This window comes from Rhizobium sp. AP16 (assembly GCF_000281735.1).
GTDB classification, from domain to species: domain Bacteria; phylum Pseudomonadota; class Alphaproteobacteria; order Rhizobiales; family Rhizobiaceae; genus Rhizobium; species Rhizobium rhizogenes.
In genome coordinates this window covers 1-56,709 of record NZ_AJVM01000001.1, presented here as the reverse complement: position 1 = coordinate 56,709, position 56,709 = coordinate 1, and the positions used below count along the sequence as shown (strand labels likewise).

General features: G+C 59.9%; 55 protein-coding genes and 1 riboswitch (1 of these 56 only partly in view). Of the genes, 25 read left to right on the top strand and 30 right to left on the bottom strand.

What is annotated here, in order from left to right:
- Positions 1–1,392: the 5' end (the start) of a hypothetical protein gene (locus PMI03_RS00275; protein ID WP_007688733.1), read on the bottom strand. The gene continues 6,504 nt to the left of window position 1, outside the view; the window shows 1,392 of its 7,896 coding nt (coding positions 1–1,392); the start codon lies at positions 1,390–1,392; its stop codon lies beyond the left edge, outside the window.
- A gap of 481 nt (positions 1,393–1,873) precedes the next feature.
- On the opposite strand from PMI03_RS00275, the gene PMI03_RS00270 reads away from it, so the two are divergent.
- Complete coding sequence (locus PMI03_RS00270) at positions 1,874–3,073, top strand: MFS transporter (RefSeq protein ID WP_007688732.1); 1,200 nt, start codon at positions 1,874–1,876, stop codon at positions 3,071–3,073.
- A 7-nt stretch (positions 3,074–3,080) separates the two neighbouring features.
- Here PMI03_RS00270 and PMI03_RS00265 read toward each other — a convergent pair whose 3' ends face one another.
- Positions 3,081–3,986 (bottom strand): alpha/beta fold hydrolase, encoded by a 906-nt coding sequence (locus tag PMI03_RS00265; RefSeq protein ID WP_007688731.1) that lies wholly within the window; start codon positions 3,984–3,986, stop codon positions 3,081–3,083.
- Between the two features lie 78 nt (positions 3,987–4,064).
- On the opposite strand from PMI03_RS00265, the gene PMI03_RS00260 reads away from it, so the two are divergent.
- Positions 4,065–4,892, top strand: coding sequence for a LysR family transcriptional regulator (locus PMI03_RS00260; protein ID WP_034515809.1), 828 nt, complete (start codon positions 4,065–4,067; stop codon positions 4,890–4,892).
- Between the two features lie 24 nt (positions 4,893–4,916).
- On the opposite strand, the gene PMI03_RS00255 is transcribed toward PMI03_RS00260, so the two are convergent.
- From PMI03_RS00255 to repA, 7 genes are all read right to left on the bottom strand, one after another.
- Complete coding sequence (locus tag PMI03_RS00255; protein WP_007688729.1) at positions 4,917–5,654, bottom strand: ABC transporter ATP-binding protein; 738 nt, start codon at positions 5,652–5,654, stop codon at positions 4,917–4,919.
- A gap of 4 nt (positions 5,655–5,658) precedes the next feature.
- Positions 5,659–6,501, bottom strand: coding sequence for an ABC transporter permease (locus tag PMI03_RS00250; protein WP_007688728.1), 843 nt, complete (start codon positions 6,499–6,501; stop codon positions 5,659–5,661).
- A gap of 17 nt (positions 6,502–6,518) precedes the next feature.
- On the bottom strand, positions 6,519–7,487 hold the full coding sequence (locus PMI03_RS00245; RefSeq protein WP_007688725.1) for an aliphatic sulfonate ABC transporter substrate-binding protein: 969 nt from the start codon (positions 7,485–7,487) through the stop codon (positions 6,519–6,521).
- A gap of 301 nt (positions 7,488–7,788) precedes the next feature.
- On the bottom strand, positions 7,789–8,031 hold the full coding sequence (locus tag PMI03_RS00240; protein WP_034515804.1) for a hypothetical protein: 243 nt from the start codon (positions 8,029–8,031) through the stop codon (positions 7,789–7,791).
- Positions 8,031–9,248, bottom strand: a complete 1,218-nt coding sequence (gene repC, locus PMI03_RS00235; protein ID WP_007688723.1) for a plasmid replication protein RepC — start codon at positions 9,246–9,248, stop codon at positions 8,031–8,033. Before repC ends, PMI03_RS00240 begins: the two co-directional genes overlap by 1 nt.
- Positions 9,249–9,419: 171 nt before the next feature.
- A complete protein-coding gene (gene repB, locus PMI03_RS00230) occupies positions 9,420–10,442 on the bottom strand; it encodes a plasmid partitioning protein RepB (RefSeq protein ID WP_007688720.1) in 1,023 nt (340 codons plus the stop codon).
- Complete coding sequence (repA, locus tag PMI03_RS00225; protein WP_007688717.1) at positions 10,439–11,614, bottom strand: plasmid partitioning protein RepA; 1,176 nt, start codon at positions 11,612–11,614, stop codon at positions 10,439–10,441. The genes repB and repA overlap by 4 nt, the downstream gene beginning before the upstream one ends.
- Before the next feature lie 619 nt (positions 11,615–12,233).
- Between repA and PMI03_RS00215 the strand changes: the two genes are divergently transcribed.
- Entirely contained in the window at positions 12,234–13,274 is a 1,041-nt protein-coding gene (locus PMI03_RS00215; RefSeq protein WP_007688715.1) for an alpha/beta fold hydrolase, read from the top strand.
- A gap of 283 nt (positions 13,275–13,557) precedes the next feature.
- Here PMI03_RS00215 and PMI03_RS00210 read toward each other — a convergent pair whose 3' ends face one another.
- The 3 genes from PMI03_RS00210 to PMI03_RS00200 form a co-directional block, all read right to left on the bottom strand.
- Entirely contained in the window at positions 13,558–13,866 is a 309-nt protein-coding gene (locus PMI03_RS00210) for a hypothetical protein (RefSeq protein ID WP_007688714.1), read from the bottom strand.
- A gap of 462 nt (positions 13,867–14,328) precedes the next feature.
- Positions 14,329–14,748 carry a DoxX family protein gene (locus PMI03_RS00205; protein WP_007688712.1) on the bottom strand — a complete coding sequence of 140 codons (420 nt, stop codon included), beginning with the start codon at positions 14,746–14,748 and terminating at the stop codon, positions 14,329–14,331.
- Between the two features lie 380 nt (positions 14,749–15,128).
- The gene (locus PMI03_RS00200) at positions 15,129–15,797 is read right to left on the bottom strand and encodes a hypothetical protein (protein ID WP_309574294.1); all 669 of its coding nucleotides are present in this window, start codon (positions 15,795–15,797) and stop codon (positions 15,129–15,131) included.
- A 321-nt stretch (positions 15,798–16,118) separates the two neighbouring features.
- Between PMI03_RS00200 and PMI03_RS00195 the strand changes: the two genes are divergently transcribed.
- Positions 16,119–17,126, top strand: a complete 1,008-nt coding sequence (locus PMI03_RS00195) for a hypothetical protein (protein WP_007688708.1) — start codon at positions 16,119–16,121, stop codon at positions 17,124–17,126.
- Between the two features lie 28 nt (positions 17,127–17,154).
- The gene (locus PMI03_RS00190) at positions 17,155–17,724 is read left to right on the top strand and encodes an RES family NAD+ phosphorylase (RefSeq protein ID WP_007688706.1); all 570 of its coding nucleotides are present in this window, start codon (positions 17,155–17,157) and stop codon (positions 17,722–17,724) included.
- An 8-nt stretch (positions 17,725–17,732) separates the two neighbouring features.
- Here PMI03_RS00190 and PMI03_RS00185 read toward each other — a convergent pair whose 3' ends face one another.
- On the bottom strand, positions 17,733–18,053 hold the full coding sequence (locus PMI03_RS00185; protein WP_309574293.1) for a hypothetical protein: 321 nt from the start codon (positions 18,051–18,053) through the stop codon (positions 17,733–17,735).
- 321 nt (positions 18,054–18,374) lie between these two features.
- On the opposite strand from PMI03_RS00185, the gene PMI03_RS00180 reads away from it, so the two are divergent.
- Complete coding sequence (locus tag PMI03_RS00180; protein WP_039973574.1) at positions 18,375–19,331, top strand: S1C family serine protease; 957 nt, start codon at positions 18,375–18,377, stop codon at positions 19,329–19,331.
- A 200-nt stretch (positions 19,332–19,531) separates the two neighbouring features.
- Here PMI03_RS00180 and atzF read toward each other — a convergent pair whose 3' ends face one another.
- The 9 genes from atzF to PMI03_RS30780 all read right to left on the bottom strand — a co-directional run bounded on the left by atzF (position 19,532) and on the right by PMI03_RS30780 (position 30,704).
- A complete protein-coding gene (atzF, locus tag PMI03_RS00175; protein WP_007688703.1) occupies positions 19,532–21,346 on the bottom strand; it encodes an allophanate hydrolase in 1,815 nt (604 codons plus the stop codon).
- Positions 21,346–24,882 carry an urea carboxylase gene (uca, locus tag PMI03_RS00170; RefSeq protein WP_007688702.1) on the bottom strand — a complete coding sequence of 1,179 codons (3,537 nt, stop codon included), beginning with the start codon at positions 24,880–24,882 and terminating at the stop codon, positions 21,346–21,348. The genes atzF and uca overlap by 1 nt, the downstream gene beginning before the upstream one ends.
- A gap of 1 nt (position 24,883) precedes the next feature.
- A complete protein-coding gene (locus PMI03_RS00165) occupies positions 24,884–25,534 on the bottom strand; it encodes an urea amidolyase associated protein UAAP2 (protein WP_007688701.1) in 651 nt (216 codons plus the stop codon).
- A gap of 14 nt (positions 25,535–25,548) precedes the next feature.
- Positions 25,549–26,367 (bottom strand): urea amidolyase associated protein UAAP1, encoded by an 819-nt coding sequence (locus tag PMI03_RS00160; protein WP_007688700.1) that lies wholly within the window; start codon positions 26,365–26,367, stop codon positions 25,549–25,551.
- Positions 26,364–27,191 carry an ABC transporter ATP-binding protein gene (locus PMI03_RS00155; protein WP_039973547.1) on the bottom strand — a complete coding sequence of 276 codons (828 nt, stop codon included), beginning with the start codon at positions 27,189–27,191 and terminating at the stop codon, positions 26,364–26,366. The genes PMI03_RS00160 and PMI03_RS00155 overlap by 4 nt, the downstream gene beginning before the upstream one ends.
- Positions 27,188–28,006, bottom strand: coding sequence for an ABC transporter permease (locus PMI03_RS00150; RefSeq protein ID WP_007688699.1), 819 nt, complete (start codon positions 28,004–28,006; stop codon positions 27,188–27,190). Before PMI03_RS00150 ends, PMI03_RS00155 begins: the two co-directional genes overlap by 4 nt.
- 66 nt (positions 28,007–28,072) lie before the next feature.
- On the bottom strand, positions 28,073–29,146 hold the full coding sequence (locus PMI03_RS00145; RefSeq protein ID WP_007688698.1) for a putative urea ABC transporter substrate-binding protein: 1,074 nt from the start codon (positions 29,144–29,146) through the stop codon (positions 28,073–28,075).
- A gap of 76 nt (positions 29,147–29,222) precedes the next feature.
- Positions 29,223–29,333, bottom strand: a riboswitch (guanidine-I (ykkC/yxkD leader).
- A 181-nt stretch (positions 29,334–29,514) separates the two neighbouring features.
- Positions 29,515–30,549 (bottom strand): fatty acid desaturase, encoded by a 1,035-nt coding sequence (locus PMI03_RS00140; protein ID WP_007688691.1) that lies wholly within the window; start codon positions 30,547–30,549, stop codon positions 29,515–29,517.
- Positions 30,546–30,704, bottom strand: coding sequence for a DUF4167 domain-containing protein (locus tag PMI03_RS30780; RefSeq protein ID WP_161600002.1), 159 nt, complete (start codon positions 30,702–30,704; stop codon positions 30,546–30,548). The genes PMI03_RS00140 and PMI03_RS30780 overlap by 4 nt, the downstream gene beginning before the upstream one ends.
- Before the next feature lie 325 nt (positions 30,705–31,029).
- Between PMI03_RS30780 and PMI03_RS00135 the strand changes: the two genes are divergently transcribed.
- Positions 31,030–31,824 (top strand): aldolase, encoded by a 795-nt coding sequence (locus PMI03_RS00135; RefSeq protein ID WP_007688689.1) that lies wholly within the window; start codon positions 31,030–31,032, stop codon positions 31,822–31,824.
- 56 nt (positions 31,825–31,880) lie between these two features.
- Here the strand turns inward: PMI03_RS00135 and ctlX are convergent, their stop codons facing one another.
- Positions 31,881–32,813 carry a citrulline utilization hydrolase CtlX gene (ctlX, locus tag PMI03_RS00130; protein WP_039973546.1) on the bottom strand — a complete coding sequence of 311 codons (933 nt, stop codon included), beginning with the start codon at positions 32,811–32,813 and terminating at the stop codon, positions 31,881–31,883.
- A 13-nt stretch (positions 32,814–32,826) separates the two neighbouring features.
- The gene (locus PMI03_RS00125; RefSeq protein ID WP_007688686.1) at positions 32,827–33,876 is read right to left on the bottom strand and encodes an ornithine cyclodeaminase; all 1,050 of its coding nucleotides are present in this window, start codon (positions 33,874–33,876) and stop codon (positions 32,827–32,829) included.
- A gap of 146 nt (positions 33,877–34,022) precedes the next feature.
- On the opposite strand from PMI03_RS00125, the gene PMI03_RS00120 reads away from it, so the two are divergent.
- From PMI03_RS00120 to eutC, 3 genes are all read left to right on the top strand, one after another.
- Positions 34,023–34,460: an Lrp/AsnC family transcriptional regulator gene (locus PMI03_RS00120; protein ID WP_007688685.1), complete on the top strand. Its 438-nt coding sequence runs from the start codon at positions 34,023–34,025 to the stop codon at positions 34,458–34,460.
- A gap of 294 nt (positions 34,461–34,754) precedes the next feature.
- Entirely contained in the window at positions 34,755–36,146 is a 1,392-nt protein-coding gene (locus tag PMI03_RS00115; RefSeq protein ID WP_007688683.1) for an ethanolamine ammonia-lyase subunit EutB, read from the top strand.
- A 1-nt stretch (position 36,147) separates the two neighbouring features.
- Positions 36,148–36,921, top strand: a complete 774-nt coding sequence (eutC, locus tag PMI03_RS00110) for an ethanolamine ammonia-lyase subunit EutC (RefSeq protein WP_007688679.1) — start codon at positions 36,148–36,150, stop codon at positions 36,919–36,921.
- Between the two features lie 39 nt (positions 36,922–36,960).
- On the opposite strand, the gene PMI03_RS00105 is transcribed toward eutC, so the two are convergent.
- The gene (locus PMI03_RS00105; protein ID WP_007688678.1) at positions 36,961–37,530 is read right to left on the bottom strand and encodes a helix-turn-helix domain-containing protein; all 570 of its coding nucleotides are present in this window, start codon (positions 37,528–37,530) and stop codon (positions 36,961–36,963) included.
- A gap of 120 nt (positions 37,531–37,650) precedes the next feature.
- On the opposite strand from PMI03_RS00105, the gene PMI03_RS00100 reads away from it, so the two are divergent.
- The gene (locus PMI03_RS00100) at positions 37,651–38,772 is read left to right on the top strand and encodes an aminotransferase (RefSeq protein WP_007688676.1); all 1,122 of its coding nucleotides are present in this window, start codon (positions 37,651–37,653) and stop codon (positions 38,770–38,772) included.
- Between the two features lie 53 nt (positions 38,773–38,825).
- On the opposite strand, the gene PMI03_RS00095 is transcribed toward PMI03_RS00100, so the two are convergent.
- From PMI03_RS00095 to PMI03_RS00085, 3 genes are all read right to left on the bottom strand, one after another.
- Positions 38,826–40,043, bottom strand: a complete 1,218-nt coding sequence (locus tag PMI03_RS00095) for a tetracycline resistance MFS efflux pump (RefSeq protein WP_007688675.1) — start codon at positions 40,041–40,043, stop codon at positions 38,826–38,828.
- Between the two features lie 328 nt (positions 40,044–40,371).
- Positions 40,372–40,896 carry a DUF992 domain-containing protein gene (locus tag PMI03_RS00090; protein ID WP_007688673.1) on the bottom strand — a complete coding sequence of 175 codons (525 nt, stop codon included), beginning with the start codon at positions 40,894–40,896 and terminating at the stop codon, positions 40,372–40,374.
- Positions 40,897–41,172: 276 nt separating this feature from the next.
- Positions 41,173–42,411 carry an adenylate/guanylate cyclase domain-containing protein gene (locus tag PMI03_RS00085; RefSeq protein ID WP_007688671.1) on the bottom strand — a complete coding sequence of 413 codons (1,239 nt, stop codon included), beginning with the start codon at positions 42,409–42,411 and terminating at the stop codon, positions 41,173–41,175.
- A gap of 286 nt (positions 42,412–42,697) precedes the next feature.
- On the opposite strand from PMI03_RS00085, the gene PMI03_RS00080 reads away from it, so the two are divergent.
- The 3 genes from PMI03_RS00080 (at position 42,698) to PMI03_RS00070 (ending at position 45,978) form a co-directional block, all read left to right on the top strand.
- Positions 42,698–43,870 (top strand): M20 aminoacylase family protein, encoded by a 1,173-nt coding sequence (locus tag PMI03_RS00080; protein WP_007688669.1) that lies wholly within the window; start codon positions 42,698–42,700, stop codon positions 43,868–43,870.
- Between the two features lie 171 nt (positions 43,871–44,041).
- Positions 44,042–45,334, top strand: a complete 1,293-nt coding sequence (locus tag PMI03_RS00075) for an FAD-binding oxidoreductase (RefSeq protein WP_007688668.1) — start codon at positions 44,042–44,044, stop codon at positions 45,332–45,334.
- A 50-nt stretch (positions 45,335–45,384) separates the two neighbouring features.
- A complete protein-coding gene (locus PMI03_RS00070; protein ID WP_007688667.1) occupies positions 45,385–45,978 on the top strand; it encodes a nucleoside 2-deoxyribosyltransferase in 594 nt (197 codons plus the stop codon).
- A gap of 131 nt (positions 45,979–46,109) precedes the next feature.
- On the opposite strand, the gene PMI03_RS00065 is transcribed toward PMI03_RS00070, so the two are convergent.
- Positions 46,110–46,847, bottom strand: a complete 738-nt coding sequence (locus tag PMI03_RS00065) for a L,D-transpeptidase (protein ID WP_309574291.1) — start codon at positions 46,845–46,847, stop codon at positions 46,110–46,112.
- Between the two features lie 379 nt (positions 46,848–47,226).
- Between PMI03_RS00065 and PMI03_RS00060 the strand changes: the two genes are divergently transcribed.
- Positions 47,227–47,478 (top strand): AbrB/MazE/SpoVT family DNA-binding domain-containing protein, encoded by a 252-nt coding sequence (locus tag PMI03_RS00060; RefSeq protein ID WP_007688665.1) that lies wholly within the window; start codon positions 47,227–47,229, stop codon positions 47,476–47,478.
- Positions 47,475–47,873, top strand: coding sequence for a type II toxin-antitoxin system VapC family toxin (locus PMI03_RS00055; protein ID WP_007688664.1), 399 nt, complete (start codon positions 47,475–47,477; stop codon positions 47,871–47,873). The genes PMI03_RS00060 and PMI03_RS00055 overlap by 4 nt, the downstream gene beginning before the upstream one ends.
- Positions 47,874–47,960: 87 nt before the next feature.
- Here PMI03_RS00055 and serA read toward each other — a convergent pair whose 3' ends face one another.
- Positions 47,961–49,199 (bottom strand): phosphoglycerate dehydrogenase, encoded by a 1,239-nt coding sequence (serA, locus tag PMI03_RS00050; protein WP_007688663.1) that lies wholly within the window; start codon positions 49,197–49,199, stop codon positions 47,961–47,963.
- A gap of 435 nt (positions 49,200–49,634) precedes the next feature.
- Between serA and PMI03_RS00045 the strand changes: the two genes are divergently transcribed.
- From PMI03_RS00045 to PMI03_RS00005, 9 genes are all read left to right on the top strand, one after another.
- The gene (locus PMI03_RS00045) at positions 49,635–50,660 is read left to right on the top strand and encodes a PilN domain-containing protein (RefSeq protein WP_007688662.1); all 1,026 of its coding nucleotides are present in this window, start codon (positions 49,635–49,637) and stop codon (positions 50,658–50,660) included.
- The gene (gene gspM, locus PMI03_RS00040) at positions 50,657–51,262 is read left to right on the top strand and encodes a type II secretion system protein GspM (protein ID WP_007688661.1); all 606 of its coding nucleotides are present in this window, start codon (positions 50,657–50,659) and stop codon (positions 51,260–51,262) included. Before PMI03_RS00045 ends, gspM begins: the two co-directional genes overlap by 4 nt.
- Complete coding sequence (locus PMI03_RS00035) at positions 51,259–51,810, top strand: hypothetical protein (RefSeq protein ID WP_007688660.1); 552 nt, start codon at positions 51,259–51,261, stop codon at positions 51,808–51,810. Before gspM ends, PMI03_RS00035 begins: the two co-directional genes overlap by 4 nt.
- Complete coding sequence (locus PMI03_RS00030) at positions 51,807–52,709, top strand: hypothetical protein (protein WP_007688659.1); 903 nt, start codon at positions 51,807–51,809, stop codon at positions 52,707–52,709. The genes PMI03_RS00035 and PMI03_RS00030 overlap by 4 nt, the downstream gene beginning before the upstream one ends.
- Entirely contained in the window at positions 52,706–54,322 is a 1,617-nt protein-coding gene (locus PMI03_RS00025) for a GspE/PulE family protein (protein WP_007688658.1), read from the top strand. Before PMI03_RS00030 ends, PMI03_RS00025 begins: the two co-directional genes overlap by 4 nt.
- A gap of 2 nt (positions 54,323–54,324) precedes the next feature.
- Positions 54,325–55,536: a type II secretion system F family protein gene (locus PMI03_RS00020; RefSeq protein ID WP_007688656.1), complete on the top strand. Its 1,212-nt coding sequence runs from the start codon at positions 54,325–54,327 to the stop codon at positions 55,534–55,536.
- On the top strand, positions 55,533–56,018 hold the full coding sequence (locus PMI03_RS00015; RefSeq protein ID WP_007688654.1) for a GspH/FimT family pseudopilin: 486 nt from the start codon (positions 55,533–55,535) through the stop codon (positions 56,016–56,018). The genes PMI03_RS00020 and PMI03_RS00015 overlap by 4 nt, the downstream gene beginning before the upstream one ends.
- The gene (locus tag PMI03_RS00010; RefSeq protein ID WP_007688649.1) at positions 56,008–56,382 is read left to right on the top strand and encodes a type II secretion system protein; all 375 of its coding nucleotides are present in this window, start codon (positions 56,008–56,010) and stop codon (positions 56,380–56,382) included. The genes PMI03_RS00015 and PMI03_RS00010 overlap by 11 nt, the downstream gene beginning before the upstream one ends.
- 2 nt (positions 56,383–56,384) lie before the next feature.
- Positions 56,385–56,709: type II secretion system protein J (locus tag PMI03_RS00005; RefSeq protein ID WP_007688647.1), on the top strand; the 325-nt coding region annotated here is incomplete at its 3' end.

Sequence of the window (56,709 nt, the reverse complement as noted above, 5' to 3'; positions counted from 1 at the left end):
GAAGGTGGCAATATCATCCGTTCCCAGCGCGGCAATCTGGGTCGAACTCAGCACCGCGACCTGGATCGTCGTCAGGGCCTCGGCCTGCGCCGTGCTGAGGGCAGCGACCTGGTCGGTGGTCAGGCCGGTAACGCCGGAAGTACTCAGGGCTGCAACCTGTGCGGTGGACAGCGCCGCGATATCGTTGGTGCCCATCACCGCGACCTGCGATGCCTTGAGGGCACCGAGCTGGGTCGTCGTCAAGGCGGCAACCTGCTCCGTGCTCAAAGCGACGATCTGGGTCGTCGTCAGACCGGCGATCGCGGTCTTGCTGAGGGCCGCGACCTGCGCGGTGGACAGCACCGCGATGTCGTTGGTACCCATCACCGCGACCTGCGATGCCTTGAGGGCGCCGAGCTGGGTCGTCGTCAGGGAAGCGACCTGCTCTGTACTCAAAGCGACGACCTGACCGGTCGTGAGGCCAGTGATGGCGCTCGTGCTCAGCGCCGCAATCTGCGCCGTAGAGAGAGCTGCCAGAAGTCCCGTTCCAAGGCCCGCTACGGCTTTGCTGGTGATCGCCGCCATATCGTCGGTCGAGAAGGTGGCAATATCATCCGTCCCCAGTGCCGCAATCTGGGTCGAGCTCAACACCTTCACCTGCGAAGAGGACAAGGCCTCGGCCTGCGCCGTGCTCAGGACATCGATCTGGCTGGTCGTCAGGCTCGCGATCGCAGTGGTGCTGAGAGCAGCAATCTGCGCGGTGGAAAGCGCTGCGATGCCTTTCGTGTCCATGACCGCGATTTGCGCCGTCTTGAGAGCGGCGACCTGGGCCGTCGTCAAGGCGGCAATCTGCGCCGTGCTCAGGGCGGCGACCTGGGTGGTGGTCAGGCTCGCAATGCTGGACGTGCTCAACGCAGCGATCTGATCCGTCGAGAGAGTTGCAATAGAGGCGGTGGATAGACCTGATACCGCCTTATTGGTGATCGCCGCCATATCGCCGGTCGAGAAGGTGGCGATATCAGCCGCGCTTAAAGCTGCGACTTGCGATGAGCTAAGAGCCGCGACTTGCGATGAACTCAAGGCTTCCGCCTGATCCGTCGTCAGGGCGCTAATCTGCGTGGTGGTGATCGCCGCGATCTGCAGCGAGCTCAAGCTTTCGATGTCAGACGCCGTCAGAACTGCCAATTGATCCATGGTCAAACCAACGATGGCAGTTTGTGAAATAGCGCTTAGCTGCTGGGAGCTGAGGACTTCGACATCTTCCGTGTCCAACGCAGCGATCTGAGCTGACGAAAGCACATTGATCTGTTTTGTGGAAAGCGAGGCCACGTCATCCGTCGTCCAAGCCGCAACCGCTGCTGTGGAAAGCGACCTGATCTGACTGGTGCTCAGGGAGGAAACGATCGAAGTCATATGTGAGAACTCTTGCGTTAGCTAATACAAAAAAGTCCAGCACCTCGAAGGCTGGCACCGCCTGCTTGGCCAGACTCTGAAAGAACTAACGGTATTGAAATTCACCGTCCGGCAAAGGGCAGCATAGTCAAATTGGCTTGCCCGAACCTGTGGTTGATATGCTGTCGGCGGTTGGAGCGGCTGCCGCTCTCGATGGGGCGACGCCAGTTTTCGATTGACATGGACGCAGCAGAGCTTCGGGAAGACGTTCAGCCCAGCATTGCGGCGGCTGATTTCCATTCCCTCAAAGAGAGTTGATCAGGTTCAAATTCACCATGAATCAGAGGATGACCAAGGTAATATCTGTGCGACATTGCGCGCCCTGCCTTAGGCGGCGATTGCTTGTGCTCAACGGATCATAATATCAAAAGGGAAGAGCCTGCCGATCGTGGCCATGACGCATCGGCTAAACCATCGTGTCGGCGGCATCGCTTGGAGAACTATGATACCGAAACTCCCCCGACAGCTATGGCTGCTGGCCGCCATCGCCTTTGTGAATTTCCTCGGCTTCATGGTGACGCCATTTCTGGTGCTCTATCTGACGAGTGCCGTCGGTCTATCCATTGAGACGGCGGGGATCATCCTCACCGTTTTCGGGCTCGGCAGCATTTTCGGCGCATGGGCCGGAGGTCATGCCAGCGATCGGATAGGCTCGGAAAACGTCCTGATCCTGAGCTTCCTCGCCAGCGCCGCCACCCTGTTTCTCATCCCTGCCCTCGGCGACAGCATGTCGATCGGGGCTGCTGTCGCAATCATGGCATTTGCAAATGGTGCGTTTCGGCCGGCCTATGATGCCTGCGTGGTTCGCCTGTGTCCGCAGGATGAACGTTCGCAAGCCTATGCGGTTTATGTCGTGGCGATCAATGTTGGCGCCGGCATGGCCGCGGCGATGGCGGGGCATTTATATGCGCGTCAACCAAGCCTGATATTCTTCATTGATGGCCTTACGTCTGTCGTCGCGGCGATTGCCGTTCTTGTTTTCCTGGACAGATCGGCACCGCGTCATGCCGCTCCCGCGATAAAGGCGGATACATCGAAGCCTGCGGGATTGCTCTATAGAAATATGGAGTTCCTTCTTCTGTGCCTGGCGGCCTGCGTGCTCGACATGGTGGGGCGCCAGACCTCTTCCACCCTGCCCCTTTTCGTGAAGTCCTATTACGGCATGACGCCGGAGGAATACGGAAACCTCCTGACATTGGGGCATTTCGTTTTTGCAGCCGCCATACTACCGGTGAGCCGTGGGGCCAAATCGAAAAACCACATGACCGTGGTGCTCATCGGGATGATGATCGTTGCCGTCAGTTTCGGGGCATTGCCTCTCGGCGGGAGCGTGACCGCTCTGGTCACTCTCTACCTGCTGCTGACGGCCGGACAGCTGATGTTCTATCCCGCCATCATGGCCATGGTGATGGGACAAGCCGCGCGCAGCGGCGGCAAAAGCGGCGCCTATATGAGTTTCTACCGCACGGCTCAAGCCGCGGCCGGCATTGTGGCACCGGCCATCGGCACGTTCATCTACGTGCATTTCAGCCCATCATCATTGTGGTTGGGCTGCTCGGTCATCACAGTGTTATGCGCGATCCTGCTTGCCATGCGGCTGATGCTTCGTATTTCACCGGATCGCCAGGCGCTCGAACCGTGAACTGAATTCAACGCCGCTGAAGAGACAGAAACCGCATCATGTGCTTCAGCACGGCACCCGGCTCTTCCCGGTGCGGAAAGTGACCAAGGCCGGGCAAGACAACACGTTGATAGGGTGCGCGAAAGAATTCGTCCTTGCCATCGGATGTGGAGACGTCGTTGCACGGATCGCTACCGCCATGCAGGACAAGCGTCGGAACATGGATGATTGGATCGGCCTTCAACCGATCTTCCAGCGCGGCGTATGACGGGTCTGGATCGGCCAAATCCCAGCGAACCCGATAGGAATGCAGGACGACGTCTGCCCAGTCAGGGTTGCCAAAGGATGTCGCGGTAGCGTCGAACTCCTCGTCCGGTACCGCCCAGTCCGGATTCCAGATCGTCCAGATATAGCGCGTGAAAGCGAGGCGATCGTTGCGGACCAATGCCTCGCCCCGCGGCAGCGCCATCAGCCAGTGATACCAATAGTTCTGCGACTGCCGCAACGACAGAGGTTGGTCGGGATTGTTCGTTCCCCACCCCACCGACATGGCGACACAGCAGGCGACCCGACCTGGCGCGAGGCACGCTGCGATATAGGCTGCGCGGGCCCCCCAATCGTGACCGATCACACCGAACCGACCAAGACCGAGCGCTTCAGCGAAATCGAGCACATCGCGGCCCAGTGCCGAGAGTTGACCGGAGCGCATCACATCGGGATCGCGGAACCGGGTCGGCCCCACGCCCCGGAGATAGGGCACGAGCGTGCGGAAGCCGGCGGACTGAAGCTGCGGGACGATTCGGTCCCAGGTGCGGACATCGTCAGGCCAGCCATGCACCAGGATGAGAGGAAAGCCGTCGCGCGGCCCTCCCTCCTCGAAGGCGATATCCAAGATGGGCGTGACGGCTAATTGATAGGAATGGAACTGGCTCATAGGTCCGAGCCTAGTCCAGGCGATGCACCGTAACAAACGATGTCTTGTGATACAATCTATCGTGATTTACGATGGCTTATGGATCTTCGCGCACTACATGCTTTCCGAATGATCGCCGAGACGGGATCGATTACAGCGGCGGCCGCACGGCTCGGCACCGTGCAGTCCGCCCTGTCGGCGCGCATAGGCCAGTTCGAAGCGTCGATCGGCGAAACATTGTTCGAACGCCTGCCACGCGGTATTCGCTTAACCGCGGCCGGCGTACGTCTGTTGCCTTATGCGGAGCGGATGGAGCGCCTGACTGCAGAAGCCATGACAGCGGTGCGCGGCCGGCAGCCGGACCTGAGCGGCCCGTTCCGACTCGGCGCGATAGAGGTTGCGGCTGCATCGGTCTTGCCGGCGACGCTCTCCAGCTTCCTGGGAAGCCATCCGGAGGTCGATCTGCATCTGCGCACCGGGGTCTCGCGCGAGCTTGCAGCATCCCTGGATGCTGGTGAGCTCGACGCTGCGATCATTGCCGAAGACGTCGGGCGGCATGGTTTAGCATCTCTTTCCCTCGATCATATGCCTCTTGCCCTTTTCCAGCCGGCGGATCGAGCGCCGGAAACACTCGAACAAGCCTTTGCCTTCGGAAAGGGCTGCGTCTGCCGCGATCGGCTGGAAGCGCTTGTCCATCGGCGGCGATGGAACATGCGGATCGTCGAGCTCGGTTCGGTCGATGCTATATTCGGATGCGTGGCGGCCGGGCTCGGCGTTGCAGTTCTGCCGCGCATGCTGGGCGCCGGTCGTGTGCTCGAGTCCAAACCTGCCGGACATCTCGATCTCTTCCTGATCTACCGGCCCGAAGCGGATGCCAAGGCACGGGCTTTGGCCGCGAGCTACACTCCGATCGAGCACTCGGTCTGACGCACAGACAGCGGCTATTCCCTGTCAGGATGGCTGCAGCGATGTATTGAGTGACAGGAGCAACTGTCTCTTCGCAACCTCGAAAGCCTCCGACGCGCGATCGCGTTTTCTTGGCAGGTCGATGTTGATCTCATCGAGAATACGCCCCGGCCATGGCCGCATGACGATGATCCGGTCGGCGAGAACAAGGGCCTCGTCGATATCGTGCGTCACGATAATGAGCGTTGGGCGGGTCTCGGACCATATGTCGAGCAGGTGGTCCTGCAGGTCGGCGCGCGTGAAGGCATCCAGAGCGGAGAAAGGCTCATCCAGAAGCAGCACTTCCGGTTGGGTGACCAGTGCGCGGGCGATCGCCACCCTCTGGGCCTGGCCGCCTGACAATTCCCTAGGCCAGCGGCGGCCGAGTTCCGCAAGGCCGACTTTTTTCAACGCAGCCTCGACCCGGTGACGACGGTCATCGCCCTCGAGTTCGGCAAGCCCGAAGCCGACATTGTTGGCAACACTCAGCCAGGGCAGAAGACGGGGTTCCTGAAAAATGAGATTGATCAATGGATGCGGCTTGACGACCGGCTCGCCATTCAGCTCGACCGTCCCGCGCGTGGGTGTTTCGAGACCGCTGATCAGCCGCAGCAGCGTACTCTTGCCGCAACCCGATCCGCCGATGACGGCAACGATCTCGCCCGGCGCCAGATTGAGCGAGAAGCCTTCGAGCGCGCGAACGCCATTCGCATAGGTCTTTCCCAGGTGTCGCAGCGTCAGCATCGGCTCACCCCTCCCGCCTGTAGCTGTCCTGCCATGTCAGGAAGGGCGTCGTCACGGCCAGCAGCAGACTGTCCGTCAGCTTGCCGATGACCGCGAATGTAATGATGGCAGCCATGATCTGGTCGGGCTTGCCCATCTGTTGACCATCGACGAGAAGATAGCCAAGCCCCTCCGAAGCGCCCATGAATTCGGCGGCGACGACGAACATCCAGCCGAGACCGAGACCGGATCGCAAGGCGGTCACATAGGCGGGGAAAACCGCTGGCAGCATGACCCGCCGCACCAGCGCAAAGCCCGATAGCCGGAAAATCCGCCCGACCTCGACGATCTTGCGGTCGACCGAAAGGATGGCGCCCGATACGCCGAGATAGATCGGAAAGAAGACACCGACGGCGATCAGCGCCACTTTCGATGCCTCAAAGATCCCGAACCAGAGGATGAACAAAGGCACCCAGGCGATCGAGGGAATGGAACGAAGCGCCTGTAGCGACGGATCGATCAGCCGGCGCGCAAGTCCGAAATACCCGGTCACAGCTCCGGCAATCGTGGCCGTCACGGCGCCGATGATGAATCCGAAGAATACCCTGACGGTGGTGATGCCTATATGGGTGAAGAGTTCACCGGACTTCGAAAGCGCCCATAAGGTTGCGGCAACCTTCGACGGCGGCGGCATGAGACGACCGGAAAACCAGCCGGCCGCAACCGCGACTTCCCAAAACAGCAGCCCGAGGGTAGGTAGGATGATGGCGACCGTCGCCCTGCCGCCTATTCCATAAAACGCAGACGCCGCGACTGAACGCGACGCCTTTGTTTCCGTTTCGATGCCGGTCCCGGCCAAGTCTGCCATGGCGTTGCCTTCGGTCTTTATTGCGTTTTCCCGACGGCGAAGCGATCGTCGATCAACTCGTTCGTGACTTTCTGAATATCGACGTCAGCGGGAAGGACACCTGCACTCTGCAGGGCAATACCGGCTTTCGAGATTGTATCGCGTTGCAGATCGCCAATCGTCGACTGGGAGATGTCCGTGCGCTCAAGCTGCTTGGCGATTACGTCGTCCGGCAGCTTGGCAGCTTCGACCAGCGCCGCCTTCAATGCAGCGGGGTTGGCGATCGCGTCGGCCCGCGCCTGCTCGTATACGGCAATGACGCGCTTGACGATATCGGGATGTTCGGTGGCGAAAGTCTCGGTGGTGTTGAGCACGCCCCATGTGTTGTTTTCGGGCTTGCGATAGAAGAGCTTCGCCTTGTCCTCCACCTCGGCGGCCGCCATTAGAGGATCGAGACCGGCCCAGGCATCGACGTCACCGCGTAGAAGCGCGAGCTTGCCGTCCGCGTGCTGCAAGAGAACCAGCTTCACATCCGTCTGCTTCAACCCGGCATCCGCCAAGGCACGGACGAGAAAGATGTGCGGATCGGTCCCACGGGTTACCGCGATCGTTTTGCCCTTGAGATCCTGAACGGTGGAAATCGGACTATCGGCCCGGGTGACCAAGGCTGTCCATTCGGGGCGTGAGAAAACGTAGATCGATTTGATCGGGTTGCCGTTGACCCGGGCGATCAATGCCGCCGCACCCGCTGTCGAACCGAAATCGATCGAGCCGGCATTCAGGAACTCCAGCGCCTTGTTCGAGCCCGCGGATTGCACCCAGCGGATGCTGATATTATCCTTGGCGAATTCCTTTTCGAGCAGGCCTTCCTTTTTCAGGAGAAGCCCGACGGGATTGTAAGTCGCCCAGTCGATCCTGATCTCAGAAAGATCAGCCGCTTGGGCCGAAGCCAGCCCGAAACCTAAAGCCGCGACGACACCGATCATTGCCGAACGAAACACGCCCATATCCATCCCCTCTTCCTGGCCATTGCCATCGACACTTTGGAAACACCCTACGGGTATGAGCGCCGGGGCGTGAAAGCTGTAATGTCTATTTCTATAGAATTTATAGGAATATTTTTCTCAATCGAGGTCATGCGATTGGCCGCACGTTCATCGAATATTGCAAGCGCCTTGCATCTGAAGCTGAATTTGGGTAAATTCGGATCAGATATTTGCTCCTTTTGAGCCCCTATTCTAGAAAATGACTGGTCTCTAACTATTTGAAGTTTCGCTATAAGTTTTCCGAGCGGAAGCAAAAGCGGCGCTAATTTCCACTATGGCTACGATTAAAATGATGCCCCATCGTCATTGGTTGGCATCTGGTATCCATCGTGACAGCTTTTTGAGTCAGATGAGGCTCCATCCTTCGAGAGACCAGCAGCCCCATATGCATTGATATCCCTGTTTCGACGAACGGCGGATAGCCTTCGTGGATATGAAATTGGGAGGCGAATGGAGCGCGCCGGATTGGCTTCATCGCAGCTCTGATCTCTTCGGTGATGATCATCAAGATGCCTTCCTCGCCTCGGCGTCACGACCCCGCATCTGCGCCATCAGCATCGGCCCGAGGGAAAACTCGCCTCGACGTGCCCTTGAGGTGAGATTGCGCAGATAGCCACCGGCTGAGCTGATATGCTGCGCTTTTTCGAGGAGGCAGGCCATGACGACAGCCGTGCTTTCCGGCCCCATGGTATCGCAAGCATCCTGATAAGCGCTGGATGTCACACCCAGCATGGTTCGAACGACAACGGCTGCTGTTATCAGCTCTCGCCAGCTGGCAATCGCACCGGAAGGGCCGTAATTGGTGATCTCTGGGCAGGCTCGCAGCACCGTTGCCAACGGATAGGCTTTGATCGGCTGCTGTGAGGGTTTGCTGATCTGCTCGGCCGATTGGTCTGGTTCTGGGGCTGTTGCAGTCTGAGGGCTTGCTTCAGATTCTATTTGGGATTCGGTATTTGAATTCTGTATGTGCCGGTCATTTTGGACATCATTGGCAACTGATTTTTCGGAAATCAGCTTTGTTTCCAAAAGGTTGATGATCTCATTGCGCAGCATTTCCATTTCTTCGGCGATGGGAGCGATATCCACGGCTGTTGGCGCGCGTGGCAGGGTGTTGACCAGGCTGAGATAATGTCTCTCGATCGCCTGCCAGTTACCGGGAACGCCTTCTTCGATCGCGGTGCCAATCAGCTTGCGAACATCGCGGCGGCAAATGGTGAGCTTCTCCTTGGCCTGTCGGAGATGTTTTTTCTCGACGGCAATCTGCTGCGCCAGATCCGCAAGCTCCTCGGAACGGGCAAGGAGCGGCGCCAGATTGAAGCCATAGGCGTCTTCGACAGCCCCTGCCCCGTCCTTACGGGCGAAACGTTTGCCGTTCGGGCTATCCTTGCGCAGGATCAGGCCGGCCTCGACCAGGGCAGCCAGATGCCGCCGCAATGTCGTTCCGGTAATGCCATGGGCGCGAACGGTGAGCTGATTGTTGGACGGAAAGACCACCAGCCCGGCGTCTTCGCTGAGTTCCTTCTCGGGGTAAAACGTTAGAAGAGCATTCAGAACCGCCAGTGTGCGATCTGAAATGTTGAGCAGGGGTCTTCCTTCGCAGACATTGCGAAACACCTGCCACTTGTCGACAGTTTTACCTTGTCTGATGGCCGTTGCCTTGATCTGATTTCTCATCAAGGCAAGCGACATCGACCGCCGCCCGAAGGGCGTCGTGATATGCATCTCCATTTCCTTCACCTTTCAACAGGCAAAAGAAAGCCGCTCACCAAAAACGGTGCCAAAGACTCTTGACTATGATTCGCGGAAATGTGATTCTCGTATTGCTACATACTGAGAAGGGCTTCCGCTACGGCAACGTTCGGGGGCCTTTTTCTTTTGCTATTCAGTCTCCTGTTACAGCTTGGTCTTGTTCTGCGCGGTCTGTTGAGATTGATCGAGATATTCCTCGTGCAATCCCTCCATTCGACGCAGCAGGTAATTCACGAAATCGTCCGGGACGGCTTTCGTGAAGGTAAGTTTGGTTCCCGCCTTCGCGTAGTTCACGACGGCCAGGGTCATTCCCTTGGAAACGACTTCCTGGGCGCGATCCGCAGGGGCTGTGGGGGCATTCTCGGCCTTGGAAACGGCATTCAACACGGCCGCGAACCTGTCATCGCTAGACAGCGACTGAACCGTCAGCTCTTCCAGCAGCCGATCCGTGACCGTTTGCGCTTTGGCATTGGCGCTCCAGTGTTCGGCCAGTTGCGCCCAGCGCCGGCGGCCGGTCTCGGGAGCAGCACCGATACGCGTCAGGACCGTATTCGGGAAAACCTTGGCGATCTGCAGCATTTCGGAAACATGCGACTTGCCGGTTGCGAGCGATGAGCAGATCACCTCGCGCTTGAAGCCCGCCTCTTCCTGGCTGAGAGCGAAAACGCATTTCTCAATGAAGGACAGATCGTCGCGATTGGCATTTTCTTCGCCCTGGATAACGATTGCCTGTTCGTCCGTGAGATCGCGGACGATGGCGCGGAACTTGATACCAAGAAGCTTTGCAGCGGCAAGGCGGCGTCGTCCGAAGACGATCTGAAACCGGCTGCCCTCGCCCGGCATGGGCCGAACGAGACCAGGCGTCGTTTGCCCGTGTTCGCGCATGGACTGCACGAGATCCTGAAGCCTGTCGGCGTCATAAGCTCCGTCAAATCGATCCCGAATGGAAGACGGAAGGACCGCGTCCACGTCGAGCTGGATGATGTGATCGGCACCCTGCAGCAGCTTGTCGGCAAGCTCGCCACGTTCCTGCAACTGCCGAACGCCGGCGGCGACCTTCAGAAGATGCGGCGACGGCGATGTCGTTGCGGCGGGTACGGATGGAGTGTCCTGGCCGAGACCGATCAGGACATTGGCAAACATGCCTTTGGAATCTTTCCTGCTCATTCGCGTCCCCATGCTCTCGAAAGAAGCTCTTCGATTTCGGCATTTGCCGCATTGATCGACTCAATCGCCCTGTCATAGGTTTTCGGGGCGGAAAATCTCGACCGCTGCACCTCGTAAAGGCTCTGTTTCCAGGTCAAGGCATCGGCAACCGCGGTCGATTTGATCACGGAGTTAAGCAACAGGTCCTCGCCGAAAACCTGCCGCATCAGCGCCGTCATATTGGCCTGGGGATGGTCGTTCGGTTCGAACTTGGTGATCAGGAACTTGGCGAAATCCCATTGCGCCGACGTGCCGACCTGTTCGAGGATCTGCATGTAGGATCCGGCGAGTTCCAGGAACTTCGCTGTGGAATCCACATCGAGCATATGTGCCGGAACCGGGATCAGGACGCCTGTCGCCGCGGTCAGGGACGACAGGGTGAGGAAGTTCAGCGACGGGGCCGAATCCATCAGAATGATGTCGTAGCGATCAGCCACCTGCTCCAGTGCCTGCGATACGCGCAAGAGGAAGCTCGTGCCGCCAGACTTGCGCATTTCAAGCGCAACGGCGGTTTCGAACTCCGTCAATTCCAGGCCGGCGCAGATGACATCGAAGCCGGCGATGTGAGTCTGATGAATGACCTGCTCGGTCGGGATCGGATCCTCGAAGCGGATGGCGGAATAAAGCGTATCGCCGTCACGATAATCGAAATCCGGCAGACTACCATGCAGGCTGGTCAGCGATGCCTGGGGGTCGAGGTCAACGGCCAGCACGCGGTATCCTCTCAAGGCCAGATAATGACCGAGATGGATCGTGGTGGAGGTCTTGCTGGAGCCGCCCTTGAAATTGGTGATTGCCAGGATCTGGCATTGCTCCTCGCCTACCCTGCGCGGGTTCATCCACTTTTTGCGGCCGTTCTGCGCCAGGTGCATACGCAATTCGAGGATCTGCTCGAGCGTATAGAGACGCCGCCCATTGGCGACTTCCGGCGTTGGCCCCTGCTCTTTCAGCGAAACCTGCCTGATATAGGCTTCGGTCACGTTAAGCAGCGCGGCAACCTCGGGAGAGGTGAACTTGCGCATCGTGCGCCGGGCATGCGGGGGGAACTGGGCTAGGCTGAGATTGCCCAATGCGGTATCCAGCTTCGCAGAGAATGTCTGCATGAAGGCGAGGCTGCTCAGATGTCGGGTCATGGTTTTCTCCCATTTTTGGCCACGTTACTAAGCGCCTTTATGGTTGGGTTTTTGTGACTGGTTTCTTTATTTACGCAGAAAGTCGGTACTACCGGCATTTTCCGTAGATAAGAAGTACTCCGATTCTATGATTCGGGGCAACCAGGCCTAAAATAGCGTTCCCCGCGGGGAACTTTCGGTCCATCGCTGTCAATTATGCGTCGTCGAAAACGAGTTCCCCGCGGGGAACGCTGGCCGATATTGGCATCTTCGGTGGTTGGTGCGCAAACGGTAATAGCGGCATCCGTTCCCATTTATGTCGGGCGGCGTTCGTCAGGCGAGTGGTCGCTGCGAATTGGCTTTGCGATGCGTTCTCCTCGTCCGTGAGGTCCGGCCCGTCGATGTCGCAACGATCTTCTGTTTTCCCCCGATCGTCATGGTCCTCAATTCGCTGGTAAACAATGCCAGTGTTGCGGGATTGATCTTTGGCGCGTGAATCGTAGTTGAAGGATCGCTAGCGCTCTATTGTATCTGCGCTTGAGACTCGCATTGCCATTTAAAACTGTCCGATCGGGACGCATGGCGGAAGCGCGGGGAAGTCTTCCCGCCAGGCAGCGTCATGCTTGTTGGAGAAAGATGAATGTCCGAAGACATCAACCGCCCTCGCCGCCGCTTTTTTGGTATCGCCGCCGGCGCCCTCGCTGCCAATCAATTGGCTCTGCCCGGCTCTGTCGCGGCGCAGTCCAATGAGACAAAGCCGGCGGTCAAATCCGGAGGTGGCGCGTCGTTCGCTTCTCTGAAGCAGATTGACGCCGGGGTGCTGACCGTCGGATATGCGGAGGCAGGCCCCGCCGATGGCGCTCCGGTCATTCTGTTGCATGGCTGGCCCTATGACATCCACAGCTTCGTCGATGTTGCTCCGCTGCTCGCATCACGAGGCTACCACGTGATCGTTCCCTATCTGCGTGGTTACGGGACGACAGGCTTTCTTTCGAGCGAGACTGCGCGCAACGGTCAGCAGTCGGTCGTGGCTGTCGATATCCTCGCCTTGATGGATGCACTGAAAATTCCGAAGGCGATCCTCGGCGGCTTTGACTGGGGTGCGCGCACGGCTAACATTCTGGCGGCGCTCTGGCCCGAGCGTTGCAAGGCGCTGGTCTCCGTCAGCGGCTATCTGATCGGCAGTCAGGAAGCCAATAAGATGCCGCTGCCGCCGAAGGCGGAGCTTCAATGGTGGTACCAGTATTACTTCGCCACCGAGCGCGGGCAGGAGGGCTACGATAAATACCGGCGCGATTTTGCCAAGCTGATCTGGCAGATTGCCTCTCCGAAGTGGGACTTCGATGACGCGCAGTTTGATCGCAGCGCCGCAGCCTTCGACAATCCGGATCACGTTGCCATCGTTATCGACAATTATCGCTGGCGGTTGGGACTGGCGAGAGGCGAGCCGCAATATGATGATCTGGAGAAGCGCCTGGCAATGGCGCCGGTGATCAGCGTGCCCACGATCACCCTGGAAGGCGACGCCAACGGCGCGCCGCACCTTGATCCCGCTTCCTACCGCGGCAAGTTTTCCGGCAAGTATGCACACCGGATGATCGATGGCGGCATCGGCCACAATCTGCCGCAGGAGGCGCCGCAGGCCTTCGCGCAAGCGATCATCGACGTTGACGGCTTGTGAGCCTTCAGCAGGATCGATGGGCAATGGCAGAGAATGCCAATGCCCATCCGGTTCCATTGGTGCGACGAAGACGGCGCAATGAGGTTCACGTTGCGCCGATGTCAGCATGTCTGTTTGGTAAAGGAAATTTCGATTTGGCGTGGCGCGCGGAATTCGTATCTGTTGGCACAGATCCATTGGTCGCGACCTGTATGCGATATTGAGGTTACTGGATCACTTCAGACAGGGACGGGGAGGTGAGGGCCGTCGGCTCGGGTCGGCTGTGAGCGGCGTCCGGGCGAGGTCAGATCGTCGAGTATTCGATTGGGATAGGCCATCGTTTCATCCAAAGGCAGTAGACGATCGGCTCCGTTCGCGACGACATGAATGATAAGCCCGATTTCCGCCAATGAGGTCTTTCCGGCAACCGGGTCGCCAGTCCGAAGCCGGCGACGTTCAATCGGTCGGTGTCGTCTTCTGCTGGTTCGGTGATCACCAGCTGCGTCTCGTTCCCGGATTCGGCGCCGAGGCCAAATCCGAGTGCGGTGACGATATCGATGCAGGCGGCAATCGCGGTTTCATCGCCGAGACAGGCTTCTGCGAGCGCGCTCATGAGGCTGCCGACGTTGAAGAACGAGGCTTACTGATCTGCTTTTGGCTTTCGGGCCTGAAACCGTCACTGGCCCCCTCGAGAAGGAAATAGCAATAACGGAAGTGAAGACACTATAAGCTTCTGTTTAATGTCGGGATGTTAGCAACCCTATGGACTTCATCATAAGGCGATGGAGGATTGCGGGGGGCACATGAGGGTAAGTGGAGCAGATTAGGTGGCGCGGCTCGAATTTGGGGAGCGAACGGCGAGCGTCAAGTTTAGCCAGTAATAACTCTGCGCCCTGGGCAGGAAACTGGGTGCTCAGCCACATGAGCGCCTCATATGCGACCGCAGTGCTGTAACCCCGGCCTTAACGCGTGCAGTTCGTCGACAAGCTCGCCACCTGTGCCAGCGCATTGCTCATCTGCCGTCGAAAGGGGAATGGTGCGGCAAGCTTCAGATCATGATGAAGCTGCGTCACACTCAGTCCGGCCAGGATGCCCACTTTACGGCAAGTACCCGGCCCGGGCCATGTACTGCAGCGAAGAGCAAACCCGCTACGAAAACAAAGTGATCCACGAAGAAGCCGAATTCAGCTTGGTTGCCGGCCCAACGTGCAGGACCATGGAATGAGAATCCGAGGAAGATGACATAAACGGCAGCAGCGAGCGTGGCCGGGGTAAACAACGCACCGGTCAAGAAAGCGATGGCAAGCAGCACCTCAAGGATCGCGGCGCACCAAGCCAAGAACAATGGGAACGGGAAGGCGGCGGCTGCGATATAGCCGGCAGTCGCGCCCATATCCATGAACTTGAACGAGACGGCCATCACGAAGACGACGGTGAAGATCAGGCGAGCGATGAGAATGGCAGCAGTCTGCCAAATTGATTGAGCGTTTTCCACGATATTCCTCCAGGTTGACGCGGTCGATGCTCCAAGGACGGCCAACAGAAGGTGATTCCGACAATGAGGATGGAAATTATTTGCCGGTGCTGATCCCCTGCAGCCTGAGCAAGTAGTCGAAAGCGCTCTTCCTAAGGTTAAAGCCTTACGTCCTCTCGGCAGGGGTCGAATTGTACAAAGCATTGCGTTGCCCCCAATCCACATGAGGGTGTGTGGCAAAGATGAACGCCATGCGCTCAGTCAAAGAAGAAGCATGGCTACTCGCGCATCGTCCAGATAGCCTCGCTCGGAACTCGGGACGACAGCCCGCGGCTTGTTCAGTGCCGGAATCTCATTCTAATCGTCCGACATGAGGCCGCGGGCTTGGCTCTGTCTGCCTGTCACTGTTGTTTCCGCACGGTGCCAACAGTCAGCTGACCGTTGCTCCCATCGGATAGCTTCACCTTCCCCCACGCCGACATGAGGTCCGGCGCTCTCGTGACCACGGCCTGCCCAGTACGACCGTCCGAGCATTTGACGAGAAGAGTAACTGTCGGGCGCCGGTCCTTCAGGTCGTAGGTACCGGAGCATTTTACCGACCGCCGCGACGACTTGACCGAGAATCGGCCGTTGCCGCGCGATGCTATCGTCGAGCCTTTGAACGTCTCGCCCGAGTCCATTTTCGCCAAAAGTGGAAGAACGATATCGCCCTGTGGCTTCCGTGGGCCAGAACCTGCAATTCTCAAAGCCCTCGCAATGCTTGGAGCCATAACACGACTTGCGGCAAACTGAACGTAGTCGTCGTAGGGGATGGCACCCTTGGCGTAAGCGGTGAGTATCCGGCGGCAAAACTCGCGCCGGACATTGGCCGCGGGAACGTTCATGAGCTTCGCAAATTGCTCTGTCGCTTCCGGCGTGATCGCACCGTGGCTGCATTGCTCGATGTTCCAGTTGAGAGCCGCGGGATCGCTCAGTCGATTTTTATCATATTCATACCCGCCCTTGCTTGCGACCGGTGCGGCGTTTGCCGACACGGAAAGAGCCGCCATCGTGATGGCGGCCAAAATCATAAGCTTTCTCATTCTGCCCCTTTTTTCTCTTAGTATGCTTCGCGCTCGCGCATAGTCTCAGGTGAGATCTCAACGACGGGCGAAAACAGATATTCTGAGATTCGACGCCTGCCGGTCCCGATTCCCCTATGGTTCCTAGCATCTCCTCATACGTGCATTATTGTCTGAAGTTAATCGAGTCTTCTGGCGCGTTGGCGACCATCTGCCGCCAGAGTGGTTCGAAGATGGCTTGGGATGTCAGCACAGAATCATTGTCGCCATTGGCTTCGACCCGAGGCTGGATGTAGAAGTGCAAAACGTTTCAACAGGAGATCTGATTCCGTGCGGTCGAGATATGCTCTCTTGAGTATCGTCAATACTCTCAGCCTTTGCACCGTCGCCGTCGTCCTCTCGGCATCGCCGCAGTTATTTGCGGCTGGTCGACAAGCGGACATTCCTCCGTGGCTTACGCCTCATGTCGGCGAAGGTGACGGCCAGATCGCCTCGCCGGTCCTGCAGCGGGCGCGCGCGCTCTACATGCGCAAAGTGAGCGAAGGTAAAGTCAGTAATCCTTGCTACTTCGCAATGGACGCCACACGCCCGAACGATCTGGGCGACGGCAAATCGGGCGGCCGCTTTTACACTGTCTGCGAAGCCACCCAGACGTTTCGTGTGATTTCGTCCGGGCACGGCAGCGGTCGCGATTTGAAGGGCGTTGTTGATTTCGGCAATGGCAGAGAGTGCGCCCGGAACTTCGGCAATGCCATGGATTCGAACCTGACCGCCGGCGGTGCCTATATGACGGACGAGACGAAGACGACGTTCAAGGGTTACTACCGCGTCTCGGGAACGAAAGATGCGGCCTTGCTTCGCTCGTTCATCCAATTTGACGGCGAGGGCGAAACGGCAAATGCACGACAGCGTGCCATCGGCGGGCACGCAGCCGCTGTCGTGGCGGGCGTCTGCCTGAAGAAAAATCCTGAAAGCCCCTACGCAAATCGCGATGGATATGTTCCGCTTGGAAAGCTGGTGGAATATGCGGGTGGCCGCAGCGACGGCTGCACCAGCTGGACGGCATCGGACGCCAGCCAGATCCTCTCCATGGTGAAGGGCAATCCGACGACGCTCTACATCTATCCTGAGTCAGCCGATATAAACGCCGTCGCCAAAGCTGTGGCGAGCGGTCGTTCGCCATCGAAGGCCGGCTTGTATTGGAATGATTCCTGCTTGAAGGAAATCGGCGCTCCGAAGTTCTGGTCGAAAGAAACCTTGGAGCCAATCATTGCCCAATACAAAATAGATCATCCGGCGCCGCCGCCGCGGCCAATACCGATTTGCAACGCGCCATAAGGTTTGTTTCCCAGCGGGGTCTCCCGCTATGTGGGTCTCCATGGAAGCACATGTTACAAAGAATGAGTCCGCGGGCCTCTTTCGCAAGATCAGTGGTCGCTTCTTTCGTTCGGTGCTGACCGAACGCCTTGATCATGTGCTCGATCCTCCCGAGGCATCCAGCGCGGGACGCTATCACCGCCTCGGTCAGGCGACACTTTATACGAGTGCTTCACTCGAATGGTCAATCATCGCTATCTCCGGCTACATGCGCGAAGACCAGCGACCGCGCGTTGTCGTACCGCTTCTTGTCAGTGATGCGATCGTGGTCGATCAGCATGACCGGCAGGCCTGTGAACAGCTCGGCATTGATCGGGGACTATCCAATCTGTCCTGGCGGTCCGCTTTAGCGGACGGTCAGGAGCCGGCGTCATGGCGCAATGCTGATATAGCCAGAGCAGCCGGCGCAGACGGGATAATCGACCGGTCACGATTGATACCCGGCGGTTGGCATCTCAACCTGTTTCGCTGGAACGCGCTCGGTGGCCCCTCGGTCGAGGTTTGCGGTGAGCCTGTCGAAATCAAGCTGTCTGAAAACGGTCCGAAGTGGGGGCTGTAGCTGCGGCGCTATGCGCGTGTGCCGTCCGGGTTCCAGGGAAGCGGCGGTTCAACGACGACCTGGAGACCACGCTTAACGAACGCGTCGCGTAATAGCATCGCAGATGTTGCCGTCACAGCCTGGGCTACCGGCAAATCTTGATCGACGACCAGGCGAGCCTGAATGACGCCAATTCCAAGAACCATCGAAACATCCAGGATCGTCTTTGAGCGCAGTCGATCGGCTCGATCCAGCCGCACCGTATAGGTTGTCTCGTCAAACGCGGCATGATCTCTATTGGTCGTCGAAACGGTCCATCCGCAATTGTTGCAGGTAACATTAAGGCTCATGCCTTGGACCCAGATGGTCAGTTCTTGGCCACATTCCGGACAACTCATCTTCAATAGTTCGCATATCTCCGAGTGTGTGGGCAAGACGCTGGAAAGCAGCCAGCGACAATTCCATCAATGGGCACTTGAACTAGCGAGATGGATTGGTTTCCGCGCATTCCAGTCAGGAGGTCACGACCGACCTCAAGCCTCCCGGCTTGAATGCAGACCTGCGCCCCTCCATTTAATTCTCATACAACAGCGCCATGGCGAACGCGCGCATCCGCGTGATCGGTCCGCCGGCGGTAGCGACGACGGGCGCCGCTGTTGGAGGATCAGATGATGGGTCTCATAGATAAAAATATTACGGCCGACGATGACGGCGCGCTGGTAGACGCATATTCCCAATCCATAGCAAGCGCGGTCGACATGGTCGGTCCGGCGGTCAGCCGCATCGAGCGTGTGGGCGGCAAGGGAGGGCATGGCTCCGGCTTTGCCATCTCACCGGATGGGCTGATCGTCACCAACAATCATGTGGTCGACGATGCGAAGCTCGTCCGCATCACCACGCCGGATGGTTCGGTTACGGAAGGACGCGTTCTTGGACGCGACGTCGACACCGACATCGCGCTCATTCGTGCGAATTCCGGCGTCAGTGCCTGGGCGCGGCTGGGCGATTCCAAGCGTCTGCGCCGGGGGCATATTGCGATTGCCATCGGCAATCCGTTCGGTTTCGAATGGACGGTAACCGCAGGCATCGTGTCGGCGCTCGGCCGCTCGATGCGTTCGGCGAGCGGCCGGCTGATGGATGACGTTATCCAGACCGATGCCGCGCTCAATCCCGGCAATTCCGGCGGGCCGCTGGTGTCCTCCGCTGGTGAGGTCATCGGGGTCAACACGGCCGTCATCCAGGGCGCGCAGAGCATCGCCTTCGCGGTCGCCTCCAACACGGCGAATGTCGTGGTGTCGGAGATCCTCCGTTACGGCCATGTCCGGCGGGCCTTCATCGGCATCGCCGGCGATACAATCGAGCTGCCGCGCAGGATCGCCCTTGAGGCGGGCACCAGGCAGGCGACGTCCGTGCGGGTCAGACGAGTCGAATCCGGCGGCCCGGCCGAGCGTGCCGGCTTGAAAGACGGTGACTATATTCTGGCGATCGACGGCACCCCGGTCGGCGGCGTCGATGACATCGTCCGATTGATGAATGGCGACAAGATCGGTGAGGATACCGAGCTACTTGTCTTTTCGGTCGCAGGCCGGCTTGAGACACGAAGGCTAGTGCCGGTTGCCCGATCGTGAATTAAGCGAAAGCGGAGGCGTCGGCGGAAGTTTCCACCGGCGCCTCCGCGACGGATGAGATCGTTCTATGTGTCAGATGAGGGCGAGGAATTGCCATCTCGCGAACGAGGCATCCCGATGACGAGCGTTCTGGCGATCACCCCATCAAGGATGACACGCAATGTCTTCACCAGGAATGCCTTCATCCTGCAGATCCTTTCTCAAGAGGTTGTCTCGGTTTTGGCTCGGACGTAGTGCCGCCAGCCGCCGAAGTCGGTGATCTCAAGCGCATCCGCAGCGGCGTGCGCCTCGCAGAGGAAACCCGACACCGCCGTGCCGTCATCCAGCGAAACCTTGCCAATGCCGAGTGGCGCGGGGATTTTCTGGACGAAGCGGCCGAAGGCCTCGGGTGATAATGCCCAGACTTCGACCTCCACGCCCTTGCCGGAAAAGCCTGGCTCGCGCAGCAACCCCGGCTTGGGCGGGACAGTTCCCGGCAATGCGAAGAGGCGGTAGTCACTCGCCGTCCGGCAGGACTTCAGCCGGTATCCGCCGGAAGAAGTGAGTTCATGGTTGAGCGGCATGCCGCTCAGATGCGCTCCGACGACGACGATCGGAACCGAGCCGTCATCGGCCTGAGGCACGCGGCTCGCCTCAGGGATAACGGCTACGCGGTCCTTGCCCATCCCGGTGTTCAAGCTCCGGTGCATGGCGTCGGCGAAGGGAGCGAGAGCATCGTCGGTAAAGGCCGGACCGATCAGCGTCACGCCCGCTGGCAGGTGACCGTTCGCGTCGAAGCCGGCCGGAATGGCTATTGCCGCGCAGTCAAGCAGGTTGACGAAGTTGGTGTACCGGCCGAAATGGCCGTTCTTCGTGATCGGATCGGCGATCATCTCCTCGACCGTATAGGTGGTCGGCGAGGTCGGCAGCATCAGGATATCAGCCTTCTCCCACTCTTCCCTTGTCTTCTGACGCAGTGCTTCGAGCTTGTATCGGCCTTCGAAGGCGTCGACCGCATCATAGGCTCTGGCACCCTCGATGATGGTTCGCACGGTCGGATCGAAATCAGCGGCATTGCTGGTAAGAAAATCCTTCACCGCCGCCAGCCGTTCGGCGACCCAGGGGCCGTTGTAGAGCAGTTCGGCTGCCTGCCGGAACGGCGCATAGTCGAAGGGAACGATGGTGGCGCCGAGGGAGCGCGCCCTTTCGATCGCGGCATTGTAGAGAGCTTCGACATCCCTGTTGCCGAAGAATTCCCGTTCATTCCCGTCGAGCACGCCGATCCGCAGCCCCGAGGCGGGCAGGCGGGCGGGAGTCGCCTTGCGCGAGAAGGGATCGACGGCGTCAAAACCCTCCATCACTTTGCGGATCGCAATGCCGTCGCCGACGGTCGCTGCAAAAATGGTGACGACATCGACACTGCGGCAGGCGGGCACGACGCCGACATTCGGCACCAGCCCAGGCGTCGGCTTGATGCCGACGAGATTGTTGAAGGCCGCCGGCACGCGGCCGGAACCGGCTGTGTCGGTGCCAAGCGCGAAGCTTGCCAGGCCTGAGGCTGTGGCAACGGCCGAACCGGAGCTGGAGCCGCCCGATACATAATCCTTGTCGAAGACCGAGCGCGGCGCGCCATGCGGCGAGCGCGTGCCGTTGAGGCCGGTGGCGAACTGATCGAGATTGGTCTTGCCGATCACCAGCGCCCCGGCAGCCCTTAGGCGTGCCACCACCGTTGCATCCTTGTCGGGACGATAGGCAAAAGCCGGGCAGGCGGCCGTGGTCGGTAGGCCGGCCACATCGATATTGTCCTTGACCGCGAAGGGGATGCCCCAGAGTGGCAGGCTGTTCGGATCGGGTGCTCGGCTTATCAGCGCCTTGGCAGCGGCGCGCAGTTCGTCGTCCGGCGTCGGTGTGATGAAGATCGCGGGGTCGTCGGAAGCCTTGCGGCGGATGATCACCTCCTCAACGAGATCGAGAGGCGACAAGCCGGATGCATAGGCGGATTGGAGCGAAGCGAGATCGAGAATGGCAGGGAGCATCAGATTTCCTCCAGCACGACGAGGACATCGCCGGCTTTGACGTTGCGGCCGGGGCCTGCGCGCAGATCGCGGACGCGGCCGGCGGCATGGGCGGTCACATTGATTTCCATCTTCATGGATTCGATGATGGCAAGCGTCTCGCCGGCCGCGACCGGCTGGCCCTCTTCGACGAGGATCTTCCAGACGTTGCCGGGCACGGCGCTTTCGACGCCGAAGCAGCCTTCGGGAATATCGCCCCCAAGCCCGGGGCCAGTACCCTCGTCGACGACGAAACTGTCGAGGCCGAGATCCTTCCAGCGCTGGCGTTCGGCTTCGAAAGCCGATTGCTGGCGGGTCTTGAAGGCACCGATGGCTTCCGCGTTGGCGGCAAGATCCGCCTCATAGGCCGCATAGGAGAATTCGCTCTCCTCGATGCGAATCGGATAACCGCCATTCGGGAAGGCGGCACGCGCTTCGGTCAGTTCCTCGTGGCTGACGGGGAAGAAGCGGATTTGGTCGAAGAAATCGAGCAGCCAGGGCTTTTGCTTGGAAAAGACCGGCGTCTGGCGCCAGGTATTCCACACCTGGATCGTCCGGCCGAAGAGCTGGTAACCGCCGGGGCCTTCCATGCCGTAGATGCACATATAGGCGCCGCCGATGCCGACGGCATTTTCCGGCGTCCAGGTTCTGGCCGGATTGTACTTCGTCGTCACCAGGCGATGCCGGGGATCCATCGGTGTGGCAACCGGCGCGCCGAGATAGACGTCGCCGAGCCCAAGGACGAGATAGCTGGCGTCAAAGACGACGTCGCGCACCGCCTGTTCGTCGGCCAGCCCGTTGATGCGGCGGATGAACTCGATATTCGACGGGCACCAGGGCGCATTGGGGCGAACGAGCTCCTGGTACTTGCGCATCGCAAGTTCGGCATCGGGATCGTTCCAGGAAAGCGGCAGATGCACGATCCGGCTCGGGACCCTCACCGCCTGCGCCGGCGGCAGGGAAGCCTCGATCTCACTCAAGAGGCCGAGAAGGCGCGTGCGGGTGAGGCCGGTTCCGTCATAGTGGATCTGCAGCGACCGTATGCCTGGCGTGAGGTCGACAAGTCCCGGAAGCTTCGCCTCCTTGACCGCCTGCATCAAGAGATGCACGCGCAGGCGAAGCGCGATGTCGAGCTGCATCGGGCCGTATTCGACCAGCAGATTGTCATCGCCCTGGCGGCGATAGACCACGGGGACCGGTCCCGCCTCGCTGCTTGCGATGATCGCGGCGCCGGCGTCAACGCCGATGCGCTTGACCACCGGCCCGGCGATCGGGTCCTCGGTACGCTTCACCGCATGGAAACGGATCTTGTCGCCCGGTTTGAACTGGCCCATTTTCCATTGCTCGTCGCGGGCAATCACCGCCGGGCAGACGAAGCCGCCGAGGCTAGGGCCGTCGGGGCCGAGAATGATCGGCATGTCGCCCGTAAAGTCGATTGCGCCGACCGCATAGGCATTGTCGTGCAGGTTGGAAGGATGAAGCCCCGCCTCGCCGCCATCCGTGCGTGCCCATTTCGGCGCGGGGCCGATCAGGCGCACGCCGGTGCGGGCACTGTTGAAATGAACCTCGTACTCGGTTGCAAACAGCGTTTCGATATCTTCCTCAAGGAAGAAATCGGGAGCGCCGTGCGGGCCGTAGAGCACGCCGACATCCCAACTGCGGGAGAGCTGGACTGGTTCATTAGTCGGCTTGGGTGCCGGTTGCGGAGCGCGGGCAAGCCGCAACACATGGCCGGCGCGAAGCGTTCCCGTCGCGTGGCCGCCGAATTGCCCGAGACCGAAGGTTGCGCGCGAGCCAAGCACCTCCGGGGCCGCAAACCCGCCCGCGACGGCGAGATAGGCGCGCTGGCCGGCACCGGCGATCGCTCCGATCGCAAGCGTCTGGCCCGCCTTGACGAGGATTGCCGTGTCGTGCGGAGCCGGTACGCCATCGAGCGTCACCGGCATGTTCGCCCCGGCAAGGGCGACCGTCACATCCGAGAAGAATTTCAGCATCGGACCGGAGACGGTGAGCTCGAGCGCTGCCGTCTCGTCGGCATTTCCGGCCAGCCGGTTGGCATGGCGGAAAGATCGCTCGTCCATCGGCCCGCTTGGCGGTACCCCGACATGCCAGAGACCCAGCCGTCCCGGCAGTTCCTGCAGGCTCGATTGGGCGCCCGGCGTGATGACCTCGACGACATCGGGCACAAAGACGAAATCCTTGAGCGCCGTCGTCGCCACATTGCCGCTCGCGAGCAGATCGGAAGCGGCGATGGCCTTGAGATAATCGAGATTGGTTTCGATGCCGGAAATGGCGCTGCCTTCAAGCGCCTTGCCGAGCGCCTTGATCGCTGCCGACCGATCCTCGGCCTTGACGATCACCTTGGCGAGCATGGGGTCATAGTAAGGGCTGACCTCCGTACCTGTCTCGATCCAGCCATCGACACGCGCGTTTTTCGGAAAGATGACCTCGGTCAGCAGCCCCGCGCTCGGCCTGAACCCGGCATGCGGCATCTCGGCATAGATGCGCGCCTCAATCGCTGCGCCCTTGGGAACGAGATTTTCTTTGCCGGTGAGTACATCCTCCCCAGCGGCCTGGCGGATCATCCACTCGACGAGATCGATGCCGAAGACGGCTTCAGTGACCGGATGCTCGACCTGCAGACGCGTGTTGACCTCGAGGAAGTAGAATTCCTCGCGTGCCGGATCATAGATGAACTCGACTGTTCCTGCCGATCGGTAGTGGGCGGAGGTGCCGAGCGCGACAGCGGCGGCGTGCAGGCTGGCCCGAACTGCGTCGGACAATCCCGGCGCGGGGGTCTCCTCGATCACCTTCTGGTTCCGGCGCTGCAGCGAGCAGTCGCGTTCCCCAAGCGCGATCACCCGGCCATGGCCGTCACCGAAGATCTGCACTTCGACATGGCGAGCCTTGGCGACGAAGCGCTCGAGATAGACGCGCGCATCGCCGAAGCTTGCGCGCGCGGTGCGCTGCACGCTGTCGAAGACCGCCGTCAGGCTTTCAGGGTCGTCGCAGAGCTGCATGCCGATGCCACCGCCACCGGCCGTCGATTTCAGCATCACCGGATAGCCGATGTCGGTCGCAGCCGTTAGCGCATCGTCGCTCGTCTCCAGCAGTCCGCTGCCGGGAAGGAGCGGCACGCCGCTTTCACGCGCCAGTTCGCGGGCCGTGTGCTTCAGCCCGAAAGCGGCAATGTTGTCGGGCGTTGGACCAATGAAGATGATGCCCTCTTTCGCCAGCCGCTCGGCAAAGCCGATATTCTCCGAAAGGAAGCCGTAGCCCGGATGCACGGCTTCGGCACCGGTCGCCTTGCAGGCGACGATGACGGCGTCGACATCGAGATAGCTTTCGGAGGCCGGCGCCGGGCCAAGCCTGACCGCCTCGTCCGCCATCAGCGCCGCCTTGGAAAAGCGGTCGGCATCGGAATAGACAGCGACGGAGGCGATACCCATGCGCTGCAATGTCTTGATGATCCGGACGGCGATTTCGCCCCGGTTTGCGATGAGAACCTTCTTGAACATGTCAGGCCTCGCTATCCCAGACCAGCACCCGGACCGGTGTCGGATCAAAACCGTTGCAGGGATTGTTGATCTGCGGGCAATTGGAGATGACCAGCAGCACGTCCATCTCGGCTTTCAGCTCGACATAGTCGCCCGGCGCGGAAATCCCGTCGACGATCGTCATCTCGCCGCTGGGTTCGATCGGCACATTCATGAAGAAGTTGATGTTGGGCACGACATCGGGCTTGCCCATGCCGTGCTTGGAGACTTCGAGAACGAAATTGTCCCGGCAGGCATGCAGATATCTGGTACCGTGGCCGAAGCGCACCGTATTGCTTTCGCAGGAGCAGGCGCCAGCCGAGGTGTCGTGCCGGCCGCAACTGTCGGCGGTCATGGTCAGCATCACCCGGCCCTCGTTCGAGATGACCTTCGTGCCGGTGGAGATATAGGCCGCGCCCTGTTCGCGCATCGTATCCTGGTTGGAATAGCGCTCGGAGACATCCGTGGCGTTATAGAACAATGTGTCGATCGCCTGCTGGCCGTATGTGTCCTCGATGCGGACCGTCTGGCCTTTGCGGATCACCGTCGAGAACGGCGCCTCGGCCGGGATGTAATGGTCCTGTGCAGTGTTTTCGAGCGTGCGGCCCGGAGCTGTCTGGATGAAATCACTCATGGTCTTGCTCCCCCTCACATCGTCGCCAGCGCGTTGTTTTCAAAACCGCGTACAGCCTCGGCAGTCGCGGTCCGGCAAAGGTCATCGGCAGGTGGTTCTACCGCCGTGACGCGCGTGATGGTCACCGGGTTCGGCCGATAGGTGGGGTCCGGATCAAGCGGGTGCGGGCAGTTGGAAAAGCCGACGATCATATCCATCTCGGCGCGCAGCTCGACATAGTCGTGCCCATGCAGCAGCTCCGGCTTCCACAGGAACGCGCCGTCCTGATCGACACGGACCGGGGCAAAGAGCGCCAGTACCGACGGAATATCCCGCTTGTCGAGCCCGGCCTTGGTGGCAAGCAGGATCAGGTTGTCGCGGGTGTTGCGCTTGCTGTCTCCATACTTCGCCGTGTTTGACGCGAAGGTGGAGCCGCCCATCAGCCCGTCATGGGCGCCGGAGCTATCTTCCGTCACCGAGAACATCACTCGGCCCATATCGGAGAAGATCACCCGGCCTTTGCCGAGCGCGGTGGTCCACTGCATCTTCACCGTATCGGGCAGGTTCAGCCGCTCGCTGGTGTCGACGGCACTCCAGGCGACGAGGGAAACCGTCGAGAAGCCATGGTCGAGGCTGACGCGGATTACTTCGTTCTTCTTGATATGGGTCGACCAGTACCAGCCACCAGGGATGACTTCGCGATGGATAATCTTATCGGGCGCGATCTCGGGCGCCGGCAACGGGCTTGCCTCCGGCAGTGCCTTGGGCGCGAAGTCGAGCCCCTTTCTTTGATGCTCTTCGTAGCGCGCGCGGTTGGCGGCTATGTCTTCCGGCGAACGTCTGACATGTGTCATGGCTGGGTTTCTCCCGACGAAGCCAGGTCGTCCCGGCGATGCCCCAGGGAAACAACCGGGCCGTCCCGGTCGGGGCTGAAGATCGACGGCTCGCCGGCAAGGCGCGGCGGCCAGATGGAAATATCCTTGGTGATAGTCGCGCCGTAGCGTTCCTTCTCTTCTGGACGGTCGCGGCGGCGTTCGAAGGCGATGACCCGGCTTGCAAGCGTAAAGGCCTCGCGCATGTCATGGGTGACCATGACGACGGTCATCTGCGTCTCGTTCCAGAGCCGTTTCATCAGCGTATGGATCTCGGCGCGAATGCCCGGATCGAGCGCGCCGAAGGGCTCGTCGAGCAGCAGCACCTTCGGTTTCATGATCAGCGCCTGGGCAAGCGCCAGACGCTGTTGCATGCCGCCGGAAAGCTGCGCCGGATATTTGTCCTCTGCGCCGGCAAGGCCGACTTCGCCGATCAGTTGCCGCGCCTTGGCGATAGCGTTGCGCCGTGCCACACCGAAGAGCTTGGCCTTGTGGCGTGCGCCGGAGAATTCCTTGCCGAGCAGCACATTGCCGAGCACGGTTAGATGCGGAAACACGGAGTAGCGCTGGAAGACGACGCCGCGATCCGGACCAGGCTCGGCCGGCAGAAGCTCGCCATCGAGCAGGATCTGGCCTCTGGTCGGCTGCTCCTGGCCGAGCAGCATACGCAGGAATGTCGACTTACCGCAGCCGGAAGGGCCGACGAGGGCGACGAAGGCGCGCGAGGCGACGGTCAGCGAGATATCCTCGAGCACGATCTGGTCGCCATACTCCTTCCAGACATTTTCGATCCTGAGTTCGCTCATGCCCGCTTCTCCAGTTCCGACCAGGGAAAGACAGCGATGCGGATGCGGTCGAGAATGTAGTTCGTCAGCACGGCAAGCAGCGTGATCCAGACGACATAGGGAAAGATGATGTCCATCGAGAGATAGCGGCGGACAAGGAAGATGCGGTAGCCGAGACCGGAATCCGACGAGATCGCTTCGGCCGCGATCAGGAACAGCCAGGCCGGGCCGAGCTGCAGCCTGAGGCAGGTGATCAGTCGCGGCAGGATCTGCGGCAGCACGACACGCAGAGCAATCTGCCAGGAGGAGCCGCCAAGCGTTTCGGCCTTGACGATCTGCTCGCGCGGCAACTCCAGCGCCTTCAGTGCCAGATCACGGATCATCGTCGGCGCGACGCCGATCACGATGAGGGCGATCTTGGAGGTCTCGCCGAGGCCCATGACGATGAAGAGGATCGGCAACAGCGCCAGCGGCGGCACCATCGAGATGACGGCGACGAAGGGAGCGAGCAGCGCCCTGAGATAGGGCAGCATGCCGATGAGCATGCCGATCAAAAGCGCCGTCAGCGTGGAGATGCCGAGGCCGGCGAAAAGCCGGATCAGGCTTGCCCAGGTGTCCGACCAAAGCAGGTACTCGCCAGTGCGCTGATCGGCGATGAAGGCCATGCGGTCGATCGCCTGGACGAAGCCGGAGAGATTTGGCAGCAGCTTGTCATTGGCGTTTTCCGCTAGCCGCGCTGTCGATCCGAAGACATAGGCGACGACGATCAGGGCGAAGGGCAGCATCATCAGGGCAAATTGCGCGCCCCGGCTCGGCTTGGTGTTGATCCAGCGCATGAGGAAAGCTCCGCTGATGAAGGGATGACGCGGCGCGGTTTTCCCGCGCCGCCGGTCGAACTTCGCTCAGAGCGCGCCGTCAGCGGCCGCCTTCATGTAGGTCTCGGTAAAGCGCAGCTTGACGTTGCCGTTGTCGCCGAGGACCTTGCCATCCGGCATCTCGATGCCGATGACATCAGCCGACGCCGCGCCGCTGCCGAGCAGACCCTTCTGGAACAGGAAGTTACGCACCAGATCCATCGTCTTCGGAAGGCTCGGCGACGCGGTGAAGGCGACGGCGTCAGTGGGTTTGTCGAAGAGCTTGGTCGCGGCGATCTGCGCTTCGAAGCCCTTGAGGTCGGTGCCGGAGGCCGATCCCATCGTCTCGCGGGCGGCTTTGCCGTCCGCCGTATCTGCCTTCATCAGCGCTGCCGTCTCATACCAGATGCCGGCCAGCGCCTTGCCGAAGTTCGGATTATCCTTGAGCACCGTGGTATTGGCGACCATCAGGTCGATGATTTCGCCGGGCACTTGCGAGCTGTCGAACACCTTCTTGGCGGTGGGCTCTTCAAGAATGGTGGAGACCAGTGGATTCCAGGTGACGACGGCGGAGACGTCGGGCGTCTTGTAGGCGGCAACCATGTCTGCGTCGGAGGTGTTGACGACCTTCACGTCACGCTCGCTGAGCTTGATGCTGTCGAGTGCGCGGGCGAGCAGGTAATGCGAGACGGAATATTCGACCAGATTGACGTTCTGGCCCTTGATATCGGCAAGGCTCGCCTTGTCCTTGAGGATGACGGCGTCGTTGCCGTTCGAAAAGTCGCCGACGATGACGGCGGTCGTGTCGACGCCGCCGGCGGCCGGAATGGAAAGGCCATCCATGTTGGTGAGCGTCACGGCATCGAAGGCGCCGGCCGTATACTGGTTCATCGATTCGACGTAGTCGTTGAACTGGGTGACGTCGATCTTGATGCCGTATTTGTCGGCCCATTTCTTGACGATGCCGTGATCGGCGGCATAGCCCCAGGGCATCCAGCCGACATAGATCGACCAGGCAACCTTGAACTCGGTCTTCTGCGCGGCATCGGCAGAGGTGCCAAAGCCCAGCATCAGCGAGGCGGTCAGGGCGGTGATGGAAAGAAGCTTCGAAAAAGTCTGCATTGAAATTCCCCTTTTTGCTTTTTGTCAAAAAGGGATCGGCAAAGACCATCGCGCCGCCAATCCCTTGGCTTACGAGGTCTCCCGGGCTTTTGTCCCGCCGTGCATCCGGTGGGATTTCTCCCCCAACCGGCGGCAGCTCTCGGACCAGCACGCTTTTCAAAGCGCCGGAACCCTAGCCACCAACTCAGCTTCTACAGAAGCAAAGGGTGTGCCAATTTATAAGCTATTGATTTTTATGAGGGTGATCCGCTGCCGGAACGCTCATTGCCCACGCTCGATCATTGTTGCTCAATATTTGAGCGGCGATCGGATCTTTCGCAGGCATGAATGCGACTGCTAAAGATCCGGTGGCGCTAGAGGCAGGCCGTTCAAAGCGCCTTTTGGCGTTTTGCCTCGCGGAAGGAAACGAGCCGGTTGGTTTTCTCGTCCCAAAGGACGAGTTTGACGCAGCGCAGGCTCTCCATAAGGGTGATGCGGCTGACATTGCCCAACTCGGGATGGTCGCGCAGCACTTCGGGAAGGCGGTAATAGGGCACCCGGCTCGACAGATGATGCACATGATGGATGCCGATATTGCCGGTAAGCCATCTCAGCACCAGCGGTAGGTCGTAATGGGATGCGCCGTGCATGGCGGCATGTTGAAACTGCCACTCCGGCGGCTTCGACCAATGCGTTTCCTCGAATTGGTGCTGGATATAGAAGAGCCAGACACCGGCGGCGCCCGCCAGCAAGACGATCGGGAGATGGACGAGCAAAAACGGAACGATGCCGACCGCCCAGATCAGCAGCGCTGCAATGACGGCGACGGCGAGATTGGTGGCCATGGTCGATATCCACGGAACGGGGCCCGAGCGCATCATGCCGAAGGGTAGCCGCTGCTTCAACAGGAAGACCCAGACGGGTCCGATGCCGAACATCACCAGCGGATGTCTGTAAAGCCTGTAGCCTAGCCGTCCCCACCAGGACTGCGCATTGTATTCGGCAACCGTGAGGGTGGTGATATCGCCGACGCCGCGCTCATCGAGATTGCCGGCGGTGGCGTGATGCTGCGCATGCGCCCGGCGCCAGTAGTCATAGGGTGTCAGGGTCAGCACTCCGATCGCGCGTCCGGTCCAGTCGTCGATGCGGCGGCGTGCGAAAAAAGAGCCATGACCGCAATCGTGCTGGATCGCGAACAGCCGCAACAGAAATGCGGCGGCGGGGATCACCAGGATCAGGCCGTACCAGAGACCATAATGAACGGCCGCCCATGCGCCGGCCCAGAGGATGGCGAACGGAACGGCGGTCACCGCAAGTTCGAAGGTACTGCGCCCGGCATGTGGATTGCGATACTTCGAAAGAACCTTGAGCCAAGCCTTGTCGCCAGCGTCGCTGGGGTGCTCAAAGGTGGACGTGGCGTTCATTGTGGTTGGTCTACCTTCTGTGCGGGCGAGGCGAGCGCTGCGGCGCTGCGGAAATAATGTTCTGCTTGCTGATAATAGGTTTCGGCTTCGATGCAATCTCCCGCCAGGGCCTTTTCGCGAGCAAGCGCGATATAGTGATCGTAGCGGGACGGCAATCGAAAGTGCCTCGATGCAATTGGTATCGTGTTTTTCATGTGGTCCGTAAGCGACCATCGAACTCGGCTGCATTCATTTTTGGGATTACAAGATGAAGAGCGGCATCGAAAATTCGGTGGCGATTAAAATGCGATATCACCCTTTGTGCTTCTCTTGGAGCACGGACAGCCAACTCAATCATTCGAGATGAGAAATCGATATCGCTGCAATGTGGCTGTTTCAAGTTCAATGATAAGGGACGTTTGCATTGACAAGAAGCGCCTGCCACGGATCAATACCGGCTAAGCAACCTGAAAATACGACGGTCTCATCGAAGGATTATCCATGGCGCATTCACTAAAGACCCAGACCGCTCCCGGTGCCGCAGGCCCAAATCAGCCGGCCCTCGATTCCGAGGAGGTCTGGCAGGCCCGCGTCGATCTAGCCGCATGTTTTCGCATGGCTGCCAGACATGGGTTGGAGGAAGGGATCTGCAATCATTTCTCCGCGGTCGTGCCGGGATATGACGACCTGTTCCTCGTCAATCCCTATGGCTATGCCTTTCGGGAACTGACGGCATCCATGCTGCTGGTTTGCGACTTCCACGGCAATGTCGTCTCGGGGACCGGTCAGCCGGAAGCGACGGCATTCTACATCCACGCCCGTATCCACAAGAACGTCCCGCGCGCCAAAGTCGCTTTCCACACGCACATGCCCTATGCCACCGCGCTCTCGATGACAGAAGGAGAGCCGCTGATCTTTGCCGGACAGACGGCACTGAAATTCTACGGCCGGACGGCGTTTGACAGGAATTACAACGGTCTGGCGCTGGACGAGCGTGAAGGCGACCGCATTGCTTCAACGATCGGGGATGCGGACATCGTCTTCATGAAGCACCATGGGGTCATGGTGCTTGCTCCCAATATCGCCGAGGCCTGGGATGATCTCTATTATCTGGAGCGGGCTTGCCAGGTTCAGACGCTTGCCCTGTCGACTGGAAGAGAGGTTGTCGCGGTTGATCCGGCCATCGCGGAGGCGGCTTATCGGCAGATGCGGGAGGGTGACCCGGAATCCGCCCGCCTCCACCTTGAGGCGATTAAGCGCACGCTCGATGTAGAAGCACCACACTATCGTGATTGATGCCTATTTCGCCTGCTGCGATATGTGGAAGAATGCGGTCACGCTGATTTTGGTTGTCAGCGCTTTACCAGATGGATGCCCGCCAAGGTGCAACGGACCGACCCGCCCGCTTTCTCGATCGTCGGGATATCAAGGGCGACGGGTTTCGCACTTTCCTCGATCGCGGCGAGCTGATGCCGGTCGAGGCAGGCGAGCGCCGTGGTCGAAAGCGCCAGGATACGGCCGTCCTTTCCCCGAAGCTCCAGGGCGTTGCCGGCAAAGTGCGCAATCTGTTCGTTCGTCAGCGCAACGATGTTCCGGCCGGAACGCTCCAGTCGGGTGACGATCTCCTGCCGTCTGGCCGGATCGGTCATCATGTCCAGCCCGATCATGGCGAAATCGGTGGCGATGCACATCAGGACATTGGTGTGATAGACGGCGACGCCATTTTCGTCGCGGGCGTCGAACACCATCGGCTCGTAGTTGAAATGGGTTGAGAAGCGTTCGAGCGCAATCGGATCGGTGCGGTCGGAGCGCACCGCATAGGCGACCCGGTCGATATGGTCGAGCACCATGGCGCCGGTGCCCTCGAGAAAGAGCCCGTCGGGTTCGAGGCCCGAATAGTCGATGACCTCCTGCACTCGGTATCGGGTCTTCAGCATTTCGATGACGTCGCTGCGCCGCTCGCGACGGCGGCTGACGGCTTTCATCGGATAGATCGCGACGTGACCGCCGGCATGGGTGGAGAACCAGTTGTTGGGAAAGACCGAATCCGGGGTCAGCCGACCGGTATCCTCGAACAGATGCACCTCGACGCCGTGACGTCCGAGTGTCTCGGCCGCCTCGGTTATTTCCCCGTGCGCCACGGAAGAGAGGTCTTCTCTGATGTCCTGGCTGCTCTGAAAATGATTGTCGGCCGCCGTTTCCGTGTTCACGGTGAAATGGTGCGGACGCACCATGACGACTGCAGAGGGTGCCTGAATGGAATAGGTTGAATGTCTGGACATCATCTTACTCCTACGCCTATCTTGCCCGCTGCAGCATGCCGAAGAGATCGCGCGGATCGTCGGGATCGGCGATGATGTCGAGGTCCTGGTAGAACCCCGTGCCCTTGAGCCGGTCGCGGACATAGCGGAGTGCGGAAAAATCTTCGACTGCGAAGCCGACGCTGTCGAACAGGGTGATCTGGCCGGCCGTGCGCCGCCCCTCCGCCTGCCCGGTGATGACTTTCCACAATTCCGTGACGGGGTAGTCCGGCTCCATCTGCTGGATCTCGCCCTCGATGCGCGTCTGCGGCGGATATTCGACGAAGGTATCGGCGCGCAGCAGGATATCGCGATGCAGTTCGGTCTTGCCGGGGCAGTCGCCGCCGATGGCATTGATATGGATGCCGGCGCCGATCATGTTGTCGGTGAGGATCGTTGCACATTGCTTATCGGCGGTGCAGGTGGTGATGATGTCGGCGCCTTCGATCGCGGATTGCGACGAGGTGCAGGCGGTGACCGTCAATCCGCTGCCTGAGAGGTTGCGCACCATCTTCGCCGTCGCTAAGGGATCGATATCGAAGAGCCTGATATGATCGATGCCGCATACGGCTTTCATGGCAAGCGCCTGGAACTCCGCCTGCGCGCCATTGCCGATCATCGCCATGGTGCGTGCGCCCTTCGGCGCCAGATGCCGTGCCGCCATGGCGGAGGTGGCGGCGGTGCGAAGTGCGGTCAGCAGCGTCATTTCCGTCAACAGCACCGGATAGCCGGTCGAGACTTCCGCCAGGAGGCCGAAGGCGGTGACGGTCTGCAGGCCCTGCGCCATGTTCTTCGGATGGCCGTTCACATATTTGAAGCTGTAGATCTCACCATCCGAGGTCGGCATGAGCTCGATCACGCCCTCGCGGGAATGGGAGGCGACACGCGGTGTCTTGTCGAACAGCTCCCAGCGGCGGAAGTCCGCCTCGATGACATCGGTGAGCTCGGCAAGCAGCGTCTCCAGCCCGATATGATGGACGAGGCGCATCATGTTCTCGACGCTGACGAAGGGAACGAAGGCTTTTTCCGATGGAAGGGGTGACGACATCACGAATTCCTCTGGCGCTAGGCTGATAGACAGAGGCTAGCGTTCCCAAGTGTTGGCCGAAAGCGCAAAACTGTGCTAATTCCGGCAGCCAATTGTACAATTTGTTCAGCCGGATTGCATAAATTTACTAGCCCGGAGTGGGAAACATGGATGTCGCGAAATATTCACCCGATGATCTCGACCGCCGCATCATCGGCCATCTTCGCGCCGACGGACGCGCCTCCCTGACCAAGCTTTCGGATGCACTCGGCGTTGCGCGCGGCACCGTGCAGAACAGGCTGGACCGCCTGATGGAGACGGGGACGCTGCTCGGATTTACCGTGCGGGTGAGAGAAGACTATGATCTGAGCGCGGTGCATGCGGTGATGATGATCGAGGTCGTCGGAAAATCGACGACGCAGGTCATTCGCAGGCTGCGCGGTCTGACGGAGATTTCCGCCCTGCACACGACCAACGGCAACTGGGATCTCGTTGCCAATATCCGGGCGGCGAGCCTTGCGGATTTCGACCGCGTTCTGCGCGAAGTGCGGATGATCGATGGCGTTGCCAACAGCGAGACCAGCCTGCTGCTGAGCAGTGTTTGATCGGGTTTCTCGGATCTGGTGGTCAATGCCGGGTCATGCGCGCGATTTTTAGAACTTGCTGAACTGCGGCGTTTCGGTGGCGGTTGCGATAATACGGCTTGCTCGCGTCCGGTCATGCAGACATTGTAGTTGAAATCGGCTTCCGGCCGTATGATGACATAGCATGGATATCGGCGGTGCGCGGCACGGGAGGCTGCATCGCCGGTTGGGAGGGGACCGAACTGACGATCCACTCGGAGGGCTCAAGCTTCGTGATGAAGCCCCGGCTCTCCTCAACCGATAGATTTGCCTCCCATGCCCTACACGACGACGATCGAGAATACGGTCTTCCGCTTTGGTGATTTGAAGGATCTTCTTGCCAAGGCGACGCCGGAGCGTTCCGGCGATCAGCTCGCGGGCATTGCCGCATCAGGTCCGGTCGAGCGTCTGGCCGCGCAGATGGCGCTGGCCGATCTGCCGCTGAAAGCGTTCCTGAGCGAGGAAGTGATCTCCTCCGACGATGACGAGGTGTCGGCGCTGATCGCCGCGCGCCACGATGCGGCGGCCTTTGCGCCGATCTCGTCTCTCACGGTCGGCGAATTCCGCGAATGGCTCTTGAAGCCCGAGACCGGGCAGCGGGCGCTCGAGGCGGTTACCTATGGCGTGACGCCGGAGATGGTGGCCGCAGTCTCGAAGATCATGCGGCTGCAGGATCTGATCTCGGTCGCGGCTAAGCGTGAGGTCGTCACCCGCTTCCGCAACACGATAGGCCTGCGCGGTCGGCTGTCGACGCGCAACCAGCCGAACCATCCAACCGACGACAGCCGCGGGATCGCTGCCTCGGCCATCGACGGCTTGCTGATGGGATCGGGCGACGCGGTGATCGGCGTCAATCCGGCGACCGACAGCGTCGCGGATTATATCCGTATCGTCTCCCTGCTCGACGAACTGCGCGAGCGGCTGGCGATCCCGACACAGACATGCTGTCTCGGGCATGTGACGACGGCGATAAGGGCCATCGAGGCTGGTGCGCCGGTCGATCTCGTTTTCCAGTCGGTCGCCGGCTCACAAAAGGCGAATGCCGGTTTCGGTATCGATCTCTCGTTGCTGAAGGAAGCTTATGAGGCCGGGCGTTCGTTGAAGCGCGGCATGCCGGGCGCCAACGTCATGTACTTCGAAACGGGGCAGGGAGCGGCTCTGTCCGCCGACGCGCATTTCGGCGTCGACCAGCAGACGATGGAAGTGCGCGCCTATGCTGTTGCCCGCGAATTCGATCCAATGCTCGTCAATACGGTCGTCGGCTTTATCGGGCCGGAATATCTTTTCAACGGCAAGCAGATCATCCGGGCGGGGCTCGAGGATCATTTCTGCGGCAAGCTTCTCGGCCTGCCGATGGGGGTGGACGTCTGCTACACCAACCATGCCGACGCCGATCAGGAAGACATGGATACGCTGCTGACGCTTCTGTGCGCCGCCAACGTGAACTTCGTCATCACAGTGCCGGGCGCCGACGACATCATGCTCAACTATCAGTCCCTTGCCCATCACGACGCCATTTACTGCCGCGAAACGCTGAACCGTGCGCCGGCGCCGGAATTCGAACGCTGGCTCTGCGAGATTGGCCTGACCGATAGGGCAGGCGCTCTGGTCGGGGCGCCGGCAATGCTGACGGATTATTTTTCCAGTTCAACCCTTGTTGGAGCCTGACATGGCCAATTCCGTCATCAATGCGCGCGCGGCAAGCATCGTCGATCTCAAGGACATGACGGATGCGCGCGTCGCGCTCGGTCGTTTCGGCGCGGGCGCGCCGACAAAGGCGGCGCAGGCCTTTCTGCTCGACCATGCGCGAGCTCGCGAAGCGGTCTGGTCGTCGGTCGATCAGGAAGGTCTGCAACGGCAGTTGCTGGATCTGCAGCTCGATGCCGTCGTGGTCGAGAGCCTTGCCGGAGACCGGAGCCAATATGTCCGCAGGCCCGATCTCGGCCGCAAACTGTCGGCGACATCGCTGGCGCAGCTGGACGCGATCCGGCATGGCGACGATGGGTTTGATGTCGTCATCATCGTTGCCGATGGCCTTTCCGCTAGCGCCGTTGATATCAATGCCGCTGCCGTGGTTGGGGCACTTGCCGACCGGTTGCGCCGGCATGGGTTCTCGTTGGCGCCGGTGGTCATTGCCAGTCAGGCGCGTGTCGCCCTATCCGATCCGATTGGCGAGGCGCTTGCGGCCAAGACGGCCATCATGCTGATCGGTGAACGCCCTGGCCTTTCCGCCGCCGACAGCCTCGGGGCCTATGTCACCTATTCTCCCCGATCGGACACACCCGATTCCCGTCGCAACTGCGTCTCCAACATCCGCGAAGGCGGACTGCCCATCGCGGCGGCGGCCGACCAGATTATCGAACTTGTTATCGCCATGCGGATGACCGGCATCAGCGGTGTCGGGCTCAAGGATGCCGTGGCGAAGCTGGAGGTGACGGCGTAGGTAAAGCTCCCCTGGAGTCGGCTGAATGTTTACAAAAGATCACGAGATCACGTTTCGCACGAACCGGACCGGTGTCTCGTCCGGGTTGATATAGGCATAATCCTGGGCGGTGCTGTAAACGGCAAAGGTCCCGGCCTTGTAGTCGCGGGTCTCGCCGGAGCGTTCGAGGCGCAGCACGCCTTCGGTGATATAGATCATTTCATGCCATCCCTGCGGGTCCGGTTCGGCATCGTAGCGATCGCCGGGTCCGAGCGACCAGAGCCACATCTGGGCTTCGAGGGAGGCCGGGGCCGAGCCCAGGAGTACGGCCAGACTTTCCCCATCTTTGCCGCGCCATGTCACCTGGTTGATGTCGGCCCGCGATGCGCGCGTCGGGTCACGCACCAGATCGACGAAATCCACGCCGAGAGCCGCCGCCAGCTTGTCGAGGCTGGACAGGCTGATATTGGCATCGCCTGCTTCCACCGCGATGATCATGCGCCGGCTGATGCCGGATGCCTCGGCAAGCGCCGTCTGGCTGAGGCCGGCTGATTTTCGCAGGCGGCGCAAGTTGCCGGAAACATGGGCGAGAACGTCGCCACGTTCTTGACTGTGCAATATATTGCTCATAATGTCTTTCTATTCCAATTGCTGTCGCCGTTCAACAGCCTTTCGACGTGTCTGCTAAGGCAGGATCGCGACGGATGCGTTGTACGCGCGATCCGCCAGATACGAGTGAGGGAGCAGGACATGAAGATCCGCGATTTCGGCGTCGAAATATGGATGAACCGCTATGAGACGATATGTGAATGGAACCTCGCCGAGACCTGTGTCGAGTCGTTAACCGTGGCCGAACTGCTGGCGATGGCGGGAAAGACGGAGACGATCCTGTCGGAACTGCTGCCGCTCAAGTTGACCTATGGCGCGATCGAGGGCAGCGATCGGCTGCGACGGCTGATTGCCGGCCTCTATGAAAAGCAGGCCGTGGAGAACGTCGTCGTGACCCATGGCGCGATCGGCGCCAATGCGCTGGTGCATGAAACCCTGGTCGAGCCGGGCGACCGGGTCATTTCCATCCTGCCAACCTATCAGCAGCACTATTCCATTCCGGAAAGTTACGGCGCTGACCTGCAGATCCTCAAGCTTACCGAGGCGAACGGTTTCCTGCCTGATTTGCAGGAGTTGCGGCGGCTGGCGACGCCGGGCACGAAACTGATCGTCCTCAACAACCCGAACAATCCGACGGGCGCCCTGATGGACCGCGCCTATCTCGAAAAGATCGTCGAAATCGCGCGTATCTCCGGGGCGTGGATTCTCTGCGACGAGGTCTATCGCGGCACCGATCAGCAGGGAGAGGGCATGACCGCCTCGATTGCCGATCTCTATGAAAAGGGAATCAGCACCGGCAGTATGTCCAAGACCTATTCGCTGGCGGGCTTGAGGCTCGGCTGGATCGTCGCGCCGAGCGCATTGATCCATGCGGTATCGATCCACCGCGACTACAATACGATCAGCGTCGGCATGTTGGACGATCATTTCGCGGCCATTGCGCTCGAGAACCGCGACAAGATTCTTAAGAGAAGCCAGGCCATTACCCGGACCAACCTCGCTATCCTCTCCGAATGGGTCGACGGCGAGCCGATGATCTCCTGGGTCAAGCCGAAGTCCGGCACGACGGCGCTTCTCAAATATCATCTGCCGGTGTCGTCCGAAGATTTTTGCATCAGGCTGCTCGAACGGACGGGCGTCATGTTGACGCCCGGTAATGCCATGGACATGGAGGGATATCTGCGCATCGGCTACGCGAACAGCGAGGCGATCCTGCGCGAGGGTCTCAAGCGTTTATCACAGTTTCTGAAGGAGCAACGATAAGTGGTGGCCTGATCCAGGGCGCGCTGGCTGATGGCCGGTTGTGCGCTCTCCCGTCAGGCGCTGGTGTCTTGCAAGGCGGATCGACCCGAAAATATTGCCAGGGCCAGAACGATGAGAGTTGCGCCGACCCAATAAGGGGTTGCCGCACCCAGCATGGTACAGATTGCTGCAAGCAGTGGTGCGAACAGCCGCGCCAGCGCTTGTTGCCCTTGATAGGCTCCCTGCAATTGCCCCTGGTTCTCGGGTGAGGGCGAGCTTGTGGCCAAGGCGTTCATTGCGGGCTGGAACAATCCGTCGCCCAAGGTAAAGACCAGGATGGCCGGGATGAGCAGGGCTGTCGAGGATGCGAACGCTATGGCGGCGATCAGGACAAAGCCAACGGCATTGATCAACAGGCCGGCGCGGATAATGCGATGGTTACCAAAGCGGGGCAGCAGTTTTCGCGTCAACATGCCCTGGCTGAGGATGTCCATCACCCCGACGGCGAGCAAGACCATGCCGATGTCAAACGGGCCGAAGTGCAGGATCCGCATAAGATAGGCCGAAAAATTGCTCTGCATCATTGCGCCTGAAAAGAAGAAGAGGAAGGCCGCGGCAAAGGCGATGGAGGTCGACCGCCTGTGAAGTATCGCGGAATAATGCGAAAATGCGCCCAGGGGATTCCACCTTATTTCCTGTTTGCGCAATTCCCGAGGATGGCTTTCAGGCACAGCGACGTAGACCCACAGAATGTTGAGAAGCATGAGAGCTGCTGCGGCGAACAGAGGTATCGAGGGCGAGATTTCACCAAGAAGCCCAGCGGCGACCGGCCCGACGATGAACCCCGCGCCCCCGGCAGCGCCCAGCAGGCCGTATAGGCGCGCCTGTTCGGCCGTCGGTGTCACGTCGGCAGCGCAGGCATAGAGCGTGCTGATGTTTCCGGCGCTCAGTCCGTCGATCACCCTGCCGGCAAACAATATCCAGATCGATCCTCCGATCCCGAATACGAGATATCCGAGTGCGGAGCCGAAAAGCGAGGCGATCAATACCGGCCGCCGGCCAAATCGATCGCCACAAGCACCAAGCACGGGCGCGGCGATGAACTCGCATAGGGCATAGGTCGAGCCGATAAGGCCGATATAGGGGGCGATCTGCTCCTGCTGCACATAGTGGCCGATGAGGAAAGGCACCACCGGATCGACTAGGGTAAGCCCGGAAAAATTAAGGAAAACCGATACGATCAGAGCGGCACTGGGGCCGGTCAGACGTGAGGCGAGGCTGTTTCCATTCATAAGGCTGGCTCCGATCGACGGATCCAGCCGGAGCAGCATGTCGTCAGGACAACCACACGGACGAACCCGTGGCGCAATTGCGCCTGGATCGTCGGGGTATCTCAGGGAGAGAAGAGCTCGTCTTCTCGCAAGGACCAGAGCTTCCCTCGCGGGAAGGGCTTGGGCCTACCGAGACCAAGCCTGCCTTTTTCGACGGACGAGCCGTAGCATGAGAGCCACGCCTCGGCAAGAAGCGCCCGCCACTCAAACACAATGGCCGCCCCAGTGTGGAGGCGGCCATTGGTTCGAATAGATGTGGTCCGTTGCCGCCCTGGGACGGCAGTGGATATCAATCCACCGATGTCAGCGTCACCGAGGTGCCGGTGGCGGCGACGTTGAGGCCGAGCTGGCCGGTCACGCTCACCGTCTGAAGGTGGATCGAGCCGGACGTGCCGCCGACCAGGATATTGGTGCCGATGCCGACGCCAAGCGTCGCCTCGGCAGTTGCGCCCTGATAAAGGCCGCTCAGCGAACCATGATGATAGCCGGCTGTCGGTGCGAACACGGCCCAGACGAGCTTGCTGCGGGTGGTGAAGCCAAGATCGACGCCCATCTTGCGGATGGCGCCGCTATAATGGTCCACGCGCTCCTTGCCGACGGTCGAGTGGAAGGTGCAATCGACTTCCTTGGCTGAGCCGAGCACATAGCCGACGCCGCCGCCGATCTCGCAAGTGAGATAGCCGATCTTCACGCCGTTGCGCTGGTCCTGGTCCTGCTCCTGATAGGAGGGCGACAAGTCAGCCGCGCGTGTCACGGCCGTGCCGGCGACGATCAAAGATGCGGCCGAAAATGCCAGGGTGAGTATTTTTTTCATCTGTTTTCTCCTTGTCAGAGTATTCCGGGTGTCATGCACCCTTTTGATCGAGCCGTTTACGGTCAGCTCTTACTAACGTTTGTCGTCGCAGAAGGATCCCACAAAAATAAGGCGGCCATCGCACTTATCCCGATGATAATATAAGGATCTCCGTAAGCGACGTCATCCCCGCCGGCTCTTCACGTTTTGCGACGGGCTTTATTACACCCATGTTTTGGCCATTGATCACGCAGGATTGAAGATGATGGGCCTTTGGTAGGTCCATCAATCTCGCGTTCAACCGCGGTTTGTTGCCGGCGTGAGGGCAAAGACGTCGACTCGCTCGCCTAGACCCTTGAGGGGGAAGGCGCCGAGACTTTCCATCTCGGCTGCGCAGCCCGCCATATCGACGAAGGCCTTTGAGAGGAGAACGGGCCGCTTGACCTCCTTGGTCAGCGTTTCCAGCCGCGAGGCGATGTTGACGGCCGGTCCGATCACGGTGAAGTCGAGGCGGGTGCTGGAGCCGATATTGCCATACATGACATCGCCGACATGCACGCCGACGCCATAGCGCAGCACCTCGCGGCCATTACGGCTGTTTTCCTCGTTCAGCGCGGCAACCGCCGCCGCCGCCTCGTCGATCGCCCGCAGAAGATTGGCGCAGGCATCGGGATTGCTGAGCGGGAAAATAGCCAGCAGTCCGTCGCCCATGAATTTGAGGATCTCGCCGCCGTGTTTCTCGATCGGCTCCGACATCGCGTCGAAATAGCCGTTCAGAAGCTCGATGACATCGTCGCGCGGCCACATGTCCGAAATCGTCGTGAAGTCGCGCAGATCGCAGATGAGGATGGCGGCGCCGACGGTGGTGCCGCTGCCGCGGGTGGTCGCGCCGGCAAGGATCTGTTCGCTGGCATGCGGCCCGACATAGGTGCGCAGCAGCGTGCGCGCCAATATGTTCTTCAATCGGATCTCCGTCACCAGCGTCAGGGCCGGCAGCAGATCCTTCAGGAAGGTGACGTGTTCTTCGGTAAAGCCGCCCGGCGCGTCGGAGGCGAAGGTGGCGATGTGGCGCTTGCCGAGCGTGTGATAGATCGGCCAGGCAATGTATTCCGTCAGCCCCTCGGCCCGCATTTCGTCGTAGAGGGCATAGGCGAAGCCACCCGGCCCTGGCTGCTCGAGCTGCTGGCGGACCTCGAGCGCGCCATTGAAGATCTCGTTCATCGGGCTCAGCAGGAACTGGGGTGTCTTTTCGACACCATAGCTGAAGGTGGTGATATCGGCTTCCTCCAGCCCCGTGCGCCACAGAATTCGCGCGCCGAGCCATTGCGGATGAAGCGTCCTGAAATGCAGCGTCGCCCTGCCGACGGGGACGCCGGCGGCGCGCAATCTCTCGCAGAGATCCACGAGGATATTGTCGATGAAACGTTGCTCTCGAGTGTCCTGTATCAACCAGTCGAGGATCTTGCTCCGCTTGGTCGGCCAGGTGCCGTCGCGTTCGTCATGCGAATCGGCAGCCGCCTGCGTTGAGAATTGCATTACCCATACCCCACAAATACTTGGCCTGTTTCGGCCGCAACGTTGCTTGCTGCCGAGATGCGAATATACGCCCATTGCCGTTTGGCTGGAACGACAATCGCCCTGGCCGCGGATTTTGTAAATCGCAAGGCAAGGCGCGCTTCATTTTTATCGGGCGCTATGTCAGGCATCCGCGCAAGATGACTGTACGCCCATGCCGCGCGGCGCTATGTCTGATCCTGATCCATTCCGCCGGTCATCGGTGATCCCAGCGCCGATGCGAAGCCATTTTTGCAGGAGAGCTCTCATGAAACCGTCCGAAGCATCGCTCGTCATCGCGGACGAAGCCAAGATATGGCGCCGCGACATCCATCAGCACCCGGAGATCCTGTTCGACCTGCCCCGCACCTCGGCGCTGGTGGCGGAGAAATTGCGGGAATTCGGCTGCGACGAGGTGGTGACCGGGATTGCGACATCGGGGGTGGTGGCGGTGATTTCGGGCAACAGGGGCGCTGGCAAGACGATTGGGCTTCGCTGCGACATGGATGCACTGCCGATGTCGGAACAGACGAACCTGCCCTATGCCTCGAAAGTGCCGAACATGATGCATGCCTGCGGGCATGACGGCCACACCGCCATCCTTCTCGGCGCGGCCAAACGCTTTGCCACGGAGCGGAATTTCGCCGGCAAGATCGTGCTCGTCTTCCAGCCGGCGGAAGAGGGCGGCGGCGGCGGCCGTGTGATGCTGGAGGAAGGCTTGCTCGAGCGCTTCGGGATCGAGGAAGTCTACGGCATGCACAATCAGCCGGGGCTTGATGTCGGCTCGTTCGCCATCCGCAGCGGTCCGATGATGGCGGCGGGCGACCGCTTCGTCATCACTATGACTGGACTCGGCGGTCATGCGGCCACGCCGCATCTTGCCCGCGACCCGGTGCTTGCCGCCTCGCATCTGGTCGTCGCGCTCCAGTCGATCGCATCCCGTTTCATTGATCCGCTCGATTCCGTCGTCGTGTCCGTCACCTTTATCAGCGGCGGTGATCGGAAGGCGCTGAACGTCATCCCGCAGGCGGTTGAGATCGGCGGCACGATCCGCACCATGCTGCCGGCGACGCGCCGCGCCGTCGAACAGCGGTTCCGTGACGTGGTCAAGGCGACGGCGGCGCTCTACGACGCCGAAGCCGCAATCGACTGGCGCCCGGGATATCCGGTGACCGTCAACGATGTCGAGAAGACCTCTGTCGCCATTGCCGCCGCCGAAAGCATCGTCGGCGTGGAGCGTGTCGATGGCAACTGGCCGATGACCATGGGTTCCGAGGATTTCTCCTACATGCTTGAAAAGCGGCCCGGCGCAATGATCTGGCTCGGTAATGGCGACAGCGCCGATCTGCACAATCCGGCTTACAACTTCAATGACGATGCCATCGCCTATGGCATCGATTATTGGGCCGCTGTGGTTGCGCAGCGGCAGTCGTCCAGCTGATTAAGCGGTAGATAGGGGCGGATGGAAGATAAGCGATTGCGGCCGAAAGCCATGGCGACATGAATTGCATCGAAAAGATGCTCGTTTGTCCGCGGCGCTTCCGATGGTGCCTTATCCGGCTTGTCTAGGAAGTGCGGCGCGGCCGAAGATCATGAAAACAGGATAAGTCCCATGTATATCTCCCCTCCGACCCCAGCGGAGAACCTCTATCTCAAGACGGCGACACCGGCGCCGGCAACTGAGCCGCTGCCCGGCGACGCAGCCGCCACCGTCGGGATTGTCGGCGCCGGTTATACCGGTCTTTCGACGGCGCTGCATCTTGCCGAAAAGGGCATTTCCACCATCGTGCTCGACGCCAGCGAGATCGGCTGGGGATGCTCGGGCCGCAATGGCGGCCAGGTCAATTCGGGGCTGAAGGCCGATCCCGTCGAGGTGGAACATGCGTTCGGGCGCGAGCGCGGCCGACGCATGCTCAAGCTCGCCTATGGCGGGCCCGACGAAGTGTTTGATCTGATCCAGCGCTTCGACATTGATTGCGCTGCCCGCCAGAGCGGCACGATCCGCGCCGCGTTTTCGCAAGCCGGTGGCAAGGCTGCGGCGTCGCTCGTCAGCCAGTGTGTCGAGCGCGACGTGCCCGTGGAGCTTCTGAACCGCGAGCAGGTTGCCGAGCGCACGGGGACGACGCGCTATCATTCGGCCTGGTTCGATCCGAGGGGCGGCCAGCTCAATCCGCTTGGCTATGCGCGTGGCCTTGCCCGCGCGGCGATTGCCGCCGGCGCACGGATTCACACGAAGACGCCGGCCTTGTCCGTTCACCCGGAAGGCTCCGGCTGGCGTATCGATACGCCGACGGGCAAGGTCGGGGTCGAGAAGCTCGTTATCGCGACCAATGGCTATACCGGCGATCTCTGGCCCAGGCTGAAGACGGCGATCGTTCCGGCCTACAGTTCCATCGTCGCGACCGATCCGCTGCCGGCGGAGCTTGCCGCATCGATCATGCCGACGCGTTCGGTGCTTTATGAAACCGGCAGGGTCACCGTCTATTATCGCATCGACGATCAGGGAAGACTGCTGATGGGCGGGCGCGGCAAGCAGGCGCCGAGCGACGCGGCCGGTGATTATGCCCATCTCGTCGCCTATGCGGAACGCCTATGGCCGGCGCTGAAAGGGCAGCCTTGGCCGCATCGCTGGTACGGGCAGGTGGCAATGACCAGGGATCATTATCCCATTCTCGCCGAGCCGGCTGCGAACGCCTTTGTCGCGCTTGGCTATAACGGGCGCGGGGTCGCGATGGCGACGCTGATTGGCCGGCTCCTGGCGGAGCGGCTTGCTGGTGTTCCGGAAGAGGAGATCGTCTTTCCAATCCGGCGCGATTTCCCCACATTTGCTTTTCATCGCTTCTGGAAGCTTGGCGTTCTTGCCCGTGTCGCCATGGGGCGTGTACAGGATGCGATGGAAAAATGAGTGCCGCTCGATAATTTCAGGGCCGCACATCCGAACAAAGAGGCACTATAGTGAGAGCATATTTGGCAGGCCCGGAGGTCTTTCTTCCGAACGCACGGGAAATCCTCGACCGCAAGATCGCCTTGGCGCGCAGCTACGGTTTCACGCCGGTATCGCCGGGCGACCTGGTGGTTCCGGAGACCGAAACGAAGCGGCAGCGCGGTCTCGCGATCAGCGCCATCAATGAAAGCCTGATGCTGAGCGCCGATTTGATCATTGCCAATCTGACGCCTTTTCGGGGCATCGCCGCCGATGTCGGCACGGCCTTCGAATTGGGCTTCATGTGCGCCCGTGGCTGCCCGGCCTTTGCCTTTTCCAACAGCACGAAGAGCCATTTCGAACGGGTGAGCCGCTTCTACGGCGGCTCCATCCATTTGGGTGACGATGGGCGTTATCGCGGTACGGACGGAATGTCGCTCGAGAATTTCGATATGGTCGACAATCTGATGCTGGATGGCGGCATCGAGAGCCGCAGCGGAACGATCATCACGCGGGAAGTGGAGCCCGACAGGCTGTTCCTCGATCTCACAGCCTTCGAAGAATGCCTGCAGGTGGCTGCGGATAGATTGCTGGCGGGCGCAGTGCACACCGAGCAATCCGCCTAAGACGCTTGGCTACGTCGACGGGCCGCATCCAGGTCGACCTGATTTGCCTCCACGCGAAAACAGCCGACGACAATAAGCTTTTTGGCCGATCTAAAAATTTACTCATAGACCCCAGCAGCGCTGGGGTGCAATCAAAGCACGACGACCTTTGTGCCCACGCCGACCCGACCATAGAGATCCATCACATCCGGATTTGCCATGCGGATGCAGCCAGAAGATACCGCCTTGCCGATCGAGTTGGGCTCGTTGGTGCCATGGATGCGGTAGAGGGTGGAACCGAGATAGAGTGCTCTCGCTCCGAGAGGATTATTGAGGCCGCCATCCATGCGGTCAGGCAGTTCTGGCCGGCGAGCGATCATTTCCTTGGGCGGCGTCCAGGTCGGCCACTCCGCTTTGCGGCTGATCGTCTCCGTGCCCTTCCAGGCGAAGCCCTGTTTGCCGACACCGATGCCGTATTTGAGAGCAGTTCCGTCGTTGAGCACAAGATAGAGACGCTTCTCCTTGGTGGAGATCACGATTGTGCCAGGATCATAGCCGGAAAAGGAGACAACCGTGCGCGGGATGGGTGACCGCGCCAGGCTCGCTCGCCTGTCATCCTTGACGCCAGAATTGAGTTGGGGAGAGATCGCGTCTCGATCGATCGAAGCCCGCCGTTGTGGACGGGGTCGCGACGGGAAATCACCGTCTTCGTCGTCATAATAGCCATAGGGATCACCACGATAATAATAGTCATCGTCGAAACGACGATCATCGCGATAGCGCGGCGGTGCCTCCCGCCCATAGTGCGGAGTAGCATAGCCGCCGTCCAGGTCGTCGCCATAATCCGGCAAATATCGCCATTCCTGGGCATGCACGGAGACGCTTGTCATCAGCACAGCCAGAGTGGGCAAAAGGACCAATCTTATAATTTTCATGTCACAACCAACTTCCCGAACAACGCACGGGACTGCGCCCCGCGTCGACGGGGTATGCGTGTCATCGACAATTTCGGAAGCGGCAGGCATAATTGTGGCAGCGGCAATCGAAAGCCGAGATTTTCCGACCTGTTTTTGAAGGCCCTTGGTACAGATGCGCGATGCGCAGGGGAGGATCCGGGATTGAGGATTTGAATTGCGTGGGCAAGCATCCGACCCAGGCGGCTATATTGCCCCTAGGCCACGAAATCGGCCAATAAGATTCCTGATGAGCTTGATGGTAATGAGAATTTCAATTACCATCTAATCATATTCAGCGAAAAGGAATTTCCCCATGACTTCACTGGCGGTAACGATGAAAGGGCAGATCACGCTAAAGCGGGATCTGCTGCAGCACCTCGGTATCAAGCCGGGTGAACGGATCGACTTTGACAAGCTGCCAGGCGGCGAGCTTCGGGTGAAAGCGGCAAAGCCGACTGGCACCATCGATAGCTTCATCGGTCGGCATGCGGGCAAGGTCAAAAAACCGATGACGATTGAGGAAATGAACGAGATTGCCGCCTCTGGTTGGGCGGGGGAAGAATGAAAATTTCGGTCGATACAAATGTGTTGGCTCGTGCTGTTTTGCAGGACGATGCAACGCAGGGCCACGCCGCCGGCAAGCTTCTAAAAGAGGCCTCGCTTATCGCGGTTTCGTTGCCTTGCCTGTGCGAGCTGGTTTGGATACTTCGCCGGGGCGCGAAGCTGCCGAAAGAAGATGTAGCCATAACGATCCGCGATTTGCTGGATGCCGGAAATGTGGTGATGAACCGGCCCGCTGTGGAAGCCGGGCTTGCGATTCTCGAAGCCGGCGGTGATTTTGCGGACGGCATCATGGCCTATGAGGGCAATTGGTTAGGCGGCGAAACCTTCGTCTCATTCGATAAACAGGCGGTCGAACTGCTTGCAGAGCAGGGGCAGACGGCGCGGCTGCTGTCCTAACGAATTGCCCTCATCGGTTGGAAACTCAGTCTCATTGGATCGCCAGTAGCGAGCTACTGATTGAATTCCTCGACACGGCTACCGGCATCAGTAGAGCAATCGAGCTCGTATCGTTCCCGGGATCTGGCGAAGCGCATCCAGTATGTCATCGGCTGTCTGGCCGACGCCTTCGGCTTCAATGACCACGTAGCCCGTGTCGCCGTGCGTCTGCAGGAACTCACCGACGATATTAAGTGCGCGGGATGAAAAAATCGCATTCAGGCTGTTTAGCATGCCAGGGCGATTCTCATGAACATGGATGAAACGCGTGCCGTTTGGACGTGGCGGCAGTTGAACCTGGGGAAAATTGACGGCGCCCAGCGTCGATCCGACGTCGGAATATTCCACCAGCTTCCTGGAGACTTCCCCTCCGATGCGCTCCTGCGCTTCTTCCGTCGAGCCGCCAATATGCGGCGTCAGAATGACATTGTCCAAACCCTGGAGCGGCGTTTCGAAACGCTCGTTGTTTGATGCCGGCTCCCTGGGGAACACGTCCACAGCCGCGCCCGCGAGATGTCCTTCTTTCAAAACCTTCGCAAGCGCTTCGAGATCCACCACGGTCCCGCGGGAGTTATTGATGAAAAGCGCTCCCTTTTTCATTCTGCGCAGTTCGGTCTCGGTTATCATGTTCTGCGTTGAGCTGGTTTCGGGAACATGCATCGTCACGAAATCCGAGATTTCGAGAAGCTCGCCAAGCGTGGCCATCGATTCTGAATTGCCGTGGCGAAGCTTGTCCGAAGGATCGAAATAGCGCACGTTCATGCCCATGCTTTCCGAAAGAACGCTAAGCTGCGAACCGATGTTGCCGTAGCCCACGATACCAAGCGTTTTTCCGCGCACCTCACGACTGCCGACGGCGGATTTGTCCCATCCGCCCTCATGAGCAGACGCCGAACGCGGGAAAATCCGCCGGGTCAGCATTATGATCTCACCGATCACAAGCTCGGCGACCGAGCGGGTGTTTGAATAGGGAGCGTTGAATACGGGGATGCCGCGTCGGCGGGCCGCATCCAGGTCAACCTGATTTGTCCCCACGGAAAAACAACCGACGGCAATAAGCTTTTTGGCGGAGCTAAAAATTTCCTCCGTCAGCTGGGTGCGTGAGCGAATTCCGACAATATGCGCCTCGGCTATGAGACTTTTGAGATCCTTGTCATCCAGAGCCTTCGGCAGATGGGTCACATTGACGTAGCCGGATGACGTAAAGTAGTCCACGGCACTCTGGCTGATGCCTTCAAGCAGAAGGACGGAAATCCGCTCGCGCGGGAGAGAAAGTTGTCGGGTCATTGAATTGCTTTCGATTCTCGAATTCGACGAAGCTGGGGTCTCTTGTCGGCCATAAAGCACGCAGATATGGCAAATTGTTTAGCGATCATCCAACGGACAGTGCAAGAGCAAACTCCACTCCGGCGGCAGACAGGCAGATATCAGTCCGTTCAATCGCCCCCAAGGATCCACCGAGAGCAACATTGATATTGCCGGGCGTCGAGCATCGCTCACACAAAGGTTTGAACAATCGGCCGGCATCATCGCCCGTGCCCTATTGCCATTAAGTTTGGGGTGTCGCTCGAAGTTTTATTCTCAAAATGGCTAAGATCTGCGGGAATCGGAGTGGCGCATGTCTTGCCGGACATATCCACGGCTTGTGAACGGCCATGCTTTTTTTCATATAGAAATCGGAATTTCACACAAAGTAATGGGCCAGTCGGGGATGAGTTGGAAATGGATTTCCCCATAGTCCTCGACGGTTTGGATTGGCTCTCCAGGCTATGCAAGGATGGAAATCCGAAGGCCATCACGGCCCGATCGCAAGCCGGCACCGTAGCCGTAGTCGTTCACCGCCACGGATGCGTTGTGGATTTCGAAACACCGGCAGGCCGCCGCACATCGGACATGCTGGCCCGCGAAGACCTGCGAGACCGCCTTGCTTCCCTTGACCGACAGATGCCTGTTCTTTTGAGGCTTGCGCCTGATCGATATTTGAAACGCCCGTTATCCGACAGGGTCCTTCCTTACGGCCGGGCTCGCACCATGGCTCTGATCGATATCGAGGAAGCTCTGCCGTTTCTGCGCGACGATTCCTGCGTGCTTTTGCCTGAGGATCTGCGTGGAGGCGGGACCAGCTATGCTGTGGTCCGCAAATCCATTCTCGATCCGATCATCGCAGCGATTGGCGAGGCCGGCCTTGCGGTGTCGGGAATTGCCCTGGACACAGAAGATGAGCCTGAGTTCGTCAGCAAGGCGAGCCTCAAGTCCATGTACACCCTCCCTCGGCGGGTCAGGCTTCGCAGGCAGCTGTCGCGCAGCGTGCTTGGAGCCGCTGTCATTTTGTCGGTGGCAACATTCGCGCACGCCTATCTGCGAAACGTCTCGGCGATTTCGCGTCTAGCGGAGATCACGGATACCAAACAGACGCAGGCATTGGCCGTCCGGAAAAAACTGGAAAGGCAACAACTGGAACAGAAGCTGTTGCAAGCGGCGCGCGCGGGCAAGGCTGAATCCACTCCGGTTACGATGATCTGGGAGGAGCTGACACGGATCCTTCCCGATTCAACATGGCTTATGGATATGTCGATCCGGAACGGTCAAGTCACGATCACCGGGTTTTCCAATTCGGCAGCAGACCTGATAGCGATCCTTGGTGCATCTCCTCTGCTGTCAAATCCCAGTTTCGCATCTCAGGTCCTGAGAGCCCCCGGGCAAGAGGGGGAACGATTTTCGATCCAGATGCGAATAGCGATGCGATGACCGGATTGTTGATCACCGTCATGAACCTGCCGATCATGGCGCAGCGTATAATCGCCATTTCGGCGTTGGCGCTCGGTATCACCCTGACATTGGTGACAGCCTGGGCCGCCGTTGCAATCATCAATCAACAAAACGATGAAATCACCGAGGCCAGGCATGCCCTGGCCCGCTTTGACCAATTGATCGCCTTGGGCGGGACGCTCTCCAAGGAACCTGCCACAACGAATGCCTCTCAGGAATTTCTCGCCGGCGCGACGGAGCCAGTCATTCAGGCTGAACTGCAGAACAAGCTCAATTCGCTCGCCGGCACCGCCGGCGCAACGGTGGTGTCGGTCGGTGGTCTACCGACCCTCGAAAAGAACAAGGTCAGATATGTCGGCGTTCGTGCAAGCCTGCAGGGCGGCCTGGCTGCCATCCACGCCATCCTTCTCCAACTGGAAACAGGAAAGCCCTACATTATTGTCCCGGAATTGATCGTGAACGCAACAAGCGCGGCGAATGGCGGGCGATTGGCGGAACCGATCGAGCTCAGCGTGCAGTTGTCGTTTTTCAGTCCGCTCAATCCGGCCGAAACAGTGGCGCTCGAGGGAGCAAAGCCGTGATCAGATTGTCGGCCCGCAAATTGCCCTGGGCGCTCCTTTCCTTGATCATTGTCTCGCTCCTGGCTCTTAATATCAGCCTTTTCCGCAGCGATATCGACATCACTGCGCTTGCCTCGGGCGCCTCCGGTCCAGCGGCGATAGGTAACTCTGTGGTTGCCCCAGACGCCATCCTTCGCAATGGCCCGGCATTCCCGCAGACGCTCTCAAGACCCCTGTTCAGCCCGACGCGACGGGAGTTCGTTGTGCAAGAAAAGCCGGCCCAACAACAGGACAAAGCCTCAGTCGACAAGAGTGCGGTCACCGTCACTCGCCCGGCAATCGCATTTCAGGGCACGCGCACCATTGAAGGAGAGCGGCGGGCGCTGGTGCGCCTCGACGGGAGCCAGGCGGCCGAATGGCTTCCCGTAGGCGCCAAGATTGCCGGCTGGACGATCACCAAAATCGGCGCAGACAATTTGACACTCACGCAGAAGGACGAAACGGCTTCCTATGATCTTTTCGCGACGGGCGGAAGCGGGCAGACAGCGCCCGGTGAGGTCGACGAATGAACGGCGCAGACAGCGATCATCCACAATCGGGCTTTGCGCTGGTTGCGGTGCTTGGACTGGTGCTTGTCGCATCGGCCATCCTTGTCCCGTTCTCGATATCAGCCCGCCTGCGGGCTCTGACTGCTGAAAACGCATTGCGCTCCTTTCGCTATTCGCGGATCGAGAAGACGCTTTCCCTCCATGTTGCAGGGCAGCTCGCCACGCGGCGCAAACATGGCGATATCGACATACCCGAGGCGGATGGCATGTCGCGTTGCGATCTCGGCGAATACTCCATCGCCATGGGAGTGCAGGATCACGCCGGCCTGATCGACCTCAATAAAGCGGGAATTCCCCTTCTGAACATCGGGTTCCAGGCTCTGGGCTTTTCCGAGGAAAACGCGTCGACGCTTGCACTGGCAACGGACAATTACAGACGTCCGGATCGTCGAGCCGAGCGGGAGCTTCCCGCCGAACTCGTCGGCGAAACCGGTTACAAACATGCGGCATTCGAGGATGTGATCGAGTTGCAGGATCTTGTCGCTTTGCAGTCGGTATCGCCTGCCGCCATCGCGAACGTCTTTACCGTGCAGACTGGCAGCCGAACGCTCTCAAGCAAGGCTGTTTCCGATGCTATCAACCGCGTTCTGGAATCGCGGGCGTCCGGGTCGTTGCCTCTGAGCGTATCGACGGCCAAGCCACCCGCCGTGACCATTTTCGTGCGGCTCTTCCGCAACCAGAAACTGGAAGCCAGTTCAGCTACGGTGTTTGATCTCGCCGACGACGGCTTCGCCTACGTTGCCTCGCTTCCCACTGTCTCCGAAGAAGCGGAAATGGCCGCCTATTTCGGCCGGGATCTGCCATGTGGAGACTTCATTGCCGAACCAATGCGGACGGCAGTCGCGGATGCGCTCAAATGACAAAAGGACACATGACTCCGGAAGCTTTTCTGAGCGCATTGGAGGCGGCGGGGCACCTCACGTCCGAAGCCGTGCAGCGCGCGCTTTCCGTCCAGGCCGCGACGAGCCATCCCGTCGATATCGTTATGCGCGAGCTGGCATTCATGCCGGATGCACAGCTTGCGGAAGCCATGGCGCTCTTCTGTCAATGCGATTGCTGCACCGTCATTGCGGGCGTCGACGAAGAGTTGCTTGAGCGCATCGGAACAGTCTTTGCGCAGGCGCATGCGATCATACCTTGCCAGAGGCAGGGCGACAGTCTCAGGCTGATTGTTGCGGACCCGTTTGCATTCTCGACCATTGGGGCTGTTTCCTATCTCGCCGATCTTCCCGCCGCCATCAGCGTCGCTCCGCGCTTGCTGATCGACGAATTTTTTCGAGAACGGGCCAAAGGCCAAAATTCATCCGAGACCACGGATTTCCAGGATAGCGCCGAGGCGGAGGATGTGGACCGTCTGCTGGATATTGCCCGCGAAGCACCGATCGTGAAATTCGTCTCGCGCATCCTGCAGCGGGCGGTGGATGAGAAGGCGACGGACATCCACATCGAGCCGCTTGAGGACTCGATCAGGATTCGCCTGAGAAGAGACGGTCTGCTCGACACGCTGGAAATCGTGCCAAAGTTTAACGCGGCGGCGGTGACGAGCCGCATCAAGATCCTGTCCCGCTTGAACATTTCCGAACGCCGGCTGCCACAAGACGGCCGCCTTAGAGCCTCGATCAGAGGACAGGAAGTGGACTTTCGTGTTTCGGTGATGCCAAGCATCCACGGCGAAACGATTGTGCTGCGCATCCTTGACCGCTCCAATATCCGGCTGGATCTGGCGGCTCTCGGTTATCAACCCGAAAGCATGGCGACCATCGCGAGGATCGTGCGACGGCCGAACGGGATCATGCTCCTGACGGGTCCGACGGGATCGGGCAAGACGACAACGCTCTATTCCATCCTCAGCGACATCAATGATGCCAAATCGAAGATCTTCACGGTGGAGGATCCCGTCGAGTACCGGCTTGCGGGAGTAACGCAGTTGCAGGTGGAACCATCCATCGGCTTGACCTTTGCCACAGCCCTTCGTTCGGTCCTCCGTCAGGATCCGGACATCATTCTCCTCGGTGAAATCAGAGATCCCGAGACGGCGAGGATTGCCGTACAGGCAGCGCTGACCGGACACCTCGTCCTCTCGACACTGCACACGAACAGCGCGGCCGGCGCCATCAATCGGCTGCGCGAAATGGGTGTCGAGAGCTATCTGCTGGCCGCGACGCTCCGGGGCATCATTGGTCAGCGCCTCCTGAGAAAGGCATGCCCGCATTGTTCGAGCCATCCGGCGGGCATCCGCTGCGAGACCTGCAATGGCGCCGGTTATTCCGGCCGGCGTGCGGTCTACGAAATACTGGAAGTCACGGAACCGATACGCGAAGCGATCGGCCGGGATCTGATCCAGAGCGAAATCGAAAATCTGGCGATCAAGGAAGGGATGCGTCCGCTGGCGCAACAGGCAAGTGAACTGGTTGCAGCAGGCATGACCACCATCGCTGAAGTCTCGCGCGTCGTCGATCTGCAAGGAGAGTGAGATTGCCCAATTTCTCCTATGTCGGTTTCTCGAAGGACGGCACCAGGAAGTGCGGCATGCTGGAGGCCTTGAGCGAAGCCGAGGCGCGCCTGCGGCTGCGAGCCGATGGTCTGAAGGTTCTCGAACTCTCAGAGGCGCGCCAACCACGATCCAGAATAGCTTTTCCTGTCGCGCGCATATTGCCTGCAAAAGCAAATTTGCAACGATTTTTTGCCGATATCGCTATGCTGATGGATGCTGGGCTCGGCCTGGACCGGGCTTTGAAGGCCGTTGCAGCAGATCAGGGCAACAAGGCCAACTGCATGCTCGCAAAGGAGCTGACTGAGCGGCTTGCCAGCGGCAAGGCCCCATCGGAAGCGTTCCGGACCATTGGAGGTGCGGGTCAAGACATCGCGGCTTTGATCGCGAGTGGCGAGCAGACCGGGAAGCTTCCCGTCATATTTGGGGTCATCGCAAACAACCTGGAGCGACAGCGCGCGCAACGAAGCCAGATTGCAGAGGCCATCGCTTATCCGGCCTTCCTCATTCTGATGATGTGCGCCGCATTGTTGATCGTGACATTTTTCCTCGTCCCGGCAATCCTTCCCATATTCGAGGGAGCCGGTCGGCCGGCGCCGTTGATGATCAGATCTCTCGATGTCCTGAGGGGGCTGCTGGTGAATTGGGGGCCGGTATTGGCGCTCATGCCCCTGCTTATGGGTCTCGTCGCGCTGCGAAGCACCCGGCGAGCACGGTTGAAGGCTTTCGTCTCCAACGCAGCCATTTCACTGCCGCTGATCGGCACCTTCATCCGAAAGCAGGGTCTCGCGCGCTACCTCCACAGTCTGGCGCTACTGCTTGGAAACGGCGTCGACATGCCGAAGGCTTTGGCTTTCGCCGCGGCAACCTGCCCGATTGCGGCCTATTCCACGCCGTTGGAGACCGTCCGCGAGCGTGTATTGAGCGGCTCGCGGCTACCGGACGCGCTCGGGGAGGCTGCGATATTTCCCTCCGCGATCGTATCGCTCGTCGCAATCGGAGATGAGGTCAACACTCTTTCAACCGTTCTGCTCCGCTCCGCGGAGCTGCTGGAGGGAGAGGCTTTCCGCTCCCAGGACCGGCTTCTAGCACTGATGACGCCGGTCATAACCATTGCCATGGGTTTCCTCATCGGCGGTCTGGTTATTTCGGTCATGAGTGCGCTTCTCGGTATCAACGATCTGAGTTTGCAATGAGCGTGGTGAGACCGCGAGCCGATGGGTACGAAGCCGGCTTTTCGCTTGTCGAATTACTTGTCGTGCTCGCAATCATCTCAGTCACCGCTGCGATTGCCTTTTCCTCGTTTCCGGGAAGGCGGATGGCCGCGTCTCCGCAGAGCGTGATCCGCGATGCGGGTCATCTTGCTCAACTGATCCGAATGGAGGCGATCAATCGCCGTAGGGAACTTGCTCTGCAAGTCGACGTTCAGGCAAAAACAATTGCCGACGCCGATGGCAGGCGGCGTATCTTCATCCCGGCATCGGCGACTGTCGAAGTTGTCACGGGTCGGGAGTTGACCCGGTCGCAAAGCCAGGCCTCGATTGTTTTCTTCCCCGACGGCACATCGTCCGGAGGCGCCATCTCTCTCTCGAGCGACGGCTCTCCGACGATGACACTTCGAATTCCGTGGCTGACGGGCATCTCAACGATCATGTCGGGGAGTGATAATGGCCGCTGATCCCGCCGCGCACGGAGAGGAAGGCTTTTCGCTGATCGAGGTTCTCTGTGCCTTCGTGATCCTGTCGATCTCGGCGGCAATCGTTCTGCAGACGGTGCAACTGGCGGCGAAGAGCTCGGCTATGGCGGAAGAAAAGATGACGATCCTGACCGTCGTGCCGAAAATCGAACTCGCGATCACGACAGCCGAGGGAGGAGGCGGTTCTTCACCGCGGGGCGAAACAGATGGCCTTCACTGGCAGATTGAGCCCGTACCCTTTGCCGAGGAGCAGGATGACGAGGGGATCGCGCGCTTGCGCGTGTTTCTTCCCGGTGGCGAGCGCCACTACGATTTTTTGATCAATTACCACCCGAGATCGCCGTGAAGATGCCCCCGCTTGATGCTGCCCGGATCGATCGCCAGCGGGGTGAAGATGGTTTCACCTTGATTGAGGTCCTCGTGACATTGGCCCTGGTTGCGGCATTATCGATGATCATCCTGGCCATGGTCAGCCAGTTTCGCGCCATCACGATGGCGCGGGAAAAGAATGACGCGATTATCGAAGTGGAGGCTCTGGCCGGATTTGTCGAAGAGGCCGTTCGCGATGCGCGCCCCTTTCCCTTGATACAGGACGGTCCGCAACGGCACCCGATGATGATAGGAGGCCCGGACAGGCTTGCCTTCGTTGCGGTCAGCCGTATCGGCAGGCGGC

Bases quoted from the DNA above. Each gene is read 5' to 3' on its own strand.
- PMI03_RS00145 (WP_007688698.1), bottom strand. From the start codon at position 29,146: ATGCAGACTTTTTCGAAGCTTCTTTCCATCACCGCCCTGACCGCCTCG.
- eutC (WP_007688679.1), top strand. From the start codon at position 36,148: ATGGCCAATTCCGTCATCAATGCGCGCGCGGCAAGCATCGTCGATCTC.
- PMI03_RS00075 (WP_007688668.1), top strand. From the start codon at position 44,042: ATGTATATCTCCCCTCCGACCCCAGCGGAGAACCTCTATCTCAAGACG.
- PMI03_RS00200 (WP_309574294.1), bottom strand. From the start codon at position 15,797: ATGATTTTGGCCGCCATCACGATGGCGGCTCTTTCCGTGTCGGCAAAC.
- PMI03_RS00135 (WP_007688689.1), top strand. From the start codon at position 31,030: ATGGCGCATTCACTAAAGACCCAGACCGCTCCCGGTGCCGCAGGCCCA.
- uca (WP_007688702.1), bottom strand. From the start codon at position 24,882: ATGTTCAAGAAGGTTCTCATCGCAAACCGGGGCGAAATCGCCGTCCGG.
- atzF (WP_007688703.1), bottom strand. From the start codon at position 21,346: ATGCTCCCTGCCATTCTCGATCTCGCTTCGCTCCAATCCGCCTATGCA.
- ctlX (WP_039973546.1), bottom strand. From the start codon at position 32,813: ATGATGTCCAGACATTCAACCTATTCCATTCAGGCACCCTCTGCAGTC.
- PMI03_RS00265 (WP_007688731.1), bottom strand. From the start codon at position 3,986: ATGAGCCAGTTCCATTCCTATCAATTAGCCGTCACGCCCATCTTGGAT.
- PMI03_RS00160 (WP_007688700.1), bottom strand. From the start codon at position 26,367: ATGACACATGTCAGACGTTCGCCGGAAGACATAGCCGCCAACCGCGCG.
- PMI03_RS00030 (WP_007688659.1), top strand. From the start codon at position 51,807: ATGAACGGCGCAGACAGCGATCATCCACAATCGGGCTTTGCGCTGGTT.
- PMI03_RS00270 (WP_007688732.1), top strand. From the start codon at position 1,874: ATGATACCGAAACTCCCCCGACAGCTATGGCTGCTGGCCGCCATCGCC.
- PMI03_RS00245 (WP_007688725.1), bottom strand. From the start codon at position 7,487: ATGGGCGTGTTTCGTTCGGCAATGATCGGTGTCGTCGCGGCTTTAGGT.
- PMI03_RS00055 (WP_007688664.1), top strand. From the start codon at position 47,475: ATGAAAATTTCGGTCGATACAAATGTGTTGGCTCGTGCTGTTTTGCAG.
- repA (WP_007688717.1), bottom strand. From the start codon at position 11,614: ATGACCCGACATCTGAGCAGCCTCGCCTTCATGCAGACATTCTCTGCG.
- PMI03_RS00115 (WP_007688683.1), top strand. From the start codon at position 34,755: ATGCCCTACACGACGACGATCGAGAATACGGTCTTCCGCTTTGGTGAT.
- gspM (WP_007688661.1), top strand. From the start codon at position 50,657: ATGACCGGATTGTTGATCACCGTCATGAACCTGCCGATCATGGCGCAG.
- PMI03_RS00065 (WP_309574291.1), bottom strand. From the start codon at position 46,847: ATGACAAGCGTCTCCGTGCATGCCCAGGAATGGCGATATTTGCCGGAT.
- PMI03_RS00155 (WP_039973547.1), bottom strand. From the start codon at position 27,191: ATGAGCGAACTCAGGATCGAAAATGTCTGGAAGGAGTATGGCGACCAG.
- PMI03_RS00010 (WP_007688649.1), top strand. From the start codon at position 56,008: ATGGCCGCTGATCCCGCCGCGCACGGAGAGGAAGGCTTTTCGCTGATC.
- PMI03_RS00250 (WP_007688728.1), bottom strand. From the start codon at position 6,501: ATGGCAGACTTGGCCGGGACCGGCATCGAAACGGAAACAAAGGCGTCG.
- PMI03_RS00190 (WP_007688706.1), top strand. From the start codon at position 17,155: ATGTGGGTCTCCATGGAAGCACATGTTACAAAGAATGAGTCCGCGGGC.
- repC (WP_007688723.1), bottom strand. From the start codon at position 9,248: ATGCATATCACGACGCCCTTCGGGCGGCGGTCGATGTCGCTTGCCTTG.
- PMI03_RS00105 (WP_007688678.1), bottom strand. From the start codon at position 37,530: ATGAGCAATATATTGCACAGTCAAGAACGTGGCGACGTTCTCGCCCAT.
- PMI03_RS00260 (WP_034515809.1), top strand. From the start codon at position 4,065: ATGGATCTTCGCGCACTACATGCTTTCCGAATGATCGCCGAGACGGGA.
- repB (WP_007688720.1), bottom strand. From the start codon at position 10,442: ATGAGCAGGAAAGATTCCAAAGGCATGTTTGCCAATGTCCTGATCGGT.
- PMI03_RS00120 (WP_007688685.1), top strand. From the start codon at position 34,023: ATGGATGTCGCGAAATATTCACCCGATGATCTCGACCGCCGCATCATC.
- PMI03_RS00215 (WP_007688715.1), top strand. From the start codon at position 12,234: ATGTCCGAAGACATCAACCGCCCTCGCCGCCGCTTTTTTGGTATCGCC.
- PMI03_RS00060 (WP_007688665.1), top strand. From the start codon at position 47,227: ATGACTTCACTGGCGGTAACGATGAAAGGGCAGATCACGCTAAAGCGG.
- PMI03_RS00015 (WP_007688654.1), top strand. From the start codon at position 55,533: ATGAGCGTGGTGAGACCGCGAGCCGATGGGTACGAAGCCGGCTTTTCG.
- PMI03_RS00045 (WP_007688662.1), top strand. From the start codon at position 49,635: ATGGATTTCCCCATAGTCCTCGACGGTTTGGATTGGCTCTCCAGGCTA.
- PMI03_RS00185 (WP_309574293.1), bottom strand. From the start codon at position 18,053: ATGAGCCTTAATGTTACCTGCAACAATTGCGGATGGACCGTTTCGACG.
- PMI03_RS00095 (WP_007688675.1), bottom strand. From the start codon at position 40,043: ATGAATGGAAACAGCCTCGCCTCACGTCTGACCGGCCCCAGTGCCGCT.
- PMI03_RS00125 (WP_007688686.1), bottom strand. From the start codon at position 33,876: ATGTCGTCACCCCTTCCATCGGAAAAAGCCTTCGTTCCCTTCGTCAGC.
- PMI03_RS00080 (WP_007688669.1), top strand. From the start codon at position 42,698: ATGAAACCGTCCGAAGCATCGCTCGTCATCGCGGACGAAGCCAAGATA.
- PMI03_RS00180 (WP_039973574.1), top strand. From the start codon at position 18,375: ATGGGTCTCATAGATAAAAATATTACGGCCGACGATGACGGCGCGCTG.
- PMI03_RS00100 (WP_007688676.1), top strand. From the start codon at position 37,651: ATGAAGATCCGCGATTTCGGCGTCGAAATATGGATGAACCGCTATGAG.
- PMI03_RS00255 (WP_007688729.1), bottom strand. From the start codon at position 5,654: ATGCTGACGCTGCGACACCTGGGAAAGACCTATGCGAATGGCGTTCGC.
- PMI03_RS00090 (WP_007688673.1), bottom strand. From the start codon at position 40,896: ATGAAAAAAATACTCACCCTGGCATTTTCGGCCGCATCTTTGATCGTC.
- PMI03_RS00165 (WP_007688701.1), bottom strand. From the start codon at position 25,534: ATGAGTGATTTCATCCAGACAGCTCCGGGCCGCACGCTCGAAAACACT.
- PMI03_RS00085 (WP_007688671.1), bottom strand. From the start codon at position 42,411: ATGCAATTCTCAACGCAGGCGGCTGCCGATTCGCATGACGAACGCGAC.
- PMI03_RS00140 (WP_007688691.1), bottom strand. From the start codon at position 30,549: ATGAACGCCACGTCCACCTTTGAGCACCCCAGCGACGCTGGCGACAAG.
- serA (WP_007688663.1), bottom strand. From the start codon at position 49,199: ATGACCCGACAACTTTCTCTCCCGCGCGAGCGGATTTCCGTCCTTCTG.
- PMI03_RS00240 (WP_034515804.1), bottom strand. From the start codon at position 8,031: ATGATCATCACCGAAGAGATCAGAGCTGCGATGAAGCCAATCCGGCGC.
- PMI03_RS00210 (WP_007688714.1), bottom strand. From the start codon at position 13,866: ATGAGCGCGCTCGCAGAAGCCTGTCTCGGCGATGAAACCGCGATTGCC.
- PMI03_RS00025 (WP_007688658.1), top strand. From the start codon at position 52,706: ATGACAAAAGGACACATGACTCCGGAAGCTTTTCTGAGCGCATTGGAG.
- PMI03_RS00150 (WP_007688699.1), bottom strand. From the start codon at position 28,006: ATGCGCTGGATCAACACCAAGCCGAGCCGGGGCGCGCAATTTGCCCTG.